Raw genomic sequence first — 56,747 nt, 5'->3', positions numbered from 1 at the left:
CGGCCTCGGTCAGCTTCCAGTACGCCTGGGGCAGCACCATGATCGCGGTGGCACCGTGGGAGGCGGCGACCCGGGCGCGCCGGATCGTGCCCTCGGTGCTCCAGTGGGAGACGCCGACGAGGGTCGGCACCCGCCCGGCCACCGTGGCCAGGACGCTCTCGCAGACCGCGTCCCACTCCTGCTCGGTCAGGTAGGCGCTCTCGCCGGTGCTGCCCAGCGGGGCGACGGCGTGGCTGCCGGCGGCGACGAGGTCGCCGGTGAGCTTCCGCAACGCGGCCAGGTCGACCTCGCCGGTGACGGCGTCGAAGGGGGTGACCGGGTAGGAGATGATGCCCTTCAGGGGCGGGGTGGCCGTCACAGCTCCACCTTCCCGGTCAGGCAGTCGGGGTGGTTGCGCAGCGCCTTGCGCGCGTAGTACCCGAAGTTCGCCTTGCTGCGCCGGTCGGTCGAGGTCCAGTCGTGGGCCTCGCGGGCCAGAACCGGGTCCAGCGGCTGGATGGTCCCCGCGGACATCGCCAGCAGCTGCAGGCGGGCGGCTCGCTCGATGAGCAGCGCCAGGGTGCAGGCTTCCTCGATCGTGGAACCGGTCACCAGCTGGCCGTGGTGGGCGAGCAGAATGGCCCGCTTGTCGCCGAGGGCCGCGGAGATGATCTCGCCCTCTTCGTTGCCCACGGGCACGCCCGGCCATTCCTTGAGGAAGGCGCAGTCGTCGTACAGCGGTGTCGTGTCCATCTGGGAGACGATCAGCGGCACTTCCAGCATGGCGAGTGCGGCCGTGTGCAGGGAGTGGGTGTGGATGATGCAGTTGACGTCCGTGCGCTCCCGGTAGATCCAGGTGTGGAAGCGGTTGGCGGGGTTGGGCATGCCCTCGCCCTCCAGGACCTCCAGGTCCTCGTTGACCAGCAGCAGGTTGTCCTCGGTGATTTCGTCGAAGCCCAGCCCCAGGCGCTGGGTGTAGTACGTGCCCGGTTCCTGCCCGCGGGCGCTGATCTGCCCGGCGAGCCCGGAGTCGTGGCCGCCGTCGTAGGCGATCCGGCAGGTGAGCGCCAGCTTCTGGCGCGTGGACAGTTCCAGGTCCCCGAAGTGCCGGTCCATCTGCCGCTCTGCGCGGTGGACGAGGACGTCCTTCGGGTCGTGCAGCGTTTTCGTCATGGGTCTGCTCCAGTTTTGCCCTGCCCCGGTGGCCGGGCGCGTACCCGGAGCGGAAGCCCCGGGAGGAAACTGAGTTCACCATAGGACACAAAGTTTCCTACCGGCAAGGGCTCTCCCGCAGCGGGCGCCCACCCTGGGCGCAAGCCTCGGCCGAGGCTCGCGCAGGGGCAGGTTGTTCGCTATAGGACACGGCGTGTCATCATGGTGGGGAACGCGGACTGTGCCGCGCGGACCGGTCGACCGAGGAGTTGTCACCGGGGAGAGGAAGACGCCAGTGATCAACCGGGTGCGCCAACTGCGCAAGGAACGGCTGATGACCCTGGAGGCGCTGGCCGAGCGGGCCGGCGTCACCAAGAGCTATCTGTCGAAGGTCGAACGCGGCCAGAGCACTCCCTCGATCGCGGTGTGCGCCTCCCTGGCCAAGGCCCTCGAAGTGCCCCTGGACAGCCTCTTCTCCGAGGCCGAGGAGCTGGGCGAGGTCACGGTCACCCGGGCCGCGGAACGTCAAGCCCTGACCGCCCCGGACGAGCCCGGCACCCGCTACGAGGGCATGGCACTCGACGCCGGCAGCAAGGGCATGACCCCCTTCATGCTGTACCCGCCGCTCGACACCGACCCCATCCCCTTCCGGGACCACCCCGGCGAGGAGTTCGTCTTCGTCCACGAGGGCCGGGCCGAACTGATCCTCCCCTCACGCGTGGTCACGCTCGACACCGGCGACTGCGTCTACTTCAAGGCCACCACACCCCACAAACTCCGCTCCCTGGGAACCAAACGCGCCACGGTTCTCCTCCTGGTCACCAACAGCGACGACGACACCGCAGACGGCGCCCGGATTGCGCACTCCCGCCTGCCCTGAAGGGGAGCCGGCCCACAACCCCGCAAGAAAGCGGGGGGGCGAGGCGTGCGGTGGGCTGACCTGGCCACAGCGCTGTGGAGTACTACGTTGCGCGGGCAGTTCCCGCTCGGCAGGGTGCAGGCTGCGCCGGGGGCGTCGGGCCGAAGGCGGGCTGATGGGCGCCGGAGAGCCGGGTTCCGGTGTCCTCCTCGACGACATGGTGCTGCCCAGCGGCGGCCGGCTGGCCCGCCGGGTGCGGTGGCAGCCGTGGGTGGAGGCGGAGAGCGCTGGAAGGACCGTAGGTGGAGAACCGCGGCCGCCCGGGTGGCGGTGAACCAGGAGTGGGTGGCCCTTGGGCTGATCGACACGCGCTTCACCAGCTGGCGGATCGCTCTGGTGGACGGCTGCTGATGGGCGGTCACCGGCCGACGGTCCCGCTGCACACGGGGTGGTCAGCATCAGCGGCAGGAAGGGCAGGCGGCGCTCGGTGACCTCTTCCGCCCGCAGGTCTGGTTGGCGCGGCGGCTGCTTCGCTTCGGCGACACGCTTCGGGCCGGACAGCTGCTCTGGTCGATGCCGTGCACGTCGGCTCCCCGCACGTGCCGCCGGTCGACCCGCCCGGGCTCGATCCGCGGGCACTGGCACCGGCGTGATCGACCTGACCCCCACGGGTCTCGGGACGGCACTCGTGCGCTCGCCGAGCAGAACGCGAGCACCAGCTCAGAGCCTCCGCCACCACCGGCGTGCCGGTGGTGGCGGAGGCTACGGCAAGGGCCTGGGCGCCTGCGGGGAGTGGCTGGGTCACTCAGACGGGTCTGAGGAGCCGCACTCGTGCACGTGACTACGCCGGAGGCTTCTGCAGCCAGTCTGCTTCGGTGGTCCAGAACATGTGGCGCGCACCGAGGTAGTCGTGGGCGAAGTTCGTGAACCGTTCGCGGGTGTACGGCTTACCGGTCTTGGGGTCCTTGGCGTTGATGTCGGGTTCCTGGACGGCCATCGCCACGAGGGGAAGGGCACCCTTGTACTCGTGGAGGAACTTGTAGGAGTTCTCCATCTGGTACGGCCGGTCCGGCAGGGTGTCCGGTCCTCCGATGCCGATCTTCTTTTCCCTGGCGAGGTCGAACATCTCCTTCATGCGCTTGTGGTCGTCGTCATCCGGCAGGAAGTTGATGTACTGAATGAACTGCGTCTTGGTGAAGACCTTCTTGCCGTAGCGCATGTTGTCGATCTCGGCATCGATGTAGGACTTCGAGGTGTACTTGGTCTTGTCCTGCTTGATGTCCACCTCGACGGCGGTCTCCGGAAGGTTCACCCCGGCGAGCTTGCCGTCGAACTTCTTCGCCATCGCCTTCAGCATGGCCTGGAAGTCTGCTCGTACCTCCTTCTTCCACTGCGCGGCCATGGCCCCATGGGTGGTGGGGTTGTCGGGGTTCTCGTCGATCGTCGGCGCGACCCCGCCCTCGTCCTTCACGTATTGAGGAACGTTGGCGTCCTTCATGGCCACGTCGAAGAACCGGTCCTGGACCTGGACGAACAGCTTCTTGTGGCGTTCCTGAAGATATTTCAGGGCATTCTCAAGCCGCGACCACTTGTACTCCCCCTTCTTCCCTTCAAGAGCCTTCCAGGGCGCCACCACCTGTACGCCGCCGATGTCCGTTCGGTCGATCATGGCCTTGACCTTCGGGTCTTCCCCGGATATGGCATCCTCGAATGCGCCGAGCGACATGTACAGATTGTCCGTCACCTTGTCGCGGGACACCGGGGCGGCGGCCTTGTCGAGGACGGGAGTCGTGGCGGCCGCTCCAACGGTGGCCGTCAAGGCCACGGCCGTGAGGACAACAGATCCGACTGCACCACGTTGCGTCATCATGAGCGCGAGGCTATGGAAAAGTTCTAAGTCAAAGATAAGAGAGTCGGTCGTCGCTCCGTGTAGGTACCTCACCGCCACCTGACGGCCCACCCAGGAGTGGCAGTTTTCTCGCCGCCTTGAAAGAGCGCCGTCGGCGGCAGCTGAAGACCACCGCGGGGCCTGCTTGTGGCAGGCTCTGCCTGTCGCGGGCGATGGTATGTGGGCGTTGTTTTGGAAGAAGTGCCTCCTCCACACATTCCCGTGACAGCCCTGCCGTTCAAGGGATGATGACAGCGGTGCCTCCCCGCCGCTGCTGTCAGTGGCCGGTGCCGTCCCCGTCCGGGCCGGGAGTGGGCTGTCCCAGGCCCCGACGGATCGCGATCTCCACGGGCGAATAGGCGCCGTCGGCCCGCTCCAGCTCATACGGTGCGGCCGGCATGAGCGGTGGCTGGGCCATGAAGCGCGGCCGCGCTCCGTGGTGTGGTTGTGCCGCGTGCACGAGGAACGGATGGCACAGGTAGACATCGCCGGGGGACCCGGTGGCGAGGGCGAGTGGCCGGTGGTCGGAGGCGGCCACCAGGTCGGGCGCAAGGGTCAGCCCGCTCGCCCCGTCCTCCCCGTACTGCTCCAGCACCTTCGGCACGTCCAGATGCGAGCCGACGCGAATCCGGGTGGGGGCGTCCTGTTCGCCGACTTCGCTGAAGAGGAACAGCATCAGCAGTGCCCGCCCCTGGGAGCGCAGGTTGGTGAAATACCAGCTCTCCCCTTCCGGCAGGTAGCTTCCCTCGATGTGCCAGCCGGCGTCGTCCGGCTCCTCCTCGTGCGGGAAGCGCAGCGGGAACGTGCCGAGCGAGTAGCGCGGCTCCCAGCGTCCCGCGCCGACGAGCAGGTCGTAGGCGTGGTGCAGGGCGGGGGAGTTGGGGGCGGCGGCGAAGGGGCCCTGGCCCATGCCGGGCACCCAGTGCACGGGCTGTGTCCAGGTCGCCGGGTCGTCCTGGTCGCAGCCCGTCTCCCGCCACAGCAGCCGTGCGCAGTCCGCGGCCACGCGCGGCGCGACGGCTCCCTCCAGCTTCACGAAGCCGTCGTGGAGGAAGCGGGATACCAAGGTCGTGTCATCCATGCCCCCACCCTGCAGCGACACCACCCGCGGCCACCCGACACTGCCCGCACCACCTTTGTCGGGTGTTTACCGCACCACACCCCATCGCTGCCCGAGACCGGTCGCCTCTGCTGCACCCCTCTCGGGTGCCGGCCTTCGCTCAGGACAGTTGGTGACGAAGCCGGCAGCCGGCAGCCGGCTGCCGTACGCTCTGCGGACTCGAATTGCAGACCAGACCAGACCGGACCGGACCTGGCCGGTTGCTGGTTTCTGTCCTCGGTGTGGCCGTTCGTGGACCCCTGCCCCATGGGTGTGGCCCGTAGAGCGGGCCTGGGGCGCCCGGCTTGCGGCGGGTGATGCGGCGCAGGAGGCCCTCGCCTGCGCCGCATCACCGCGAGGTGGCGGGGTCAGCGGTCGAAGCTGACCGAGCTGGCCTGGTCGTTCATGGCGTCGCCGACGTAGGGGACGTTGCCGCGGTAGGTCTGGCTGAATCCGCGGAAGTTGTCGTGCTGGTAGAGGGTGACGTCGCACTGGCCGGAGGCGGTGGAGCTGATGGTGTCGTTCCAGTCGGAGGCCAGGGTGGCGAATTCGGGGTAGCGCCAGCCGCAGCCGACGCTGCCGGTGAAGGTGAGGGAGCCGCCGCCGAAGTCCTTGTCGCGGTAGACCGTGCCGAGGACCCGCTGCTCGGGGGCGGCACCGGAGGGGGCGGTAGCCGGCCGGGTGTTGTTCGCGAGCTTGGTGCCGTGCTGGCTGCGCGGGCCGTTGAGGCGTTCCTGGAGCTTGTGGTCCTGGGCCGCGGCCCGGGTGTCGTTGGGGGCGTCGGTCACGCGGCCCTTCGTGCCGTAGGTGATGGCTTCTCTGTAGGTGGAGAAGCAGGCCTTGTCGCCGTTGTCGGTGTTGATCGCGCAGTGCCGGGCCGCCGTGCTGCCTGCAGGGCCGGCTTCCTGCGCGAGGGCGGGCGAGGTGACGGCGGCCAGGGTGGCCAGCGTGCCGAGGCCGATGGCGGCGAGGGTGCGAATGGGCTTCATGGGGTTCCTCCTCCGGAAACGATGTGAGGGGTGACGGTTCTTGCTGTGCTCCGCAGAGTGCCGCGCACCGTTCACCGCGGGATAAACGCAGCTGTTGCCAGGAGGCCGCGGACCTGTTCGGCGTCCTGCTCGGCCTGCAGCCCGTCGAAGAGTTCCAGGGCCGCCTGCAGGCAGGCTTCGGCGCGGGCCTGCTGGCCCAGGTGGAGGAGGCTGCGCCCGAGGGTCCTGAGCAGGCCGCCTTCCAGCATCGCGCTGACCTTGCGGGCCATGGGCAGGAACGTCTCGGCGGTCCGTGCCGCGAGCGCGTAGTCCTGCTGCTCGGCATGGAGTTGGGCGATCAGGTTGCCGGACGCGGCCTCGAAGGAGGCCACGTTCAGGGTGCGGAAGAGGGCCAGGCCCGCGCCGGCCCGGCGCAGGGCCTCCTCCCGGTCACCGCACAGGTGCAGGACACGGGCCAGGTAGTACAGGCCGATGGCCGCGGAGACCGACTCCCGGCCGCCCAGGAGCTCTGCTCCGCGTTCGGCTGCCGCCTGCGCCTCGGCGAGCCGGCCCTGACGGGCGTAGTTGAAGGCCAGCTCACCCAGTGCGGTGCCCTCCGCGCTCGCCGCGCCCAGCGTGCGGAAGGACCGTACCGACGCCTCCCCGTGCACGATCGCGTCCTGGAAACGGCCGCGGACGCGGGCGTGGGCGCACAGGGTCAGGTGGGCCGAGGCGCGCAGCCGCAGGTCGGCGTCGCGGTCGCACAGTGCGAGGCTGCGGTGGAGCTCGGTCTTCGCTTGCGGGAAGGAGTTGGCGTGCCACAGGGCATTGCCCCGTACGTAGCGGGCCAGGGCCTCGCAGGGCCGGTCGCCGCGCCGGGCGGCGACTTCGGCGACCTGGCGGGCCAGGTCGCCGACCGCCGACAGGTGGGTGATGCCGCTCAGCACGGTGTTCAGCCGGTCGACGAGATCGGCGGCCTGGGCCAGCGGCAGGCTGTCGTCGGTGCAGGCGCGGGCGATCAGGGCGCGTTGCAGGGCCGTTTCCTCGCGCATCCAGTCGGTTGCCTCCTGCGCGGTGGTGAAGGCCAGTCCGGGTGAGGTCGGCGCGACGTCGATGAGCGTGCGCTCCTCGGGCTCGGCCGCGTGCGCGACGGTGTCGGCGTTGCGGGCGGTGGCCAGGCAGAAGTCGAGGAGGGCGGCGACGGCGCGGGAGGTGGTCGCGGCACGGTCCTCGCGGGCGTTCGCGGCGCGGGCGAAGACGCGGACCAGGTCGTGGAAGTGGTAACGGTCCAGGCGGTGGGACTGCAGGAGGCTGAGGTCGACGAGGGAATCCAGGAGTTCCCCGGCCTCCTCGATGCCCAGGCCCAGCAGGGCGGCGGCGCTCGGCAGGGCGATGTCCGGTACGTCCAGGACGGACAGCAGCCGGAAGGCGCGGGCCTGCTCGGTGGCGAGCGTGGCGTAGGAGAGTTCGAAGGCGGCGTCCACGGCGGCGTCGCCGGTGCGCAGTTCCTCCAGGCGGCTGCGTTCGTCGGCGAGGCGGCGGACCATGCCGGCGAGGGACCGGCCGGGCTCCGCCGCCAGGCGGGAGGCGACGATCCGCAGGGCCAGCGGCAAGGAGCCGCAGGCGGCCACGAGCGCGGCCGCGGCCTCGCCGTCGGCGTCCACGACGCGGCGGCCGGCGGTCCGCCGCAGCAGGCTCAGGGCCTCGGTTTGCGGCAGGACGTCCAGCCGCAGGTGCCGCGCCCCGGCCAGCCCGGTGAGCCAGGCGCGGCTGGTGACCAGGACAGTGCAGTCGGCGGAGCCGGGGATCAGGGGTCTGAGTTGCTCGCAGCAGGCCGCGTTGTCCAGCAGCAGGAGCATCCGGCGGCCGGCCAGCAGCGAGCGGTACAGGGCCGAGCGCTCCTCGGCGTCCTCGGGGATGTCGTCGTCGGCGGTGCCCAGTGCGCGCAGCAGGGTGGCCAGTGCGGCATGCGGGTGCACGGGGGCGGTATCGGCGCCGCGCAGGTCGATGTGGAGGCGCCCGTCGGGAAAGGCGTGCTCGCCCAGTACGTGAGCGGTCTGCACCGCAAGGGCGGTCTTGCCGACGCCCGCCATGCCGCTGACCGCCGAGACGACGACGGCCGGGGCGCCCGGGCGGGTCAGCATGCCGGTGAGTTCCCGCAGCTGTTCGTCGCGTCCGGTGAAGCCGGCGACGGGGGAGGGGAAGGAGGCGTGGCCGGGGGCCTGCGGCCGGCGCTCGGTCCGGGCACGGCGCAAGGTGGGGTCCGAGCGCAGGATCCGTTGGTGCAGCGCGGTGAGGTCGCCCGCCGGGACGCGTTGCGCGGGCGGCAGGCGGCCCAGTTCCGTACTGAGGTGGCGCCGGGTGTCCTCGTAGACGCCCAGGGCCTCGGCCTGGCGACCGGAGCGGTAGAGCGCCAGCATCTGGACTGCGCGCAGCCTCTGGCTGGCCGGGTACTCCATGACCAGGGCGCTCGCCTCGGCCACGAGACCGGGCCGGTCACCGAGCTCGGCATCGAGTTCGAGCCGGGCCTCCAGCAGCAACTGGCGCAGCCGGGCGTAGCGGACGCGCAGCGCCCGGGCGTGGGGGCCGTGGAGTCCGGCCAGTGGTTCGCCGGTCCACAGCGCCAGGGCACCGGCCAGGACGTCGCGGGCCTGCGCGGCGCTGCCGCCCGAGGCCCGGATCTCCTCGGCCCGGGCCAGGGCACGCTCGCAGGCCCAGGTATCGACGGCACGGGCGGGCACCCGCAGCGCGTAGCCGTTGCCGACGGTGACGAGCAGCGGCCGGGCGGTGTGCCGGGCCAGGGCCCGGCGCAGCCGCCACACGTGGGTGCGCACGCAGTGCTCCGCCCGGGACGGGCGCTCGCCCTCGTCCCACACCCCCTCCACGAGCAGCGGCAACGCCACGGTCCGGCCGGCGGCGGCCAGCAGGATCGCGAACACCTCCTGCGACCTGGACTGACCGAGATCCACCGGCACACCGTCGTACCAGGCCCGCACCCGGCCGAGCACGGCGCACTCCAGTCCCGGGCCGGGGGTGGGGGCGGGGGTGGTCACCGGGTGGAGGAGCCGCAGGAGGGCTGCAGACCGAAGGACGCCGACCACAGCGGGACGAAGTACGGGGCTTCGCTGTCCTGCCCCGCCAGGATCGCCATGTCGCCGTCGGAGCGGACGGTCAGCTTGGTCCACGGCATGTGCGCACAGTCCGCGCTGCCGGTCCGGCTCTGCCACAGCTGGACGCCGTCCGGGGTGGTGACGACGAGATTGCCGTCGGCGCGCAGCTCGGCCCGGTTGCCCACCCCGGTGGTGCCGGAATGCCACCGCAGCTGCCGCCCCGCACCGTTGGCCCCGGAGGCGTAAAGAGCGAGGTCTCCGTCCTGCTGCATCACCAGCTGCGCCCCACCACTGGCCAGCCGGGCCCCCGAGGCCAGGGTGCCCCCGTTGACCAGGGTGTCGGAAGCCGCGCGTTCGGCGTGAGCCGTCCCGCTGGTGACCAGGACCCCGGTGGCCGCCAGGACCGCGGTGGCCACGACGGACGCGGCGCGGGTAAGGAGCGAGCAGTTCGTTGCCATCGACATTGCGAGACCTTTCGGTGGGGTGGCGCATCCTTTACCGGCTGGTCTCGACCATCGCGGGTGGCACTGTACGAACGATCAACGCCCTATGAACGGGCAGCTGGGCACATGCCGCCATGGGGTACGGCGGGACCACCACCTGGATCGCCGGACCGCTGCCGTAGCGCTCGCGGATCGCCCGAGCGGTGGTCGTCCTACCCGAGCCGGAGTTTCCGCGCAGCACCAGGACCACCCCCGCACACGCGGGGAGACGGACGGCCCAATAAATAAAGAGCCGCCAAGACCGTGTCGTTCATACAATCGGACACGATTCACGAAGGAAAACGGAACGGGACGGAACCGGACGGGACAGGGAAACAGTGAAACTCGCCGAGGCACTGGCAGAACGAGGGGAAGCAACGCGCCGCGTGGAACAGCTGCGGGCGCGCATCGTCAGCAGCGCGCGGTACCAGGAGGGCGAGTCGCCCGCCGAGGACGCGGCCCAGCTGCTGGCCGAGGCCGGTGACGTGCTGGACAGCCTGGAGACGCTGATCCGCCGCATCAACCGCACCAACGCGGCGACGGACATGGGCCAGGACGGCACCCTCACCGACGCCCTCGCCCGGCGGGACGTCCTGCGACTGCGCCACGCGCTGGTCACGGCGGCCGCGGATGCGGCAGCGGGTACGGGGGAGCGGGGCTACGGCCGGCAGCTCCGGTCCGAGCTGGTGACGCTGTCCGCACTCCCGGTGGCGGAACTCCGCGAGCAGGCGGATGTGCTCGCACGCGACATCCGGGAGATCGACATGCGGATTCAGCGCACGAACTGGGAGGCCGATCTGCTGGACTGAGCACCGGTCCGGCAAAGTGGAGACGATGTGGAGCAGGTAGCCGTTCAGGGGGCGTGCACAACCGAGGGCCGGCGGTTTCCGGTCCACTCGTGGCGCGTGAGGAGCAACGCAGGGGTTCGATTCCCCGGCACACATTGCAGCTCAGCACCGCGTACAGGTAACAGTGCAGCATGCACGGTTCATCACCACGTGCAGACCCGGGACGGCGAGGGCGGGTTCGGGGCTTTCCACATCACATCCTTCCGGTAATCCGGCATTTTCCGCAGCGCGGCAACCGTATGACGGATCACGGCTGTACGCGTCGTGGTCCCGTTGCGCCGACGCCGGCTGAGCGGCCGAGTGCCTCCTCCCTCCGCGTCAGGTCGCGGCCACGGGTCTCCGGGGCAAGGGCGACCGTGACCGCGGTGACCACCGCGGCCAGGCACACATACACAGCAACCGGGGTAGCGGAGCCGCTGGCTCTGAGGAGCCCGACAGCAACGATGGGCGCCAGGGCGCCGGCGAACACGGAGGACAGCTGGAACCCCATGGAGGCACCCGTGTAACGGACCCTCGTGTCGAACATCTCGGAGAGAAAGGCGGCCTGGGGGCCGCACATGGCGCCGTGCAGCAACAGCCCCACGGTCAGCGAGACGGTGATCACGGGGAACGAGCGGGAGTCGAGCAGGGCGAAGAAGGCAAAGACCCAGATGCCCATCCCCACCGACCCGATCAGCGTCACCGGCCTGCGCCCGGCCCTGTCGGAGAGTGCGCCCCACACCGGGATCGTGGCGAAATGGACGACGGAGCCGATGAGAACGGTGTTGAGGGCCGTGCTCCGGGGAAGCTCCAGGTGCGTAGTGACGTATACGAGGAGGAACGAGGTGAGGACGTAGTACGAGACGTTCTCGCCGAACCGGACGCCCATCGCCACGAGCACTTCCCGGCGTCTTCCTCGGACCACCTCGACGGCAGGGAGCCGGGGCGGGGGCTCGGCACGGGCCTGGAGGAAGACCGGAGATTCCGGGACGGTGGTGCGGATCCACAGGCCGAGCAGCACGAGCAGCCCGGACAACAGGAAAGGAATGCGCCAGCCCCAGGAACGGAAATCCTGCTCCGGCTGGAGAGCCGCGAGCAGGGCCAGGACGGCGGTGGACAGGAGGTTGCCGGCAGGACCGCCCGCCTGCGGCCAGGCGGCCCAGAACCTGCGACGCCCGCTGCCGCCGTGTTCACAGGCCAGGAGCACGGCTCCACCCCACTCACCGCCCAGGGCGAAGCCCTGGACGAGGCGCAGCAGGGTCAGCAGAACGGGGGCGGCGACACCGATGGTGGTGTACGTGGGCAGGAGGCCCATGGCGAAGGTGGCGCCACCCATCGTGAGCAGGCTGACCACCAGTAGCTTCTTGCGCCCCGCACGGTCACCGAAGTGCCCGAGGACAATGCCGCCCAACGGTCTGGCCGCGAACCCGATCGCATAGGTGACGAAGGCCATCAGCGTGCCGGCGAGCGGGTCGCCCGCCGGGAAGAACCGGGTGTTGAACACCAGAGCGGCGGCCGACGCGTAGAGGAAGAAGTCGTACCACTCGACGGTCGTGCCGACCAGGCTCGCAGCGACGACGCGGACCATGCCGCCACGAGCGGCGCCGGGCCGGGCCGGCGCGGTAGGGGTCACGTCGCTCTCCCACGCACTGCTCTTGTCATGGCCGCAGACAGTACGGGCGCCGGCGTCGGGCTTCCAGGGCGCCTTCCGGTCCCGGCGCCCCTCGCTTCAGCCCGCCTGCTGGTGAGTACCCACGATGACGGAGTCCACGGATACGGCCCACCTGACGTCCTCGTCCGCGTCGGCCTGGATCACCAGGGCGGTGAACACCCCCGCGCCCAGGCACCGCCGACGTCCCACATCCGCAGAGTCACTGGTAAGCGGTGGTCGCGATGCGTGCCTTGTAGGTCACGGTGCCCTTGCCGCAGGTGCGGTGGGCGGCGGGAGGGAGGAAATGGATGTCCGGGCCGCCGAAGTGGCTGTCGCTGCCGTCCGGTACACCGGCCCACATGTACTCGCCCGAGTGGTGGCGGACGATGGACTTCACGTGCTTCCTGTTGCCGAGCGGCCCGGGGAGCGGGGTCGGCTTCAGGGTCCGCTTGTCCATCTCGTACACGTGCCGGCTGTCGGTGAGCAGCAGCCGGTGCTTGTCGGTGTAGTCGGGCTGCAGATCGTGGCCGTTGCCGCCGATGGTGATGCGGTGGTCCGCGCCGACCTCGCGCAGCCGCACCCCCGCGCCGCTGCCGACGAGCCGGTAGCGGCGGATCTCGGTACGCCCGATGGCCCACAGCAGCTTGTAGGCCGGGTCCCACAGCACGCCGTGCGCCTCGGTGAGCGGGTACGACGTGACGTGGCTGAGGGTGCCGATGCGCCCGTTCCTCGTGGTGTACAGGTGGATGCTGCCGTGGGGCCGCGGCGCGTCGGGCCGCGGACGCTTGGTGCCGGCGCCTGCGACGACGACCGCACCGTTCTCCCGTATCAGCTCGATGCTGTGGGGATAGTTCCCCACGGGCACCGACCAGAGGAGCTTCTTGTCCTTCTTGCGGTAGATGCCGGCCCTGCCCTTCGAGGGGCTGTCGCCCGCGGTGACGAGCACGACGTCACCGTCGTGGGCGCTGGTGCGGCAGCGGGCCTCCAGGACGTCGCCCCAGCCCGGCCGCAGCTCCCACTGCACGTACGGGGCGGTGAAGGACGGGGCGTTCCGGTCGAACTCCATGACCCGGTCGTTGCCACCGTCCACCCGGGTCACCAGGACGCGGTACGACGCGGGGCCGGCCGGCGCGGCACTCGCCGTGCCGCTCAGCAGCCGGGCCCCCGCCGGCACCCCCACCACACCGGCGACCGCCGCCCGTAACAGACTCCGTCTCTCCATGCCGATCCCCCTTGTGTGCGGGAGACCCCTGTGGCCTCCGGTACGGAGGACGAGACTCTATGGAGGCTGGTTGCACGGGTGGATGCGCGGGAAGGTCCCCCCGAACGGCCGGGCCGGTGCCGTAGCACGGCAGTTGAGGCTGGAGAGTAAAGACCACGGATGACGATGACCGTATGAACGATATGAACGACATGAACGGCATGAACGACTCTTTCGGTGCGTCAGCCGTGGGCGACGCGAGGCAGCTGCGGTTGTGCGTTCTGGGTCCCGTGCGCGCCTGGAGCGGCGAGAGGGAACTGGACCTCGGGCCACCCCAGCAGCGGGCGATGCTGGCGATACTGGCCATGCACGCACGCCGCACCGTCTCCATCGACGTGCTCCTCGGCGGCCTGTGGGAGGACCCTCCGGCCCGCGCTGTGACGGTCCTGCGCACGTATGCCTCGCGGCTGCGGCGCGTGCTGGAGACCGACCGGACGCGCCCAAGGGTCCTGCCCATGGCGGACAACGGCTATGTCCTGCAGCTGTCTGCGGGATGCCTGGACGTCGAGGTGCTGGAGGAACGGACCGCGGCGGCCGGGCGGGCCCGGGCCGAGGGGGACATGGCCGCGGCTGCCGGGCTGCTGCGGGAAGCATGCGAGCTGTGGAAGGGCGACCCGCTGGCGGGTCTTCCGGGGCCCTACGCACAGGCACAGCGTGCCCGGCTCACCGAACGACGGCTGATCGCCGTCCAGGCATGGGCCGAGGCGGAGCTGGGGGCGGGGCGGCACGCCGGTGTCATCGGGGAGCTGACCATGTGGGTCGATCAGCACCCGCTCGTGGAGCCGATGAGGGAACTGCTGATGCTGGCGCTGTACCGCAGCGGACGGCAGGCCGAGGCGCTGGGGGTGTTCGCCGACGCCCGTCGCACGCTGGGCGAGGAGCTGGGGGTCGAGCCGGGCCCGGGCCTGCGCGAACTTCACCAGGCGATATTACGGGCCGAACCGGCTCTGGCCGCTCCACCGGCCGGACCGGCGGCACCCTTCGACACGACGGCCCAGAAGTCAGGTTCCACTCTTTCCCCTCCGGCACAGCTGCCCGCCGACATCGCCGACTTCACCGGTCGCGAGGAGCTCGTACGGGACCTGCGGGCCGTCCTGACCTCCCATGGCCCGGCAATGCCACTGGTGGGCGTGTCCGGGATGGGCGGGGTGGGCAAGAGCACGCTCGCCGTGCACGTCGCCCACAGCGTCCGTGACCACTTCCCCGACGGCCAGCTGTACGCCAACCTGCGGGGGGCAGGAAGCCTTCCGGCCGACCCGGCCGAGGTTCTGGCTGCTTTCCTCGGCGCGCTCGGCGTGGCTGACGCGGCAATCCCCCAGGGGACCACGGAACGAGCGGCTCTGTTTCGTTCGCGGCTGGTCGGACGCAGGATTCTGGTGCTGCTGGACGACGCCCGCGATACCGCTCAGGTCACGCCGCTGCTGCCCGGCACCCGGTCGTGCGCGGTGGTGGTGACCAGCCGGACGTGGCTGGCGGAGACGCCGATGTCGCGGCGGGTGGGTCTGGAGCCACTGGCGTGCGAGGAAGCAGTGCGGCTGGTCGCCACCATTGCCGGGGGGCCGCGCGTGGCTGCCGAGCCCGAGGCGGCCCGGCAGCTGGCGCGGGCCTGCGGGTTCCTCCCGCTGGCAGTGCGGACCGCGGCGTCCCGCCTGGCCACCCGCCCGGCCTGGCGGTTGTCCCACATGGTCGACCGGCTGGCCTGTGAACGTCGCCGTCTCGCCGAGCTGACAACCGGCGAGCTCGCCGTCGCCGCGTCGTTCCGGCTCAGTTACGACCAACTCAGTGCCGAGGCTGCCCGCGCGTTCCGGATGCTGGCCCTGCCCGACGGACCAGGGGTGTCGTCGGCGGCCGCCGCGGCGCTGCTGGAACTGCCGGAACAGGAGGCCGAACGGCTGGCCGAGTCACTGACCGACCTGGGACTGTTGTCCTGCCCGCACCCCGGCCGCTACGAGTACCACGACCTGCTGCGGCTGTTCGCTCGCCAGCTGGTCCGGCAGGAGGAGGGGCCCGCCGCCGAGAAGGCCGCCATGGAACGGCTGACACGGCACTACCTGGCAACCGTGGCCGGCCTGTACCGGGTGGTCCGGCCCGGCTACCCCTTCCCGGATCTGGTGGCACCCGTGGGCGCCCGGGCGGGATTCGACGGACCGGTGGCGGGCCTGCGCTGGGCCCGGCAGGAGATCCCGGCCGTGCTGGCGGTGGCCGGGCAGGTCTGCCGGGAACCCGGCGGACCGCTGGCGGTCGTGGCCGATCTGACGCTGGTGCTCATCCAGCTGATCGACCTCGGCATGGCCGTGCCGGAGTTGTGCGAACTGGCCGGCCGGGTCGCCGAGGCCACGCGCGCGGCGGGCCTGCCCCACAGCGAGGCGCGTGCCCGTTACACCCTGCTGTGGGCGCTGCGGGAGATGCTGCGGACCCGCCAGGCCCGGCACGAGGCGGACCGGGTGATCACGCTGTGCCGGCAGACGGGACAGACGGCTCTGCTGGCGCCCGCTCTCACGGCCCTCGCCCTGACCAGCATCCGTCACTGCGACGACGAGGAAGCCGTGGCCTGGTGCGACGAGGCCGTCACCCTGGCCGCCCAAGAGGGCAACCGGTCCTCGCACGCGTTCGTCGAGAGCATGTCGGCGCTGGTCGATGTCGCGCTCGGACGACTGGAGCCCGCGCTGAGCCGGGCCGAACGGAGCCTGGCGACCTTCGAAGACCTCGGGGACCGGGTCGGCCGCATCCACATGACCTACGCCCGGGCGACGGCACTCCACGGACTGGGGATGTTCGAGGCGGCGTGCGAGGGCTACCGGGAATGCCTCGCCGCCCTGCGGGCGCTGGAGTCCTGGGACCGTATGCCGGGTGTCCTGGTGGGCCTGGCCGAGTCCTGCCGCGCCGCCGGACGCCCCGCCCATGCAGTGGAGGCGGCCGAACAGGCGCTGGTCATCGCCGAGGAGGTCGGCCTGGAACACCGCCGCGCGAACGCATTGACCGCCCTTGGCCACGCCCTGTGCGACCTCGGGGAGCACGACCGTGGCCAGGCGTGCCTCGCCGAGGCGGGAAGCGGCATGTAGCCGGCGCTGCCGGAACCGCTTCGCCGCCCCCGACACGCTCAATGACTGTCCCGATAGCCCCCGCCTGACGGAGCAGCCCTTCTAGGGAGGGCGCCGGCTCCCGGCACACGGCGGCGAGCGCCTCACCAGGCGGAGTACCGGACAACCGCCGAACCGCTCCCCCCGCAACGTCTGGGAATCTTTCGCCGTACCAGCGAGCTGAACCATCAGGTCAGCAGCAGACAGGAGAGACATCGATGGTCGAGTACCGAGCTCGTGAAGCAGGGAACGCAGCAGAGCAGGACGGTGGCGGGCCGGTCCTCCACGACACATTCACCCTCGATCTGCACGTGCCCGCAGCCCCTGGCGACGTGTTCCGCGCGTTCTCCGACTCCGGCGTGCGACGGCGGTGGTTCAAGCTTCCGGGCAGCGGGGCGACCTACGAACACGACTTCCGTGTCGGCGGCGGCGAGACCGCCTCCAGCACCTTTGCGGTCCTCGACATGGAGCCGCAGCAGCTCGCGTACTGGTCCCGGTACCTCGACATCGTTCCCGGCCGGCGCATCGTCTACGTCTACGAGTCGCACGTGGACGGCGTGCTGCGCTGGACGTCGCTCGTCACCGTCGAGCTGCGGGCAGGGGCGGAGGAAACCGGAACCATAGTGACCTGGACGGAGCAGGCCGCGTTCGTCGCCCCGACGGGCGACGGCGGCGACGACCTGAAACACCTTCGCGGCGGGACGCGACTGCGGTTGAACGGACTGACAGTGGCTCTCGCAGCGAGGTGAGGGGCGCGGACCAGAACCACGGTCAGGGCAGGAAGGACACGGCTGCGGTGCCGGAGATGTTCGCCGGCCCACCGTGTCCCCCGCGGTGGAAGCGGGACCTCTGCCTCGCCGGTTCTGCCCCGCCGGCCGCGACGCGTCCGGCGCGCAGGACCAGGCCGTCGTCGCCGACGTCGCGCCGGCCGGGCGCTGGGAAGGAACCGATGGGATGCGAGATCCGGAAGCTGGTCCCGGCTACCGCGGCGCGTGACGTCAGTAGCTGTCGTAGCTGGGCTGACCGTTTGGCCGGTAGATGCCGATGACGGTCCCGCCCTTCGTCGTTGAGACGCTGACCGGTTCCAGCGCAGTGGGGATTGCTCCGTCGGCGAACAGCCGCTTGCCGGTGCCGATGATAACCGGGTGGATGGTGAGCCGGTACTCGTCGACGAGGCTGTGCTGCATGAGGGTCTGGGCGAGGTTGCCGCTGCCGACGACGTTGATGTCGCCGCCGTCGGACGCCTTGAGCTGGCGTACGGCGTCGACGACGTCGCCCTCCAGCAGGGTGGAGTTCTGCCACTCGACGGACGTCAGGGTCCGGGACGCCACGTACTTGTGCATGCGGTTCATCCGATCGGTGAACGGGTTGTCGGGATCGGCGGTCGGCCAGTACGACGCGAAGATCTGGTACGTCTTGCGGCCGAGCAGCATGGCGTCGGAGCGCTCGTACCAACCGGCGATGGCCGTGCCGACCTCGTCATCGGCCACGGGCTTCTGCCAGCCGCCGTGTGCGAAGCCGCTCTCGGCGTCCTCGTCCGGACCGCCCGGCGCCTGCATGACGCCGTCGAGCGTCAGGAACGTACAAATGATGATCTTTCGCATGGTGTACTCCCTTCGTGGATGGGTGGACCGTGCAATCGCCGGAAGCTCATCAGCGCGAGGTCGACCGAACCGCGCCGGGGCGAGGGCGGGACTGGCCGACGCGGTGCAGTGGCGCCCCCGTACGCCTCATCGGCACTCACTGGATGCTGACTGTGGACGCTCACCCACCCAGCCTCCCCGGACACTGGCGCGAGCGCACGGACCCACGCCCGAGACGGCCTGCCTGGCGCCATCCGGCCTCGCCGCCGCGAACTCCCACCGGCCCATCGTCGGTGACAACTGCTCCTACACCCTGCCGCAGGTCGGGCGTGCCAGGGCGGCTTCTCGGAAATTCCTCCCTGCTCGATCTCCCTCGGAGACCCCTGTCGGCATGGCTACAGCGCCGTGGCGCCCGGCGCCGTCATGCCGACCGCCTCGGGGGACCAAGGCGCCGGTCCAGGCCACCCACCGCTGGGGCAACCGGCCGAACCGCCGTCCATGACGACACACCTGTCTCCGCGGGCTCTTACACACGCTCGGGCTTGCGCGCCTCGATGAGGGTCCTGGAGGAGTGGGCGACGAAGGGGCCCTCGGCCTCGATCTTCTCGTGCAGCTCGCGCAGGCGGCTGCGGTACTGCTCGACGGTGAATCCGGGCACCGTCCAGATCACCTTGCGGAGGAAGTAGATCACGGCGCCGACGTCGAAGAACTCCATCCTCAGCCGTTCCGTGCGCACGTCGACGATGTCCAGGCCCGCGGCCTTCGCCGCCGCGGTCTCGTCGTCAGGGTGCCGCTTCCGGCGCGCCGCGGGCTGCGGCCCCAGGAAGTACTCCACCAGCTCCCACACGCTGGCCGGCCCGACGTGCTGGGCGAAGTACGTCCCACCCGGTCGCAGCACTCGCGCGATCTCGGACCACCACACCGTCGCGGGATGCCGGCTGGTCACCAGGTCGAATGCCTCATCGGCGAACGGCAGCGGCGGCTCGTCCGGGTCGGCGACGACCACCGCCCCGCGCGGGTGCAGCAGCCTGGTCGCCTTGGCCACGTTCGGCGGCCACGACTCCGTCGCGACCATCGTGGGCGGCAGCTTCTCCGCCCCGGCCAGGACCTCACCGCCACCGGTCTGGACATCGAGCGCCGCCGACACCACGGCGAGCCGCCGGCTCATCGCCTGCTGATAGCCCCACGACGGGCGTTCCTCCGTCGCCCGGCCGTCCAGCCAGGAGAAATCCCAGCCTTCCACGGAGGCCGACTCGGCTTCGGTGACAAGCTCGTCAAAAGTACGTGACATACCCACATCATTACGCCCGAGCCCACCCGAACGCACAGAGGCGTGTCCTCATGGGCAGCGGCCGAACCGCGCTGCTCATGAGGGCACGCCTGTGTGCGCGAGCTCCAAGGACGACACCCGCACGACCCCTGGCGGGACAGGGCATGTGCTGGCGGAGGTTCCGCGCGATCCCTCGACGACCTCTCCCTCCGTCCCGTCAAGGGGCCGGCCGCTGCCTCGTTCCGGAGGGGCGGTTTACGTCGCTTCGGAGCAACCGGCATTCATCTCAGCAGTTGAGCGTACGACCGCTGGCGCTGAGGTCGCCTGGCGGTGAGGCCGCGCCTCAGCAGGCACCCTCAAACGGAGAACAAGGGAGAACCATGTTCAAGCGCATCACCAGGCCTGCCTTCGGGCTGGTCCTCGCCTCGACCGCCGTGCTCGGTCTGGCCCTCCCGGCCGGCGCCGACGACGGATCCCGCCACGGCGACGGCGACCACGGCACCGGTGGACACCGGACCGGACGCCTGGTCGGGCCCGACGAATGCACCGCGGGCAACATCTGCTTCTGGTCCGAACGCGGCTTCCGCGGCCGGAAGACCGTCTACAAGTCGGCCCTCGTGGAATGCACCCGCATCGTCAAGCCCTCCGCCGGCGATCCCGCACGGTTGATGACCGCCCGCTCGGTGAAGAACCGCACCGACCGCACCGTCGTCATCGGCTACAACGACCCGCTGTGCCTGATCCCCAGTAGTGTCACCCTCTCCCAGACCCCCCTCCATCTCGCCCCGCTGTCGGACAACGCCGACCTCGGTTCGGGTATCCGTTACATCCGTTCCACCTGACCGGCAGCAACCGATACCTGCCGCCGCATGGCCGCGACAGCGACCCGGAAGGGCTGCACTCCACCGACGCGCCGACTCCCCGGGGCCGAGTTCGCGGGCGGTCAGTGCCGTGTTCCGTTCCCCCCGGTACGTGGGCCGATGGCAGAACCGGTCGCCATGTACGGCCGCCGGTCTCCGTCGCGGTGCTTGTCATGGCGCCCCGACCCCCGCCCACGACTCCCGACCGCTGAACGGCAGGAACCAGGGCCGGACTCGTGGCGCCGCCCAGCATGGCGAATGTGGTGGCCGTCGCGGTGGCCGGCGAAGCCGCGTGGCGGGAGCGGTCGGGGGTGACGTGGCCACGGCCGAGCCGTCGGCCGGTCCCAGACCGCAGCCGACCATGGCGCAGGAGACGCCAACGCGGCGCCAGAGCGGCGCGGCCTGGGACCGGCCGAGACCGCTTGTGAGCAGTCCAGCGGCGACGCAGAGCAGGCCGGCGCGCATCAGCGGCGGCCCGCCCAGCGACCCGTGAACACCGCCGGCGTCACGGCCGGCAGGCCGACCAGCGGCGCCTCCAACGGGCTCAGCCCATGCGCGCGGGTCAGCGCGAAGTACGTGAGGAACGTGAACATCGAGTTCGCGCAGAAGAGCACCAGCAGGACGAACAGCGCGCTGCGGGCCGAGGGGTTCCTGATCAGCCCGCTGTCGAGGACCGAATCGGCGTGGTGCCGGCAGCGGTGCCAGAGTACGGCGAGCAGGATGACGGACACCGCTGCTGCGCCCGTCGCGGGGGCGGTCAGGGCGATCAGTGCCGTCGTGGCCGCCGCGGTGCATAGGGCGATGCCCACCCCGTCGAGCCGCCGTTCCGGCCGGCCGTACCGCGGTAACCGACGGGGGAGCAGATTGAGGGCGCAGCCTGCCGTCACGGCAGCCAGCACAGCGAGGGCGCCGAAGATCGCGCGCCACCCCAGTGTGCTGGTGAGCAGGCCACCGAGCAGCGGCCCCGCGCAGGAGGCCGCGGCCGCTGTGGCGACCCACGCGCCCACGGCGCGTCGTTCCTCGTCCTCCCCTCGGCGTTGAGTTGCTGGATCGCCGGGTAGTACGTGTCCGAGAAGAGCAGGCGCTTGCAGGTCGGCATGACGCGCCATGACGAAGGCACGGATCTCCCGGCCCCACATACAGGGCGCTGTTGACCTTGCGGTCTCGCTGAGGCATCCGGTGCCGGTGATCAGCACCCGGACGGCGTAGTCCCTGCCCGTGGTCGAGATCCGCCAGCGCTTGCCCAGGTCGTCCCAGCGCGCCTCGGTCAGCTCGTGCCGGAAGCGAATGCGGGAGCGCACAGCGAATTGGTCGGCGCAGTCGTGCAGGTAGTCGAAGAGCTCCCGCTGCTTGCGGAAGATGCTCAGGTGGTCGAGCTGGTCAACGAGCGCGGTGGTAACGGTGGGGCATCCGCCGATGCGACCGAGAGCGCGGGCGTGGGCTTGACCGTGCCGTGCGGCAGTACAGCCCCGCCGCGGAACCGAACGGCAGATACGGCCAGGAGGACAACCCCAACTACGCTGAAACGCACGGTGATTCACTTCAATGCGTGCATGCTGCACTGCTACGGTGCCCCACGTCGTCAGCGGCTGTCAGGAGGCATCCGCGTCGCGGCACCCGTCTCCCTGTTCCCGTCCCTGATGCCTTGCTCATGGTCGCATTGGAGCACTGATGCCCTTTCCAGGCGGTCGGTCTCAGTCCCGGAACGCCGTAGCGTTGTGCTTATCCGTCCCGTCCCCTGGGGTCTTTGCCAGTCTCGATGCGGGACGTCACAGATTTGGGCGCCCGGCGCCTGCGACAGACCAGCGTGGCGCTGGTCCGCAGTCGGCTACGAACCCCGCCTCGGCTGCTGGTTGTTTCCTCCCCTCACCACGCTCCGATGGCCGGCGGGTCGTGCCACTCCGCGCCCGGGTGCCAGCCGTCCAACCCGCTCCGTTACCGACGGGGGGTCTCCGCTGGTGGTGAGCTACCACCCGGCCGGCCGTGATACCGCTCTCTACGCAGCAGTGCAGGACGTGAAGGCCGGGCACTGGATGCAGATGCGACAGGTACTGGCTCAGACGCGAACCTGGCGGGAGTGGACCACTCGCACGCAGGTGCTGGGCGTGGCAGCTGCCCGGCGCAACGTGGTCGAGCTGTGGCTGAAGGAAGAGCCGCAGAGTGTCGCTGCCCAGGTGATGCATGCCCGGGTGACTACCGAGCGGGCACTGGACGCCCACCGCAGCAGACGGTCGACGGCAGATCCACGGCGGGCACATCAGCTGGATGAGCTGGCGGACAGGGCGCGGCAGGCATGCCGCAGGGCGGGCGATCTGCACCCCGGGGACCCGGTGGCCCCGATCTGCTTACTGGCCCTGGCAGAAACGGACCGGACCGGACGCTTTCCGGAGCATCGTGTGGCCCCGCCGCCGCCGGATGTCCTGCTCCCGCATGGGCCGTGGGGACTGCTGGAAGCCGCACACCGGCGGGATGCGTTCAGTCGCGAGGCATGGCACCGCATGCTCCGGGTGCTCCAGGCAGGCCCGAAATCGGCGTATCTCAGCCAGGGGGCGGTTGCGATGGACTTCGCCCGCTGGTCGGTCTCCAAGGCGCCGCTCGGCTCGCCGTTGCTTCTCCTGCCTCTCTACGCCCATATGGAGGAGTACCGGGCTCGGCGGAGCAGAGGTGACGCCATGCTGAGCCTGTGGTGGGTCAATGATTCCATCACTCCGGTCATCGCCAAGGCTTTCGAGGACTGGTTCTGCCATTGCGACCCGGCGGCCGGTTCCGCTACCGACTTGAACCATCTGGCCCATGCGCTGACGGCAGGCGGCTTCCTGAACGAGGCGGCTGCCGTGTTCCAGGCCATCGGCGACTTCGCAACCCCGGCCCCCTGGCAGTACATCACGCACGACCCGGACCGGTGGTGGGAGGAGTTCGAGACGACCCGCAGCGCCTGCCTGCGGCGGCTCCAGCCACTGCCCAAGGCGGGAAGAAGACCGTGAACACCTGTGGGCTTTCCTGGCGGGCACCGCCTTCCCGCACTGACGGCCCTGGAACCACCCTGCCTTCCCTTTTCTGCTCTTCCCCGCGCGGAGATTCTCGATGTGTCCATCAGCACATGCACGACGGCAGCGGTCCGATTCGTTGGACGACGACGAGCGCATACTCAGGGAGCTCGGCTATACCCAGCAACTGCACCGGCGCATGGGCGCCTTCGGCAACTTCTCCGCTTCCCTGTCGGTCATCTCCATCATGTCCGGGACACTGCTGCTCTTCGGCTACGGCCTGAACAGCGGTGGGCCCGCAGTGGTGGTGTGGGGGTGGCTCTGCGTGGGGCCGCTGGTGCTGTGCCTGGCCGCAGTGCTGGCCGAGATCACCTCCCGCTACCCCACCAGCGGCGGCCTGTACTACATGGCCCGCCAGCTCGGCGGTGAGCGGTGGAGCTGGTACACCGGCTGGCTCAACCTTCTGGGGCTGCTCGGCGGGATCGCGGCCCAGGACTACGGCATCGCGACCTTCACCGCTGCCTGGGCGAACCTGCAGTTCGGCTACGTGCCCACTCCGGGTTCACTGCTGGTCCTCTATGCGATCATCCTGGCGCTGCATGCGGTCCTGAATCTCCTCGGCACCCGGCTGATGAACATCCTGACCTCCCTGAGCGCGTGGTGGCACCTGGCCGGGGCCGTCGTCATCATCGGCGCCCTGACTCTCATCCCCACCCACCACCAGCCGGCCGGCTTCGTGCTCTCCGAGTTCACCAACCACACCGGCTGGTCGAGCTCCGTGTACGTGATCCTGCTGGGCATGCTGCTGCCGTGCTTCGCCCTGGCCGGCTACGACACCTCGGCCCACTTGAGCGAGGAGACCAGCGGGGCTTCTGTGGCCGCGGCGCGCGGGATCATCCGCTCGGTGGTGGTCTCCTGGATCGCTGGCGGCATCCTGCTGGTTGCCCTGCTGTTCGCCATCCAGGACTACGCCGCAACCCTGGGCAGTCCGACAGGGGTGCCAGTGGCACAGATCTTCCTGGACGCTCTGGGCGTGGCGACGGCGAAGGCGCTGCTGCTGGTGATCATCGCTGCGCAGTTCCTGTGCGGCTACACCGTAACCGCCTCCGCCAGCCGCATGAGCTACGCCTTCGCCCGGGACGGCGCCCTGCCCGGCTCCGTGCACTGGCAGAAGATCAGCCGCCGTACGGCCATCCCGGCCAACGCTGTCTGGCTCGCAGTCGGTGTCGCCTTCGTGCTCGCCCTGCCGTCCCTGTACTCCACCACGGCGTTCTCCGCGGTGACCGCAATCTCCGTCGTGGGTTTCACCCCGGCCTACGCCATCCCGGTGCTGCTGCGACTGCGCCACCGGGACCGGTTCGTCCCCGGCCCCTGGCACCTGGGCCGCTGGAGCCGGCCCATCGGCTGGGTGGCAGTGCTCTGGGCCGTCTCGGTCACCGTGCTGTTCCTGCTGCCACAGTCCAGCCCGATCACGGCCACCAGCTTCAACTACACCCCCCTCGCCTTGCTGGTGGCCCTCGCCCTGGCCGCACTGTGGTGGCGCGTCGGACGCCACTCCTACGGAGTGCCCCGCTCCAGCACGGCGAACGCCCACGACCAGATCAAAGAGGCGGAGAACATCATCTGACGACACCAGGAGCGCAGGTCGCAGGCAGAGCCCCCACTGTTGCCGAAGCACCGAAGGCATCCACCACCCCCTTAGCAACCCTGAAAGCACGCAACGCCATGGAGGCATCGTGACCATTTCCGCGGAGTCCGTTGAATCGCTACAGCAGCTCACCACGGTGTGGCGGACCCTGGTGCTCGACCGTGACCCGGATGCGGACGTGCGCGACCTTCCCGGCATCGCCGTTCGCTGGGCCGACAGCCGGTTCGGGTTCTGGAACTGCATCACCTTGACCGAGGAGGGAGCAGGAACGGAGCTCGTCAGGCACCGTCTGGGCCAGGCCGCGGACATCATGCGGACGAAAAAATACCCGGGCTTCTTGTGGCTCTTCGAAGACCTTCTCGACAACGATGCCCGCTCCGCCCTGGAGACGACAGCCGAGCAGGCCGGCCTCCAGTACGCCTTTCCCGGCACGGGCATGGCCGGCGACCTGCTCCCCATCCCCGAACCGGTCCACCCCGACCTGACGTTCGCCCGTGTACGCACCGACGACCAGTTGCGGGCCTACGCCGACCTCCAATCACGCGCGTACGGGCTGCCCCTGGAGGACGGCCGCGACGGCCTGACCGGATCCGCCATCTGGAAGAACGAGATCTACGCCTACCTGGCCATGCGAGGCGACGAACCAGTGGCGTGCGCCGCCACAGTCGAGGCACAAGGCCGCCTCTTCGTCGCGTACGTCGCCACGGACCCGCAATGGCAGCGCAAGGGCTACGGCGAGGCGGTCACACGCAAAGCGCTCTACGAAGGCGCGCGAGCCACCGGACTGACCCGCGCCACGCTGCACGCCACCGCCGCCGGAGCCCCGGTGTACCCGCGCATCGGGTTCAGGCCGAACACACGAATCCACTTCTACAGCCTGAAAGGCTGACCCGGTGAGGCAGCTCATCCCCGACCCCCTCGTGGCCTACCGATCCGGCGACGTCCCGAACTCTGTCACGGTGCATGTTCACCTCGGACGGGCTGACGGCGGGTGACGCACTGGCAGTCGGTACCACGGGCGCCGTCGTCCGGTAGGCGGACTCAGCCCACCTGACGGTGGTCGCTGGACCGCAAAGACATGCAACACCGCGCTCAGCGACGCCGAACGGCCCACGCCGAGGACTGCGGCGTGGGCCGACGACCGGGGTGCGCAGGTCGAGGACGACGGCATCTACATCGTCTACAACACCGGCGGCGGCAGAGCTCTCGACGGGGCGGACGGCAGCACAGAGCGCGGCGCCCACGCCATCCAGCGGACCGGCCGCAGCGAGGACCGGCAGAAGTGGCGTCTCATCCCGGTCAAGTGACTAGGGACCAGCACCGGTACGGCGCGAAGGTGCGGCAGGGGCAAGAGACACAGGCCGGCAATGTCAGACCGAACGGAAGGTTTCGGTAGTCGCCGATGCGGGCGCGCTCATGCGAAGCTCGAGCCGGCCGACGCCCAGCTGAAATCTCCCGTGGTGCTACTGAAGTGTTCGGTGCGGGTCCGACAGATGATGCCTGTATTTCCCGTATTTGTCTCCTTCTGGCTGTCAGCCGGCTGACGGCCCTGGACCAGGCTGGCAACGTGTTGGACATCCGTCGCCCCCCTGCACTACTTGGCGTGCAGGCGTACGCGGGAGCGATGTTTGACGCCGGTACACCCAGATCTGCTTCAGGGCTCCCAACTGTGGGCGTAGGCATTGCCGGCGCGGGAAGCCATGCGACATGAGGCTCTGTCGGTCTCTTCGCCTGGGGCAGTACCTATGAATCGAGCGCGCACCCGACTCACCGCTGTCTTGCTTGGTGCCTTCGTCAGCTTCGCCATTGCTGGTACGGCCCCTGCGCAAGCGGCCCCGATCGGCGACGGGCTCGCGTCCGCTGCCCAGAACGCGGTGGACGCGGCCGCAGCGGCTGTCCGATCTGTGATCGGTCTGCCGGGTCAGCGCCAATGAGCTGACGGCGGAGAGGGGGCTGGACACGTGAGCTCCTGCGCTGGCCGCAACGTTTCGGCGGGAATGACGAGTCAGGTGGCTGAGGTCCGTGTGTCAGCCAGCCGGTGGGATGCTTCTTGTCCCGGGTGTTGCAGCGTGGACGGTCGCCGCGCGCCAGGCGCCGGGTCATGACCGTGATGAGTACCGCACTCGGCCAGGAGCTCGACTCCCAGCTTGCCGCGCTCGCCGCGAAGAACATCCCCCGGGACAAGATCTTCGCCAAGAAGATCAGCACCCGGGTGCGCGTCCGCCCCCAGTTCGAAGCCGCGCTGGCCGCCGCCCACGAGATCAGGACCCACGCCCCGCACTGCCGGTGATCGTCCAGTGCGTCACGGGGACCGGCCGGCCCAGCGGGAACCTGCGAGGTGATATCCGGCCCTCGGCTATGGAAGTGCTGCGGCTGTTCTCGCGCGTAGGTGACCGCCTTCATCGGCCGTCGGCAGGCACCTACAGCGTGCCGTTGCTGCCAGGGTTGAAGAATCCGAAGATTCCGCCGGTGCAATTGCTCTGGAAGTAGACGTTGGCTACCCGGTCGGTCTGGTTGGAGATCGGCCCCCCGCCGTTTCCGAGGTTGAAGCACATGTTGTCCGCGGGGTTGGTCAGCGAACGTTCGAGGTCTCCGGGCTGCTCGGTGTAGAAGAACGTGCCGGTGGCTGCCTGAGCGGGTCCCGCCGACATGGTCAGAGCCAGCAGGGCTGCGGCGGCGGGTGCGTACCACGCGGCTTGGCGGAATCGCATGACATGACCTCCAGAGTGCAGGTCTGTCCAGCACAGCAGAAAACCTCAAAGATGATTACTGCTAGGCACACAAACCGCCCGAGAGGGTTAAGCCGGACATTCGGCAAAGGTGGTGGCGTGCCAGCAGGCAGAGGTCAGGGAATTCGGCAGCAGCAGGAGGACCCCTTCGAGGGCCGCGACGACACACGATGCCTGAGGATGCCGGAACTTCGTCCTGGCCAGCGGCTTCAGGATGCTTACCTGCTGAGGCCGAACATCGTCGCGCGGGGCCTCCCGAATCTCGTCGGGCGCCAGATCCGCCCAGTACGGGGGTGAGGTGCCGTCATCCTCGATGCGGGCAAGAGGCCGGACGGTGAGACGATTGCCGCTGCTAGGCACACGGCAGCCACGCCAGCCGCGGCGGCGTGGGCGCGTCGGCCCCCTCCGACAAGGCGCCGCGGACCAGCGCGGCCAAGCCGAGGCCGGCGGCGAACAGATATTCGTCTTCATATCCCCGTCTTGCCTATGGCCTCAGTGACGCTGCACAGGGCCCGATCGAGGCCGCTCTCGTCCTGTTCGTTCCTCGGTGTGCGGATCACGGTTCTCCTCACCGTCTCAACTCCGAGGCGGGGTCGTGCGAGTGGTGCGCGCCGGATGCTCTGGTAGCCCGGAGGGACTCAGTGGCCGTCATGCCCCCATTGGGCCGGCACCCCTGCGCGCCGTATCCGGACCCCACCCCCGCACGCCGCCTCCTGGATGCCGAACACCTCCCCGACGAGGATGCCGGCCTCTGGAATTCGGCCCTTCTCGTTCTCCTCGTCCAGGGCGGTCCGGCACGCGCCCTCGATGAGTTCCGCGCCTTTGCGACGACACCGACCCGGAAATGACGGGCGTGACGGAAGCCAAGGGGGGAGTGAGTCCGCTGGCTTGTTCCGCGCCCTGATCAACGGACGGTTTGCCGCCTCGCGGCATACTCATGCGCACGAGCCAGGAACGGAGTGGGGGCAATGTCCGAGACGTACGAGAAGCTGATCGCCCTGCTGGACGAGCACGGCGCCGCCTACCGCACGATCGACCACGCTCCCGAGGGCGCCACCGAGGCCGTGAGCCGTCTGCGCAGCCACGGCCTCGACCGGGCCGCGAAGTGCATCGTGGTGATGGTGAAACTGGATAAGAAGACCAAGCGCCACGTCCTGGCAGTCGTCCCCGGCGACAAGCGCGTCGACCTCGCCGCGATCAAGACCCTGCTCGGCGGTACCTACGCGGGGTTCGCCCCGCAGGACACAGCCGAGCGCCTCTCGGGCTGCGCGACCGGCACGATCCTGCCCTTCTCCTTCACGCCCGACCTCGAACTCGTCGCCGACCCGGCTCTTCTGGCCCACCCCGAGTTCTTCTTCAACGCTGCCCGCCTGGACCGCTCCCTGGCCCTGTCCACGGCCGACTACGTACGGATCGCCCGGCCCCGGGTGGAGTCGATCGCGTCGGCGTGACTCCCTGCCGGACCGGCACTGAACCGCGTCACTGCGTTGCCGGTGTGAGCGCCAACGCCACTCCAAGACCGACGAGCACCGAGCCGATCACCCGGTTGAGCAGCACCTGCCTGCGCAGCATCCGGGCGCGTAGACGGTCGTTCGAGAAGAACAGCGCCGCCGTGGTGAACCAGACCAGATGAGCCAGGGACATGAACAGCCCGTAGCCGGCCTGGCGCCACACCGGCGTGTCCGCGTGCACGATCTGGGTGAACGTGCTGACCACGAACAGCGTCGTCTTCGGGTTCAGCGCATTGGTCAAGAACCCGGTCCGCAGCGCCTGCATGCGGGAAATGGTCGGACCGTTGGAGAGGTCGATGTCCAGTTGGGTGCGTTTGGCGAACGTCCTGCATCCGATGTAGACGAGGTAGGCGGCACCGGCGAACTTGATGACCGTGAACACTGAGGGTGAATGGGATATGAGCAGGCCCACGCCCAGAATGGTGTAGGTGACGTGCACGAGTACGCCGAGGGAAATTCCTGCGGCAGAAAGTAGTCCCGGAGTGCGCCCGTAGAGATAGCTGTTGCGTACGGTCATCGCGAAGTCGGCACCGGGGCTGACGACGGCCAGCACGGTGATGAGGGCGACGGCGAGAAGTTCTGCCATGGATCCTGTTCCGGGTGGGGTGGGTAGTGGGCGGTGTACGGCGGGGACCGCCGAGCGGCGGTCCCCGCCGGCGCCTCAGGGCTTGTGGCGGTAGGTGACGACCAGCACATCACGCACGGCGGGCCGGTCACCCTCCAGCTGATCGATCGGACTGACTCCGTGGAAGACACGCTCGTCGTTGACGATCGCCATGTCGAGCGGTTCGGCGAGAGTGAACTTCTCGAGCGGGTTCTTGTCGAGGTCGTAGATCGTGCTTTCGCCGTTGAGCACGTTGGACCGGTTCACCATCAGCATCATCACGAAGGTCACACCGTCCCGGTGCACTCCCTCGGGAGTCGGCTTGCCGGTCTCCTTGCCGGGCTCGCCGCCCGATGCTCGATGCGGAACTGGTGGGTCTCGATGTGCCAGGCGGAGTAGGGGGCCAGTCGCCCGAAGACATCACAGCCGAGGGTGAACAGGCTGTTCATGGTGGCGCCGCGCAGGATGGCGTCGTCGATCGGCTCGTAATGTCGCGCCACGCCGCCGTTCAGGGTGTTGTAGTGAAGGGTCTGGTAGTGCGGCTGGTGTGGCTCAACCCGGTAGGCGCTGCCGGACGCGGGCGCGCTCAGTGTGGCGTGGCGCCGCCTGCGGTAGCGCCCTCCGTCCGCCATGTAGCCGTCCATCGGCATGGCGTTCCAGCTCCGCCGGAATGCGTCCCAGTCGGCGAGCGCATCTGCGTCGCGGCGGCGGAGTAATTCATCGATACTCTTCCCTGGTAAGAAGAGATAGCTGTTGCTCGAAAGGCTGTGGCAGAGTTCTTCGATATTTTCGAAGCAAGAGGAGTGATTGACCGCAGGTTTTTCGTCCGCGTGATGACCATGCCGGTTGCATTCCATCTCGTTGCTCGTGCCGAGTACCTGTCAGAGAATGGAATGCCATGTTCGGCTCAGTCAAGATCTTGCGGGGATTGGACCAAGACAAATGCGATCCGGCCAGGCGGCCTGCAGGCGGGCGGCGCCGGTCCGCAGGGGCCAGGTGGGCGGGGGAGTGCGGACGCTTCTCGGTGGCGGTTCCGCGGCTCGTTGTTGCCTGAGCCGGCACCGAAGCGGGCGGAGGTCGCCCGGGAGTGCCGGACCGGCAGGCGTTGTGCGGGATTCCTCAAAGCGGCCCAGGTCCGGTCGACCGAGCTCGTCCCGGGCACTGAGCACCATTTGATCGTCAACGGGCAGGGCTTTCCGCTCGCCATGTTGCTGACCGGAGGCAACCGCAACGACGGCCTGTCGCTTCGCGACGGGACGGACGTGTCCCTGGCGCGCTGGCCGGCGGTGTCGACGCGGCGCTTGTTCTGCCGGATGCGTCACTTGACGTCCTTGACGGCGTCTCGGGGACGATGAGCTTGGTGAGCAGGAAGTCGTCGGCGGTGGGGGTGTCCTGGGTGTAGACCGTTGGGCCGGCGACGGAGACGCCCTCGGAGGTCGGCGTCGCTCATGCGGTCACCTCACCTCACCGAGCGAGCGGACCTGCTCCGCGCCCGAGACGGGAATGATCTCGTTGGGGTCGATGCCGCCGGGGATGTGCGCGGTCTTCACCGAACCGAGCCGGAGAAGCGCGATGGGCAGGTTTCGCACCGGGCGTGTACGGGGCTTCGCCGCAGAGGAGGCCGGCGAGGACCTGGCGGCCGTCGGTGGTGGCTGGGGTCGTACGAGCCGTACAGGCCGGAGGCGGTGATGTGGCCGGCCGGGACGCTTGAGCGGACGTAGCCGTGAGGTCGGCCGGTTTCCCGTGTCGTCGCACCCCTGGGCCTCGGCCACCTTGTCCGCCAAGATCGGAAAGTCGTGGATCGTGGAACCGCTGGAGTTGTACGCATCCCACTGGTTCTCGCCCAGGATCAGCCCGACCGCCTTTACCTCGTCCTTGGCCTCGAGCAGACCGATCGGCATATCCGGGGGGTGCGGGATGGCGAACTTGATGCCACGGTGCTCGATGACAACCGGGTCTTCGGCGGCCTCGGCATCCTGCGCGGCGGTCTTCGGCGGGGAAACGGCCTCCGCGGTCGCAGTAGACAGTGTGAGCTTCGGTAGAGAGGGTTTGTGGTCAAGTAGTTAAGGTTCGACGAGTTGAAATTTTCATCGAGGTGTGGCTGGCCTACCCCCGGCGCACTCAGGTGCCTGAGCATCGGAGTGCACCCGCACGACGCGCTTCGCTCCATCGCGCCTGCATCGGGGCATCGACCGACTGCGCGCGCTGCACTTACACGTGTTTCATGATGTCTTTGGTCGTCGGTGCTGCTGTGGTTGCCCTGATCACCGTTGCCGTGATCATTGGCCGGATCATGGAATATGTTGGGTCGCCATCGCCGGCTGGAAGGTGCAGTGCTTGCAGGGGAAGGGGTAATGTGCCGTCGGCGATCACTGTCTATAAGTCGGAAATTGTCTATTCGTCCGGCCGCAGGGGGTATCGGTCCTACCCGCAAATCACCTCAACACGCGTGTGCTGCTCCAGCTGCGGTGGTACAGGGAGGGCCTTCTAAAACGCCAGTCAGGCGGCCAGGGCGTAGCCTGCCTTCGCCGTGCGGAATCTAGGCGGTGCCGGAAGCAGCTCGAGACGCCGGCGTGAGTCACCTTGATCGCTGTGGTCTTTGCACCCTGCGGAACGGTGCCGTCGTACGTGCCGTCCATGGAAGCCGTCACATGGTCCTCGAAGGCGGTCTTGTCGGCACGGAGCGAGAGACCACGGCCGGCCCGGTTATTCCGGTGACGGTGACCTTCGCGGTCCAGGGCGCCTTGGAGCCGTCGTCGGTGGCAAAGCCCGGGACAGATATCGCCGGTGCGGAATTCGATGTGGGAGAACGGTGCTGGGCTGGTCATGCACCGCAGTATCGGGGCGGGCGGGCCAGATGGCGGCCAGGCCGGGCAGCGCGAAGTCCATGCACCCCTGGTCGAGGCCGGCGTACTCAAGGGCACCGGCGGGTGAGAACGTGGCGGCGCAGGGACAGGAACAGCCGCTGCCAGGTGGCGGCCGCACTGGTGTTGCCCAGGACGCGGTGGAACCGCCAGATCGGATTACGCGCTCCCCTCGCGCTGACCCGGCGCGGCATGTTGCCGGTGCGGGCCAGGGACCCCACCACCTCGCCGAGGATGAAGTTGTCGCTGCCCGGCGTGAAGGCGCCCGCTCGCGACCGCTCCAGGTGCGCCGCGTTGTCGTTGCTACGCAGCAACGCGGCGCGGAAGGTCCTCTCTGCTGGGTATTGCGCCATGACGCACGTAACGATCTCGGGCGCATCTTCATGCTTCCGGATAGCCCTGTCACATTCGGAATACTGGTCTGGGAGCCTGGACGGGCTTCTGGCCGCGCTGTCCAAGGGTTGCCGGGTGGCCCGCTCGGGGTACGGATTTGCGTCGGGCCGGGGGCGGTGTGCGACAGTGGGCCCTCCGGTTCGCCAGGCGCTCCGGCATGTGCGCGGCGGCCGCCGGAATCTCCCACATCTCCCATTCCCGAATGACGGTGGCGCTGCTCTGCGCAGTTCCAGGCCGTCGGCCCGCCCTTCCGCCCGCCTCCACAGAGGAATCCATCCCCACAGAACGATGCGAGCGACGACCCTTCCTCCTCGGACCGCAGACCTGTTCGCCCAGGGCTTGGAGCTGCAGACCGGCTCGGCCCTCCTGCGCTTCGGCGCCGCGCGGCCCCACCCGGCCGGCCGGATCGGTTGGTCCGGTGACGGCGCGGTTGCCTGGCTCGACGAGCCTCGCGGCCACCTGTGGAGCGTCGGCGAACCGACCGCCGCAGCCGGTCTCACTCTTCGTGCAGCTCACCAGCTACCGGACGGAATAAGGGAGTTCACCGGACCGCCGGGCACCGACGTGCTGCTCGGCCGGCATCTCGCGGTGGCCGATCCGGTGCCCTGGGTCTTCCGTTGGACGCTCGACGAGCCGCCACTCCATCCAGCGGAGGAGCGGGTGAGTGAGCTGCACGAAGCGCACCACGGTGAACTGCTCGCCTTCCTCAGCCAGCACAGCCCGGCCCACTCGACCGGGCCCGGCTCTTCTGACGTCAGGCTCTGGGCGGGGATCCGAGACGCCGGCGGACACCTGGTGGCCTGCGGCGCCATGAGCAGTCTGCGGGACAGCGGCGCGCCGCTGATGGCGTCCGTCGCGACCGACGCGGCCCTGCGCGGTCAGGGGCTCGGTGCGGCACTCACCTCGTGGCTGACCCGGTACGCCGTCCGCCGGTACGGCGTGTGCACGCTGTGGCAGCTTGCCGACAACACCCCTGCTGACCGGCTCTACACCCGCCTCGGCTACCGCAACGAGGACCCCTGCGTGGCCGCGAGGATCAGCACCCACTGACCGGCAGCCCCTGACCGGACCGCGCGGGCCAACAGTTGACGCGTACGGTGGCTGCATGGGAGGGGGCAAGGTGCCCCGGCTTAGCTGGTCGTAGATGATGGGCCGGGCCACACGCCCCGGCGGCAGCCACCTGAAGTCCCTCCACTGCGGTTCACTGAGCGCCCATAAGGCGTCCCGCCCGGCAAGCAGGAACAACAACGTTTCATAGCGCCGTGGCCTGCAGAAAGGAGATATTGCACAGCTTCTCGATCGCTGCAACACCCGCGCCCTCGACCTGGCAGATCTCGGTGCTCCCCGCGTGTGCGGGGATGGCCCTCGTCTCCGAGAAGGTCGGTGATGATGAGGCTCTTCGATGTTCCCCACCCGCTGCTCAGGTGTCGTCCGGGACCTGCTCACCCCAGTTCCCCACCCCTGACGGGGGAGGCTGATGCCGGGTCGAGCCCGGTACCGCCATGGCGGCGGAGGTAGGCCAGGACAGCGCGGACGCGGCGGTGGCCGCTGTCTCCTGCCGGCAGGCCGAGTTTGAGGAAGACGTTGCCGATGTGCTTGTGGACGGCGTTGTCGGTGATGACGAGCCGTTGGGCGATGGTCGCGTTGTCGTGGCCCTCGGCCATCAGCGCGAGGACCTGACGCTCGCGTGCGGTCAGGGTGTCCACGGGGTCGCCGCGTGCGATGAGTTGGGCGATGACCTCAGGGTCCATGGCCGTGCCGCCGCCGGCGACACGGCGTAGCGCGTCGGTGAATTCGGCGATGCGGCTCACGCGGTCCTTGAGCAGGTATCCGATGCCGCCGCGGGCGTCGGCGAGGAGACGGCCCGCGTACTCCTGCTCGACGTACTGCGACAGGACCAGGACGGGAAGTCCGGGGTGGTCGCGGCGGGCCTGGATTGCGGCCCGGATGCCCTCGTCGCGGAAGGTCGGGGGCAGCCGCACGTCCACGATGGTGGCGTCTGGCCGGTGGGCCTCGACGGCGGCGAGGAAGCCGGCGGCGTCGGTCGCGATGGCGACGACCTCGAAGCCCTGGGAGTTGAGCAGCAGTTCGAGCCCGGATGACAGCAGGACGTTGTCCTCGGCGATCACTACGCGCACGGCAGTTCCACGGTGATGACGGTCGGCCCGCCCGGTGGGCTGCTGATCTCGATGGTGCCGTCCAGGGCTGCGGCGCGGCGCCGCATTCCATCCAGGCCGGACCCTCGGGTGGCGTGGGCTCCGCCGGTGCCGTTGTCGGTGATCTGTGCGCGGAGCAGAGCGCCGTTGCGGGTGACGTGAACCGAAGCTTTGGTGGCCCGGCTGTGTCGGGCGATGTTCGCCAGCGCCTCGGTGACGGCGAAGTAGGCGACCGCTTCGACGGCTGCGGGGATCTCGCCGAGCGGGCCGATGTCGATGCGGGTCGGCACCCCGGCCCTGGTGGTCAGGGTGCCGAGCGCGCCGGAGAGGCCCTGGTCGGCCAGTACCGGGGGGTAGATGGTGCGGATGACGGAGCGCAGTTCGGTCATCGCGTCCTCGGTCTCGGCGTGGGCCTGCCGTACGAGAACGGCGGCCGTGTCGGGGTTGTCGGAGAGGCTTTCGCCGGCCACGGCGAGCCGCATCGCGATGGCCACGAGCCTGGCCTGAGTGCCGTCGTGCAGATCCCGTTCGATCCGGCGCAGTTCCGCACTGTGTGCCTGCAGGACGTCCGTGCGTGTCCGGGTGAGTTCGGTGACGCGTTCGACCAGACGCTCTGCAGGTGACGGCGCCAGGACCGCAAGGCAGCACCGGGCGTGCGCTCGGGCGAGCAGCGGGAGGGCGATGGCGGACAGGGCCGCCAGGACCACGAGATTCACGAGCCCGAGCGGCAACGCGGTACCCCAGCTGGTGATGCGATGGCTGACCACGGGCAGCCACGGCGCGCTGGGGAAGGCCCACCACAACAGTGTGATGACGGGAGTGAGAATCAGGCTGCCCAGGAGGAGCAGGGCAAGGGCGCCCGCCGGCAGGCCGGTGACCACCTGCGTCACGAGCCACCCGAGGTTGCGGCGGGCAGCGCGTGGGCGCGGCTCGACCGGCTGTCTCAACAGCGCCCCGGCACGCCGGCGCTGCTGCTCGGTCCAGCGCTGTGCCAGCGACGGAACGCACAGCACGGGCACCGCGGCGAGTGTCACGGTCGCGGCCACCAAGGTGCCCAGCAGGTAACGCCCGCTGTGCCATGTCGTGAGCCGCCATGCGCGGGCCGCACCAGGTATGTCGGGCACCTGTCTCGCTTTCCCTTTGTCGTACAGGAGGATCGTGGGAGGCCCCACGCGGATCACCCTAGACAGCCGGGCGCCCCCGGGGCACTACAGGCAGCTGTACCTTTCGTTCGGCGGCCAGCGGTAGCGATCCGCAAACTGGCGCTTACCTAGCGTGGTGGCATGACATCCACAAGCCCGAGCTCTCCTCCGCACCACCCGGACAACGACCGGCCCGACCGGCAGCGCCGCCGCATCGGCAAACGGTGGCTGGCCGCCGCTTCGGCCGCCCTCGTCACTGCCGGCGCGGCTGTTGCCATCCAGCTTCCGGCCGGCGCCCACGAAGCGACCGCACCCGGATACCGGCAGGACGATCTGCGCCGGGACACCGACGCCATCCAGGCGTTGGGGATTATCGGTGTCCAGGCGCGGGTGACCACCGGCCCTGGCCGGGATCTGGTTGCCACCAGTGGCGTCGCCGAGGCGGGCACGGGCCGTCCGGTGCCCCGCGACGGCTACTTCCGGATGGCCAGCACGGGCAAGGCGCTTGTGGCCACTGTGGTCCTGCAACTGGTCGACGAGGGCAAGCTGGCGCTCGACGACACGGTGGACCACTGGTTGCCCGGCCTGGTGGATGGCAACGGCAACGACGGGTGCCGGATCACCATCCGCCAACTCCTCCAGCACACCAGCGGCATCCACGACGACGACCTCCCCGGCTACACCACCCCGCGCGAGTACAACGAGCGCCGGTACGACACGTACACACCCCAACAGATCGTCGCGCGGGCGATGAGGCACCGCCCGGACTTCCCGCCCGGCATGGGGTGGAGCTACTCCAACACCGGCTACGTCCTGCTCGACCTGATCATCGAGAAGGCCACAGGCCACCCTTGGCACCGGGAGATCGAGGACCGCGTCCTGAAACCGCTCGGCATGCACCACACCTACCTGCCGGGCAGCACCCCCACGCTCCGTTCTCCACACGCCAACGGCTACCAGGTCTTCCCCTCCGGCGAACGGGTCGACGTCACCGAGCAAATCCTCCCTGACCCTGGCAGCTACGCCTCCACCACCGCGGACGTCAACCGCTTCTTCCAGGCCCTGCTCGGTGGCAAGCTGCTGTCCCAGGCACGGCTGACCGAGATGCGGGACACCGTCCCGGTCAACCAGGACATCCGGGCGTTCTGGCCACGCGGACGCTACGGCCTCGGCCTGGTCGAACGGCCCCTGTCCTGCGGCGGCAGCTACTGGAGCCACGAGGGCGGCAACGGTGGCTACATCACCCTGAACGGCGCCACCGAAAACGGCAGCCGCACCGTCACCGTCTCCATGTCCACGGCCTTGGGCGACTCGCCCGGCAACGCCCTCCTACAGGAGCAAGCCGCCAGCAACCTCGTCGACCACGCGCTGTGCGACACCCCCGGCAAAAGACAGGGCGCCTAAAAGCGTCCCCCAGCATCCGGCATGACGGCGGCGTCGTCGGCGAGCGGAACGAGTAAACGTCTCCAGCGGGGTTCACAGCCACCCTAGCCACTGCCAGGTCTACTGCTCGCCCGAAGCAGGCCCAGCCACGGTGCCCGCTGGGGCCCACGGTTACCCGACCAGCCGATTTCCATCATCGCGCTGCCGACCACCTTGGAGGCGGTTCAGCCGGTGATGGGCTCCCCACGTCCCCTGCTGATACCGCAGTGACCTGACCCATCGTCAATCCTCGGGCCGGCCGACCGCTCGGCCGACGGGCCCCTACGCGCCCTCCCCTCCCCTTTCTCCCCACGTCGTTGAACAGTTCAATCAACTGGGGAACGTAAGTACGATCGGGGAATTTCGCTGGTCCTCATCATTCTGTGCGGGGTTGGTCTGCTGGTTGCCATCGGTCTCGGGGAAGAGCCGGCTGTTCCCCGCGTAGGTGGGAGTGGTTCCCGGAAGGGTGGCCGAGGGCGTGGTTGTTGTTGCGGCTGGTGGTTTGTTAGGGCTAGGGAGGGATGGTTTGTATAGTCCGAGTCGGTGAAAGTGCTCGAGAACTGCGTGATCGCGTGATAAACGTGCAGGTCAGGCAGTCTGCTCCCCGCGCACGCGGGGGTGGTCCCCACTGCTGTGGTGCGCAACGGGCCCCCTTCCTCTGCTCCCCGCGCACGCGGGGGTGGTCCCGAGGCCGCAATAAGGAAGGGTTAGGGCGGCCGTCATGCCGTTCTATCCCGGGCTGCTTGAGCAGTGGCTTTTCCGGTCTCGGTGAGGAAAGGGATACGCGATCCCGGCGAGAGCGTGTCAACGGATCCGGCCGACAATGATCTGCTGGTTCTTTCGCGAACTGGTTCTTTCGCGATTGTGTGTTCAGTCGCTGGCCGGTGTACGGGAGGAGAGGACGAGAGCCCAGGAAATGCAGGCGAAGGAGGCGGTGGAGGTCAGGGCGCGGACCAGGTTCCACCGGATCCAGGTGGACTCGAAGGTGCTGCGCGCGGCGGCGAGGTCGGCCAAGTCGTCCAGAGAACCGGCTGCCGCCAGCTTGTTGTTGAGGGGTACGTTGACCACACCGGTGATCACCAGCATGGCCAGCTGGAAGGCGGCGGCCGCCCCGATCCATAGCAGCACGGAGCGGCCGCCACCGTGCCACTGCAGCACGGCGGCGAGCACGATCAGCGCCAGGGAGCCCAGGAAGGAGAGCATGAACCATCCGTTGAGAATGGCCTCGTTGAGCCGCCGCATCGCTTCGACGAAAGTCCGGTCGTCGGCCCGCGCCAGTCCCGGCGTCACCGAGCAGGCATAGGAGTAGAACAGTCCCGCGCCGAGACCGGTGGTCGCCACCGCCCCGAACAGGACCGCGATGCGCACATCCGACGTACCCGTAACCCCCGTTCGCGTTGCCATGCCCTCAGTCAACCCGCCCGGCCCGGCCGGGACCATGGCCGAGAACCCCGGCCGCATACGCGAGCGTCCGGCGGAGCCGACACCGGCCGGCGGGGACGCGCTCGGCGCGCTCCTGGCCGGCACCCGGGCTCAGGGCGCCTTCCTGCTGCGCTCGGTGTTCGACCGCCGTGGGCGATCCGCGTGCAGGACGAGGCGCCGCTGACCGTCCTGACCATGTTCCGTGGTGAGGGCTGGATCGTGCACGACCGGCGGCCGGCCGTGCGGCTGGGCCCCGGTGACCTGGCGGTTGTGCGCGCACCCGAGCCGTACACGGTCGCCGACCACCCCTCCACCGAGCCGCGGGCGATCATCCACCCGGAGCAGGTGGCGATGGACCCGGCCGGGGCCGGACTGTGCGCGGAACTCGACCGCGGCGTCCGGACCTGGGGCGACCGCCCCGACGCGGCGCATGTCCTCGTCAGCGGCACCTACCAGCTGCCCGGCGAGGTCGGCCGGCGCCTGCTGCACACCCTGCCGAGCGTGCTGCTGCTGACCGCCGGGGAATGGCACTCGCCCCTGCTGCCGCTGCTCCAGGACGAGATGGGCCGCGACGAACCGGGACAGGCCGCGGTCCTGAACCGGCTGCTCGACCTCGTCCTGATCGGCGCGCTGCGCGCCTGGTTCACCCGGGAGGGCGCCTCGGCCCCGGCCTGGTACCGCGCCCACGGCGACCCGGTGGCGGGCCCCGCGCTCCAACTCCTGCACGCCGATCCCGCCCGGCCATGGACGGTCGCCGCCCTCGCCGCCGAGGTCGGCGTCTCCCGGACGGTCCTCGCCCGCCGCTTCACCGAGCTGGTGGGCGAGCCGCCGATGGCGTACCTCACCGGCTGGTGCCTCTCCCTCGCCGCCGACCTCCTCGCCTCCACCGACGCCACCCTGACGTCCGTCGCCCGACAGGTGTCGGCGGACAGAGGCGGAATGCACCCGGCGTCCCCGCCATCGGCAGTCCGGGCACCAGCCCGGCTGGCCGGTCGCCGTCACCTCCAGCACAAGCTCCTGCGGGGAGGCGACGACACGCTCGACCCGCACACTGACCCCGGGGAACAGCACACCCTCGATCACTTTGACCGTCACGGAGCAGTACACCCTGCTGAAACGATCTTGCGTTCCCGCTGCTGACCTGGGGATTCACGGCCTTCCGGTCAGAGCCAGATTCAAAAGTCGCCATCACCCCACATCGGCGTGGGCGTCCACTACCCGCCCAACCACCTCCAGCCCGCCTTCGCGCCCTGGCGCCGCCCCCTGCCGGCCACCGAGCAGGCCGGCAAGGAGATCCTGAGCCTGCCTTTCCACCAGCACCTCACCGAGACGGACATCGATCTCGTGGTCTCCGCCCTCGCACAGGCCCTCAAGACATCCGGAGGTGCGTGATGCGCAAGCTGCTGACCGTGTGCCTGGGGAACTACTGCCGCTCCCCGTTCGCCCAGGTCGCGCTCACCCGCAGGTGCGGCGCGGCCGCGACGGTCCGTTCCGCGGGGCTGATCGGCAAATGGCAGGACCAGCCCGCCAACCCGTCGATGATCCATGCCGCCCGGCGGCCGGGGCTCGACCTCACCCCTCACCGGGCGCAGCAGATCACCCTGGGAATGCTGGACTGGGCGGACGACGTCCTGGCGATGGACGCCGCCGTCCTGGACGCGCTCCGGGCGATCTGCAGCGAGGCCCACGGGCGCAAGCTCGGCCTCTACCTCGGTGATCGCGACCTCCCCGACCCGATGGGCCAGGGCGACGACGCGTTCAACGACTGCGCCGTGCTGATCGAGGCGGGCACAGCACTGCACCTCGGCCGAAGCCTCCGGTAGCCCCAGGCGCCGGTCAGCCGGATGCGGCGGACAGGATCACGTCGACGAGCCGGTCCGCCGCGTCCGGCCTCCCGTGCGCCCGGGCCCGCTCCGCCATCGCATCCCGGCGCGCGGGATCGGCCAGGAGCGGGCCCACCGCGTCCCGAAGCCGGCCGACGGTGACCTCACCGAGCAAAGCAACAGCGGCACCGGCCTCTTCCAGGTGGCGCGCGTTGTGTGCCTGCTCGTTCCCCGCCGAGGAGGCGAGCGGGACGAACACAGCCGGCTTGCCGAGGGCGGTCAGCTCGGCCAGGGTCCCTGCCCCGCTCCTCGAGACGAGGATGTCCGCGAGCGCCAGGACATCGGGAAGTTCCGGGCCGACGAACCCGGCGAGGTAGTACCGGCCGGCCAACGGCGCCGGCAAGGCCGCCGCGTGCCGCTGCAGCTCCTCGACGTTGTCGGGCCCGCACTGGTGGATCACGTTCGCTCGCTCCAGGAGCCAAGGCAGGGCATCTCGGACGAGGCCGTTGATCTGCTGGGAACCCTGCGCACCGCCCGTGACGTACGCGGTCGGCAGCCGCCGGTCGAAACCGTGCAGGCTCAGGGCCGCCACCGCCTTGTCCGGGTGCCCGGCGAGCACCTCCGGCCTGACCGGGTTCCCGGTGACGACTGCGGCGTCGCGCACCGCCTCGGGCAGGAGGGGCACGGTCGACTCCGAGGACACCGCGATCCGCGTTGCTGAGCTCGCCAGCTTCCGGTTGGCCAGGCCCAGGCGCACCGTCTGCTCGTGCAGCACCAGCGGGCGACGGCACATACGGGCGGCAAGACCCGCCGGGACGGCAACGTAGCCGCCGGTGGCCAGGACCACGTCCGGCTGGAAGTTCGCGACCAGCTTCCTCGCCTGGGCCACGCCGAGCGGAACCCGGGCCATGTCCTTCACGTTCGCCGCCGACATCATCTTGAGCGGGTTACTCGAGCGACGGATCTTCCCTGTCGCCACCGTGGCGAACGCGATCCCCTCAGCCGGCGCCACACGTGCCTCCAGACCATCGGCAGTGCCGATCCACAGCACGTCGAGAGATCTGCCTTCGGCCGACAACCGCTTCTGCAAAGCACGGATCGCGGTGAGCGCCGGGTACGTGTGGCCACCGGTCCCTCCCCCCGTGACGACGAGACGGAAGGTGCCGGCTGAGAGGCGTTCACTCTTCACCCGGCGCACCCTACTGGCTTCACCGCGCGGCCGCTGCAGAGCTGGGTGCGCTGCTCGCAACGGCGCTATGACCGGCGACGCCGTGCTCGAGGAGCGCGGCCATGCCGTTGGGGTACCACGGCATCAGAGCGCTGGCCTCATCGACGGGCACCGGGCATGGTGGCGGAGGTGAAAAAGTAGGTGACGGAGTAAAGGAACTGGCCGCTCTCGATCGCGTCATCGAGGAGTGCGTTGAAGTGGCCTGCTTCAGCGCGGTCGAGGGAGCCGAGGTCGGCGAAGACGTCGGCCCAGTCGCGGATGCCCATCGTGCCGTCGACGGTGTGCTTGTCGCGGACGAGAAGCGTGCGCGGCTCGACCTCGACGTCGAGCAGACCGCATGCGGTGAGGAGGCCGGGAACGCGGCGGGCGAAGGTGCCGTGCCGGATGCTGGACGTCTGGCGCAGTCCCAGGATCTTGGAGGCCAGGCGGTGGTCCTCGATGTTGAGAGCCTGGGTCGCCGTGTCCGGGTCGCAGACGACGATGCGTCCTCCAGGGCGGACGACGCGCAGCATCTCGTCCAGCGCCCGGCCGGGATCCTCAACGTGCTGGAGGACACGGTCCGCCCATGCCCCATCGAACACCGCGTCCTTGAACGGCAGGTGGCTGTCGGCGACAGCCACCTGCCGCACGCCGGCATGCTTCATCTCGGCGCACATGGTCCGGGACAGGTCACAGGCGACGGCCACGGCGCCGGTCGCTTCTTCGAGTTCCCGCACGGCATCCCCGGTGCCGGCCCCGACGTCGAGGAGCCGCTGCCCGGGCTGCGCCTGGAGCAGGTCGCGCAGGCGCTGCTTGTACGAGACGAAGAACGGCTCGCTACGCAGCCGGTGCAGCGCGTTGACCAGCCGTACCGGCTGAGGATGCGCGTCGATGTGGGAGAAGGCATGCGGCACATAGGTGTCGCCCATGGCCGGACCTTACGGCCCGCGGCCCTGCGGCGGGGGCCAAACCGAGGGAGCCAGGCGGCAACGCGGCGTCGCCTACCGAGCCGGGGCGGCCTCGATGCCCTTCCAGCCATGGCCGAGCCAGCGTCGGCATCCCTTCCGGCTTGCCTCCTCGGCGGTCAGGGTGGTGGCGACTTGCTGCGCGGCGTCGGGGCCCATGCCGACGGTGACGTGTCCGGAGCCCAGGGCGCGGGCGTACGTGCTCGGCCCGAACGCGGCTGAAGCGGCCCGGAACTGCGGCGTGTTCGCCAGCTCGGGGAGGATCAGCTTCACCGCGACCTTCCGGCCCGCCCGCGACGTACCGAGGTGGACCTGCCCCATGCCGCCCGCGCCCAGCCGACCCTCCAGCCGACCCTTCAGCCGATACGGACCAATACGCCGGGTATCTCCCGGGCGTAGAGGCTCGACCATGCGCTACTCGAATCTGCCGGGGAACACGGGCGCTGTCACGCACGGATTTGAACCATGGCCCGGCGCGCCGGTGCGACGAGATGGTGATCTCATCCGCTGCCCGGCGCGCCTTCACGTTGGGCGGGTCATGTCGCGACGAGACTTCCCGCACCGACGCGCCGTACCGCGGCGGCGATGATGTCGACGGTCCGGTCGATGTCGTCGAGGCTCTGGGCGGCCGTGACGTTCAGGCGCAGCCTGGCCGTTCCGGCGGGGACGAGGGGTGGCACGGCGGCCAGGACGAACAGGCCCTGTTCCTGGCACAGTCGGCTCACCTCGATGGCGACGGCGTTCTCGCCCAGGATGACGGGCACGATGGCGCTGCCGGTATCGGTGGTGCGCAGGCCCTCCTGGCGCACCCGGTGCAGGAGGCGGTCGAGGTTGCGGCGGAGCCGGGCGCGGCGCTGGTCGCCCTCCTGCCGTACCAGGCGGATCGCGGCCAGGGCTGCAGCCGTGTTGGGGGGTGAGGGGGCACCGGTGTAGACGTAGGCGCGGGTGGTGAAGCGCAGTGCCTCGATCAGGTCGTGGCGCCCGGCGACGAAGCCGCCGGAGGCGGGGATCGACTTGCTGAGGGTGCCCATCACCAGGTCGGCGGCGTTCGGGAGGCCGTAGTGGTCGGGGGTCCCCCCGCCGTGGGGGCCGATGACGCCGAGGCTGTGGGCCTCGTCGAGGAACAGCAGGGCCCCTCGGCGCCGGCATGTCTCCGCGATGCCGGGCAGGTCGACCAGGTTGCCGTCCATGCTGAACACCCCGTCGGTGACGACCACCCTGGCCGCGTCGGGCGGGGCCTGGGTGAGGAGTTCCTCCAGGTGGGCGGCGTCGTTGTGCCGGTAGACCTTGACGACGGCCCCGGCGCTCTTGGCGGCCGCGCAGCCGTCGACGATGCTCGCGTGGTTGCGCTGGTCGGACAGCAGCCAGTCGCCCGGGCCCGCCAGCGACGCGATGACGGAGAAGTTGGTCACGAAGCCGGAGGCGAAGACCAGCGCGGCCTCCGTGCCGACCCATTCGGCGATCTCCTGCTCCAGCCGCCGGTGCAGGGTCAGGGTGGCGCCCCAGACGCGGGAGCCGTGGCCGCCGGTGCCGAAAGTGTCGACCGCGTCCTTCACCGCCTGGTTGATGCGCTCGTCGTCGAGCAGGCCCAGATAGTCGTAGGTGGCCAGCATGAGGGGATTGGTGCCGTCGGTGAATCGCACGCGCGGGCCGTCCAGCCCCGCGATGGTCTTCTCGTACATCTGTCGCGCGCCGCCGGTCTGCAGGGAACGCGCCCGCAGTCGGTCGATTACTTTGTCCATCGTGGTCGGGGCTGAAACGGAGGAAATCTGGTCCGTCATGGGTCACCCTCCGAGAAACGGCACAACGGTGCTCACGAAAACCTTAGGAGCGGACTCCGTCGGTGGTCAACGGCGCACATTCCGTTTCATTCCGGGAGGCTGAAACGACGACACGAAAAGCATCACGCCCCCGGAATTCTTCCCGGGCTCGTTCCGTCTCGGGGTTCAGCAGCCGCCCTGGCCGTACATGGCGTGCTCCCAGTCGGTGACGGAACAGCAGAAGCGCTCCCACTCGTCGGCCTTGAGGGCCGTGTACAGCGCGGTGAGTTCCGGGCCGAGCGCGCCGGTGACGACCCGGTCCCGGGCGAGCAGTTCCAGCGCCTCTCCCAGCGTTTTCGGCAGCGCGGCGAACCGGTCGGCCGGGGTGCCCGAGCCGGCGTCCTCGGGCGGGCCGGGTTCCGTACGGCCGGTCAGCCCGTCCTCGATCGCGGCGATCAGCACGGCGTGGGAGAGGTAGGGGTTGACCATGGCGTCGGGCGGTTTGAACTCCAGCCTCCCGATGGCCGGTACTCGTACCGCGCACGTCTTGTCGTCCATGCCCCAGTCGACCCGCAGGGGGGCGAAATGGCCCTCGTCCGCGAACCGCTTGTAGGAGTTGACCGTCGGGCCCATGACCGCCGTGGCCGCGGCGGTGTGGGAGAGGATGCCGCCGAGGGCGTGCCGGCCCGTCTCGGTGAGGTGCAGTTCCGTCAGCCCGGGGTCGACCAGGACGTTGTGCTCGCCGCGCCAGAGGCTGAGGTTGTGATGGCATCCGTTCCCCAGTCCGGCCGTGGCGCGCTTGGGCATGAAGCTCACGGTGGCACCGGTCTCGCGGGCCACCTGACGGCAGATCTGCCGGTGCAGGACGAGCCGGTCGGCGGTCACCTCGGCACGGTCGAACATCCAGTTGAGTTCGAGCTGTCCGGGGTCGTCGCAGTTGCCCTCGGTCATCTCGAAGCCCAGGGCCTGTCCGTAGGCGATGATCTTCCGGTAGACCGGGCGGTACCGCTCCATGTGGTCGAGGTGGTAGATGGTGCTCGCGAGATCGTCGTGGCCGACGGCCTCCAGCCCGGGGACCAGCCAGGTCGTCTCCAGTTCGAGCCCGCTGCGGAGCTCCAGGCCGGTACGGGCGGTGAAGCCGCCGTGCACCCGCCGGAGGTGGGCGCGGACGTCGGCGGCCAGCGGACGGCCCGCGACGCCCTCCGGCCGGTGGCCGGACTCGTACAGGTCGCAGAAGAAGAAGGCGGTGCGGGTGTCCCAGGGCAGGATGCCGAAGGAGTCCAGGTCCGGCATCGCGGTGCACTCCGCTGCCGCCGCGCCCGCGCCCAGCATGGCGCCCGTCCGGCCGACCCGGGCGTCGGTCAGGAGGGCGGGGTGCAGCTGCACGCCGTTCTCGAGGTTGCGCACGAGCCGCGCGGCGGGCGCCACCTTGCCGACGATCCGGCCCGTGAGGGTGACGACCTGGTAGTAGACGCACTCCACACCGGCCTCGGCGATACGGCCCGCCAGCTCTCGTACGGCCGCGTCCGCGGTGTTCCGCTCGCGGTGCTCGTCCAGGTCGGTGGGCAGGACGTCGGTCGTCATCGATACCTCCCCGCGCATGGAAAGGACACAAAGGAGGTTATAGCGGGATGCCGCCCCCCGCCTGTTCATACGAGCGGGAGCGGGACCGGTGGGCGGCGACGGTGGCGGGCATTCCGGCGGCCAGGGTGACGGCGGGGGCGTAGCCGAGGTCCCGGACGGCGTTGTCGATGGAACACGTCCAGTCGGGGCACCGCAGGTCGGCGAGGCGGTCGCGGGTCATCGCGGGGCTCCGGTGGCGTACCCGGGCGAGGGCCTCGGCCGCGCGGGTGGCCGCCACTCCCAGGGGGCGCGGCAGTCCGTGGAGCCACAGCCTCCGGCGCCCGAGGAGGCGCGCCAGGGCAGCGCGTACGTCCTCGACGGGATGCTCCTCGCCGTCGGTCACCTGGTACACGCCCTCACCGGGCCGCCCCGGGCGCACCGGCCTGCCGTGCTTCGCCGCCGCGAGCAGGGCGGCGCACACGTCGTCGACGTGGACGACGCTCAGACGGCGCGGGACCGGGGCCCAGGCGAGCAGGACGGCCGGGTCGGCCGGGGGCGCGATCAGCCCCGGCAGGAAGCCCAGGCCGGCGCCGGGCCCGTAGACGAAGGCTGGCCGGACGATCACCCCGGGCACACGGTCGGCGGCCGCGAGCAGGGCCCGCTCCCCGCCGAGCTTGCTGCGCCCGTACCAGGAGACGGGGGCGGGGCGGTCCCCCTCCGCCCGTGGGCGCCCCGCCGTGGCGGGACCGGCGGCGGCCAGTGACGAGCAGTAGACGACGCGGGGCGTGCGCGGCAGCGCGGCAGCCGCCGCGCACAGCGCTCTGGTGACGCCCGCGTTGACCGCGAGGTAGTCGGCGGGGTGGGAGGCCCGGGTGACGGCGGCCAGGTGCAGGACACAGTCGGCGGCGCCGATCGCCTCCGGCAGCGCGCGCGGATCGGTCAGGTCCGTTTCGACCACCCGGGTGACGGGAACGCCGGGCGGCAGCCGCCTGCGGTCGCGCACCACGACGACCGCCTCGTCGCCGCGCGCGGCGATATGGCTCAGCAGGCGCCTGCCGACGAAGCCCGTGGCGCCGGTGACGAGATAGCGCACCCGCCCAGTGTGGCCCGGCCCGCCACGGGCCCGCATCCCCGGCGCCGGCCGCCGAATCGGGAGTTCACTCGACGAACAAACAGTGCGACGAACAAGAACAATCGGGACAGTTATTCCGCCGCCCCGGACCGAAGGGTCGGCGATGCCCATCGGTGTTTTGCCGCGCCATTCACTGGAAATTCCCTATGGAGGAGAGGCGCGACGGCCTCGGGGGTAGACCCGCGAATTCGGCTCCGCGCGGGAAAAGAAATCCAGTCCACGGTCCGGCAAGCTCGCCTCACTGGCCATTGCATGGCCTTTTCCCCTTTCCTTGACGCAATACGGTCGCGTCGCGGCCCAAGGGGCCGGGTCATGCCCTCATCAGGGAGACTCAGCGTGAACGACAGCGTGACCACAACCCAGTACGTGCACCAGCGCGGGGAGACGGTGACCCGCTTCTTCGTCGCCGCGGCGGACCCGGGAGGGCGGCCCGCCAACGGGGGCCTGCGGCTCGCCCCGGGGCTGCGGGAGGAACCGGCGAGGGCGCTGGCCGAACGGCTCGCGCGGGAGATGGCCGTCAAACACGACCTGTACTCCACGGGCTTCCGCGGCGCGAAGATCGTCGCCGTCGACTTCCGGTCCCGCGCACAGTTGTGGCCGGCCGTGGCCGCCGCCCTCAACCGTTTCGACGGAAGGGTGTTCACCGGCTGTGACATGGGAGTCGACACGGGCGACATGCGGTCGCTGGCCGGCCTCACCCCGCACGTGCTGTGCGGCTTCGGCAACCCGTCCGTCGACGTAAACACCGCCACCGCCGCCGGAGTGGTCGGCGCCGTGGACAGCGTCGCCTCCCACCTGGGACGGGACGCCTCACGGCTGTCCGTCCTCGTGCACGGAGCGGGCAAGGTCGGCGCGGCGGTGGCCGCGATCCTGCGCGACCGCGGAGCCGAGGTGTACACCCACGACATCCGGCCGGAAGCCGTGGTGAAGGGCTGCATGCCCGTCGAGGAATGGGTGGGACGCCGCGTGGACGTGCTCATCCCCTGCTCGGGAAGCGGACTGATCGACACCCTGACGGCGGAACGGCTGGCCTGCCGGGCGATCGCGGGAGCCGCCAACGCCCTGCTGACCCCCACCCACGCCACCGCCCAGGTACTGCGCCGACGGGGCATCACCTATCTGCCCGGCCCCATCGTCAGCCCCGGCGCCGTGATCTGCGACTCCATCGAGCACTACGCGCCCGAGGTCTTCGGAGGCGCGCGGCCCGAGGACGTGTACGCCTTCGTGCGGCAGCGGACGTACGACAAGGCGACGGCCTTCCTCCACCGCGTGCAGGACGACGCGCGCGCCACCGCGACGCGCGTCGTGCACGAGATGGCACGCGAGGGACGGAGCGCCCCGCTGTGCGGAGAACGCTTCGCGCCCGTGGGAACCGCCGTATGAGCGCCGGCATCGTCGTCGTGGGCGGGGGGATGGCCGGGTGCGCCACGGCATGGGCCCTGGCAGAGGCGGGCGAGGCCTGCACCGTGGTCGAATCGGCGCACCCGGGCAACTCCGGCGGCGGGTCGTCCGGCACCAGCCGGATGTTCCGCCGTATGTACTCCGACCCGTACTACGCGCGCCTCGCCCAGGCGTCGCTGGACGCGTGGCGAGACCTGGAAACGGACAGCCGCACCACCCTGCTGGACGACTGCGGCCTGTTGTTCTTCGGCGACCGCGGCGCCGAGGACTCCATCGAGGGCAACATCCCCGGCGCGCGCCGGGTCATGAGGGAGAGGTCGCTGCCGTTCGACGCCCCGGACGCGGCCGCCATCGCCGCCCGCTGGCCGCTGCGGCCGCCCGAGGGGTCGGAGGGACTGTTCGAGGCCACCGCGGGCACCCTGCGCTCCCGGCGCGCCCTGGAGGTTATGGCCGGCCGCGCGGTCCGCGCGGGCACCGTCTTCCTCAACAACGAGACCGTCGTGGCCGTCCGCCGACCCGCCCGGCGGGGACAGCCGCTGGAGGTGTCGCTGGAGAGCGGCCGCGCCCTCCAGGCAGACCGCCTTGTCCTGGCCGCGGGCGCCTGGACCAACCGCCTCCTCGCCCACCTGGGCCTCAGGGTCCGCATCGAGCTGTGGGGGATGCTGTGGGCGCACTACGCCGTCGACCCGGCCCTGGCGGCCCACTACCCCCAGTGGTTCTGCTTCACCCCGCCGCGCGGCGCCGACGAGGGCCTGTACTACGGCTTCCCGGCCGAGGGCTCCCCGCCCCTCGTCAAGACCGGCGTGGACTGGTGCCCGCCGGCCATGCGCGCCGCGGAGCCCGACGAACTGCCGACCGCACCCGATCCCGGAGTGGCCCGGTGCCTGGACTCCTTCCTGCGCACCCGCCTGGTGGGGGTGGGGGAGTGCGTCGGCCGCCACATCAGCCCCTACGCGATGACGGCGGACAACGGATTCATCCTGGACACCCTGCCGTCCGACCCGCGGATCGCCGTGTTCGCCGGCGACTGCGGCCACGCCTTCAAGTTCGCCCCCGTCCTCGGGCGCCTGCTGGCCGACCTGGCGACGGGCCGCCGCCCCGCGACCGACCGGGCTCCCCTGCGCATCACCCGCCCCGCCGTGGCCCTGTCCGCGATCTGACCCCCGCATCCGCACGGACCACCGAAGGAGGCCACCGATGCCCCCGCCCCCCACCGCCCGACCCGCCACCCCACCCCCCGCCCGGGCCGCCGCACTGACCGAACACGTCCTTGGCGGGGCCTCCCGGTTCGGCACCCGGACGGCGCTGATCGACGCCCACACCGCCGAACCCACCTCGTACAGCGCCCTGCTGACCACCGTCCGCCAAGTGCGCGCCGGACTCGCCGACGCCGGCGTCGGCCCCGGCGCCGTCGTCGCCCTGCAGGTCCCCAACGGGGCCGCGCTCCCCGTCCTGTTGCACGCGGCTCTGTCCCTGGGCGCCGTCGTCACCCCCGTCGGCGTCCTCAGCAGCCCGCAGGAGACCCGGCGCCAGCTCGCCCACAGCAAAGCCTCGGTCCTCGTCACCTGTTCGCCGGGGCGTCCCCCCGACACCCCGGCCCGCACCGGCCTGCGGACCTTCACCCTCACGTCCCCCGACGCCGGGCACGACTTCGCCGGGCTGCGCCACGACACCCCCCACCCGCCCGTCCCGCCCTCCTGCACCGGCCGGGGCGAGGACCTCGCGCTGCTGCCCTACTCCAGCGGCACCACGGGACACCCCAAGGGCGTCATGCTCACCCACGCGTCCCTGGTCGCCGGCATGGCCGCCATGGCGGCCGCCCACCGCGTCGCGGCGGACGAAACCGTCCTGGCCACCGGGCCCTTCACCCACGTCTACGCCCTCCAGTGCGCCCTGCACCCCGCGCTGCGCGCCGGCGCCCGCACCATCACCCTGCGGCGGTTCGACCCGGCCCTGATGCTGCGCCTGGTCGAGCGGCACGCCGTGACGCGGGTCTACCTCACCCCCGCCGTGCTCGCCGCGCTGGCCGCGGCCCCCGGCCTCGTCGCCCGGTACGACCTGTCGGCCCTGCGCCTGGTCGTCTCCGCCAGCGCGCCCCTGGGAGCCGCCCAGCACCGGCGGGCCGAGGAACTCCTCCGGGCGCCCGTCGTCGAGGGGTTCGGGATGACCGAGACCGGCAACTGCACCCACATCGTCCCCGACGCGGGCCCCCGGGCCGCCGGTACCGTCGGCCCCGCCCTGCCCGGCACCGAATGCCGTGTCGTCCCCCTCGGCGGCTCCGCCCCGGCGGGTCCCGGCCGGCCGGGTGAGCTGCAGATCCGCGGCCCGCAGACCATGGCGGGCTACCTCGCCGATCCCGCGGCCACGGCCGCCGCCCTCGAACCCGACGGCTGGCTCCACACCGGCGACGTCGGGGTCCTCGGCCCGGACGGCTCTCTGACGCTGACCGGACGCCTCAAGGAGCTCATCAAGTACAAGGGCTACCAGGTGGCCCCCGCGGAACTGGAGGACGTCCTGCGCACTCACCCTGACGTCACGGACGCCGCCGTCGTCGGCGTACCGGACCCGGCGGCCGGCGAGATTCCCAAGGCGTACGTCGTCCTCGGCCGGGCCACGTCCCTGGAGGCCATCCAGCGGCATGTCGCCGACCAGGTGGCCCCCTACAAGAAGATCAGGCTGATCGAGGCCGTCGACCGCATCCCCCGCTCCGCCACCGGCAAGATCCTGCGCCACGAGCTGGCGTCCCGCGACTGACCGGCACCCCGTGCCGGGGCGGGGTGCGGCCCGGGGGCGCCGGGCACCGCCGCGGGTGACGCAGTCGGCGGCAGCGGGTGCGGCCATCGAGGTGGCAGGCCGCCGCCGCCCGGTGAGCCGACGTCACACACCGGCCTGCGGTGCACATCCTTGTCCTGGCCCCGCGGCCGCCGACCCCGGCGGAGACCGGGGAGTGGGCATGCACTTCTGTTCGGAGGCGCGCATGGTTCCGGCCGCAGGATCGAAGATCGTGCGAGGGGTGATCGCTCTCGGGGTCGCCACGACCACCCTCCTCGGGACGGCCTCCCAGGCATCTCAGGTCCCCCGAGCCGTCCCGGCGGTCCGGGAACGGCCGAAGACGCCCGTCGCCACCGGCTACGGCGGCGCGGTGGCCAGCGTCGACGCCGACGCCACCGCGGCGGGCATCGAGATCCTGCGCCGCGGCGGCAACGCCGTCGACGCGGCCGTGGCCACCGCAGCCGCGCTCGGCGTCAGCGAGCCCTACGCCGCGGGCCTCGGGGGCGGCGGCTACTTCGTCCACTACAGCGCCAAGGACCGCCGGGTCCATACGATCGACGGCCGCGAGAGCGCCCCGGCACGGGCCGGCCGGAACCTGTTCATCGAGAACGGCAAGCGACTCGGCTTCGACGAAGCCGTCACCAGCGGCCTCGCCGTCGGCACCCCGGGCACCCCCGCCACCTGGGCGACCGCGCTGCGCACCTGGGGCAGCCGCTCCCCGGCGCAGGTGCTCGCCCCCGCACGGCGGCTGGCCGAGCGGGGCTTCGTCGTCGACGACACGTTCCGCCGGATGACCGTCGCCAACGTCAAACGCTTCGCACGCTTCCCCGACACGGCCAAGCTGTACCTGCCGGGAGGAAAGGCCCCCGCCGTCGGTACGGTCATCAAGAACCCCGACCTCGCCGCGACCTACGCCGAACTCGCCCGCGAGGGTCTCGGAGCCTTCTACCGCGGGCCCATCGCCCGCGACCTGGTCAGGACGGTGCGCAAGCCCCCCACCGCGCCCGGCTCCTCCTGGCACGCCCGCCCGGGTCGGCTGACCACCGCCGACCTCGGGGCGTACCGGACCCGGCAACAGGCGCCGGCCCATGTGCGCTACCGGGGCCTGGACGTCTACGGCATGGCTCCTTCGGCGGCCGGTGGCGTCGCGGTGGGCGAGGCGCTGAACATCCTGCGGCCCGCCAGACTGTCCACGCTCGGCGAGGCCCAGTACCTGCACCGCTATATCGAGGCCAGCCGGATCGCCTTCGCGGACCGGAACCGCTGGATCGGCGATCCCCGGTCCGTACGCGTGCCCACGGCCGGGCTGCTGTCCGCGCGCTACGCGACCTCGCGCGCCTGCCTGATCAGGACGGACAGGGTGCTCCGCAGCCCGCTCGCCCCCGGTGACCCGGCGCACCCGAAGCCCTGCGCCGGCACGGGCCGCGGCACGCGGACCCCGCGTGAGGGGAACAGCACCACGCACCTGACCGTGGCCGACAAGTGGGGCAACGTGGTCGCCTACACCCTCAGCATCGAGCAGGCGGGCGGCAGCGGCATCACCGTCCCCCACCGGGGCTTCCTGCTCAACAACACGCTCACCGACTTCTCGTTCCTACCGGCCGACCCGGCCGTCCCCGACCCGAACCTGCCCGGCCCCCGCAAACGGCCACGCTCGTCGATGGCTCCGACGATCGTCCTGAAGGACGGCCGGCCGGACTTCACCATCGGCTCGCCGGGCGGTCCGACCATCATCACCACGGTGCTCCAGGTGCTCACCGAACACGTGGACCGCGGCATGACGCTGCCCGAGGCGATCGCCGCGCCGCGCGCCAGCCAGCGCGACAGCGTCACGACGGACGCGGAGCCCGGACTGTACGACGGTCCGCTGCGGGCGCGGCTGGAGGCGATCGGCCACCGGCTCGTGCTCAATCCGGACAGCTACTTCACGCTCAACCGGGAGATCGGCGCGGCCGTGGGCCTCCAGCGGCTGCGGGGCGGCCGGTGGCTCGCCGCCGCCGAACCGGTCCGCCTCGGCGGTGGTTCGGCGATGGTGGTGCGGCCCTCAGGGAGTCGCTGAGGGCTTGCGGGCCGTCAGGAGCACATAACCGAACTGCGGTACGGCGACGATGCTCTCGAACGTCTCGACGCGTTCGGCGAGGGCTTCCTCACCGATGACCGCCACGTGGGCGGCGTGGGCGGAGCGGTAGCAGTCCAGCATCTCCAGGAGCGTGGGGAAGGTGTGGGCGCTGACGTCCGTGATCTCCAGGAGTTCGAGGCCCGCTTCGACCACCGCCCGGGGATAGGTGTCGATCCGCTCCAGCGAGCGGGCGCTGACGATGGCGCAGAACCGTTCTACGGCGATCCGGGACGCCTCGTCCTCCACCGCCGCGCGCAGCGCGATGTCGGCGATCACCAGCCGGCCGCCGGGCCGCAGGACCCGCGCCGCCTCCCGCAGCACGCGCGGACGGTCGGGCATGTGGAGCATGGACTCCAGCGCCCAGACCCCGTCGAAGGACGCATCGGGGTAGGGAAGGTCCATCGCGTCGGCGAAGTCGAAGCGGACCTTCTCGTGCAGCCCCTCGGCGCGGGCCTTGGCGTTGGCGATGTCCAGTTGGTGACGGCTGACGTTGACGCCCACGACGTCGGCACCGGTCCTGCGGGCCAGCCGCAGGGCGGGCTGGCCCGTCCCGCCGCCGACGTCCAGCACCGTGTCCCCGGGACGGGCGTCGAGCCGGGCGATGAGCTGGTCGGTCATCTGTTCGGTCGCCTGGGCCAGTGAACCGCGATCGGCCGGGTCCGGCCAGTACCCGTAGTGGAAGTTGTCGTCGTAGGTGTCCCGGATCAGGTCGGTGAGCCGGTCGTAGAGCTCGCCGACCCGGCCGCTGAACGGGTGAGGCATCGTGCTTCCCAACGCAGGAGGACCCCCGAACAGGTAAGCACGAAACCGGCCCGCCCGCACGGCGTGGTCGCGCGCGAGGTGCGCCCGCGCCCCAACTCACCAGCACCGACAGCGACAGGGCGTCGATGAGGTGCCGGGTCCTGTCCGAGGAGCCCGAACCGAGCTCGACGAGTGTACGGGCCCGGTCGCGGCGGCAATTGTCGTGGTTCGTTGATTTTGGTCGGCAGTCGGGGTGTTGAGCTGGGTTGATCAGTTGGCTGGTTGGGTCCGGCGGTGTGGTGTGTGCTGGTGGGGTGTTTGGTGTTGCTTGTGGGCCGGGCCTGGGCGGGTAGGGCTCGTTGCTGGGTGCGGATCCATTTGGTGGTCTGGTTGGGGAAGGGCAGGCCGGCCGTGGAGTGGGTGTGGGCTTGGTGCCAGCTGTGGTTCCAGGTGGCTCGCCAGGGCGGGTTCCACCACGGGTCGAGCGCGGTGAGTAGCGCGTTGTGGAGCCACGGGTTTTGTCGTCGCCAAGTTTTTGTGTGTTGTTGCTGTGTTAGAGAGCTGAGGTTTCTCAGTTTTCTTGGGTGGTGGCACAGGCGGCTGCGGTTATGGGAGTGAGGGCTGAGCGCGGCAGCAGCTGTTTGGCCTGCGTATATTTGGTGTGGGGCAGGTTGATCGAGCGTTGTGCAGTTCCAATGAGCCGCTACTTGGGTGTAGTGAGTCAGGTACTCGGGCCGCCGGTTTCACCGGCTCCAGTGGTGGGGGCATGTCGCCTGGCTACGGGGTGGGCTGGTCTTCGAGCCAGGTGGTGGGGATGAGTTTTTCGCCGTTGCGCCAGTTGTAGCGGATGGAGTCCTGGTACCAGTCGTGGGGCAGGTCCGCGTGGTCGCTGACGATCATCTGGAAGTTCGGGGACAGTTCCCTGACGACCTGGTGCATGAGTTCGAAGAGGCGGGTGACGGTCACGCGGTCTTCGTCCAGGGCGATGTCCTCCAGCCGTCCGCGCTGTTTGGCCATGTCGGAGGGGTAGTAGGGCTGGGTCGGCTGGTCGAGCATGAGGAAGCGAGGTACGGGCCGGCTGTTGGCGACGAAGTACTGGTGGAGGGCGAGGTGGGCGGACAGGTGGTAGCCGACGTGGTTCTTGCCGCTGCCGATGCGGAGTAGTTCGGTGATGCCCTCGAGGGTGTCGGCGACGATGGTGAGCTTTTTGAGGTCCAGGCGGACCAGGCGGTCGCCGTGTTCGAGTTTCAGGGTTCGGGCGTGGCCGGTCATCTTGCCGCTGAGGTAGCTGAGGCCGTGGGTGAGTTTGTCGTCGATGGTCTCGGTGTCGAGCTGCTCTTCGAGGCCTTGGACGAGCCGCTGGGCGACGGCGACGTCTGAATCCAGGCGCTGGAGGTGTCCGCTGTCGGACGTGGTGTTGATCTGGCCTAGGTAGGCACTGATCCGGCCGCGGGTGTAGGCCTGGGCTTCGGCCTGCCCTAGGAGGCCGGCCTGCTGGTTGCGCTGTTCGGCGATGATGCTCAGGGCGCCTTCAATGCCGCGAAGCTGTTCGCGTAGGCGCGTTGCCGTCTGCTCGATCTCGCGCAGGGCCTGTTCGCGGCGGGACTGGACAGTTTGGACGCTGTCGAGCTGGCCTCGGAGGTCTGCGAGGGTGGTGTGCATATCGGCGACGGTCGGGTCGGGCTCGTCGAGCTCGTTTCCGCACAGAGGGCAGCTGTGTTCGCCGGAAAAGTGGTCGGGTACGAGGTTGAGCGCCGACAGACGTGACATGCCGCGGGCGACGGCGCCGGTGTAGCCGGCGGCCTGAGTCTCCAGGTCGTGCAGGAGCTGGCGTTCTTCCGCGAGGGAGCGCAGCTGCCGCCGGAGAGCCGATCCCTGCTCGGTGAGGAGGAGTTCCTGCCGCCGCTGTTCCTCATCCGCGTTGTCCGGGGTGGGCCGGAAGGAAGCAGCCTGATGCAGCGCCTCGATGACGGCCGCTCTGTCGGAGGTGTCGACGCTGTTGTCGGGGAGCAGGCCGTGGACGCGGGCTTGGGTGTGACTCTTCGTGAAGGACCGTGCTGATCAGGTGGTGAGGGGTATCTGTCCTGGCCAGCGTCTGGATGGGCGCGGCGCCATGCCGTTGCTGGCCCCGCCCGCTCGATGCCCCGTCTGCGGCACCGACTCGGCGCGGTCAGCATCAGTCCGCCAGGCAGAGATAAATCGGACGCGTCATGCTTCAAACGCTCCTAAGCTCTTGCTCATGACATCGGATCCGAACCCTCAGAGGCTGTTGTCTTTCCGAGTCTGACGACTGCGTTTCAGCTGGTCAGGGGTAGGG

General features: G+C 70.1%; 50 protein-coding genes and 2 pseudogenes (1 of these 52 running past the window's edge). 22 read left to right on the top strand and 30 right to left on the bottom strand.

Annotated features, from left to right (window positions below; genetic code table 11):
• Positions 1 to 358: the start of a dihydrodipicolinate synthase family protein gene (locus tag IE305_RS19610; protein ID WP_190130969.1), read on the bottom strand. 542 nt of this gene lie to the left of the window's left edge; the window shows 358 of its 900 coding nt (coding positions 1–358); its start codon is at positions 356 to 358; its stop codon lies off the left edge, out of view.
• The gene (locus IE305_RS19605) at positions 355 to 1,152 is read right to left on the bottom strand and encodes an aldolase (RefSeq protein ID WP_190130968.1); all 798 of its coding nucleotides are present in this window, start codon (positions 1,150 to 1,152) and stop codon (positions 355 to 357) included. Before IE305_RS19605 ends, IE305_RS19610 begins: the two co-directional genes overlap by 4 nt.
• Before the next feature lie 274 nt (positions 1,153 to 1,426).
• On the opposite strand from IE305_RS19605, the gene IE305_RS19600 reads away from it, so the two are divergent.
• Positions 1,427 to 2,011, top strand: coding sequence for a helix-turn-helix domain-containing protein (locus IE305_RS19600; protein ID WP_190130967.1), 585 nt, complete (start codon positions 1,427 to 1,429; stop codon positions 2,009 to 2,011).
• 246 nt (positions 2,012 to 2,257) lie between these two features.
• Positions 2,258 to 2,401, top strand: coding sequence for a hypothetical protein (locus IE305_RS19595; protein ID WP_190130966.1), 144 nt, complete (start codon positions 2,258 to 2,260; stop codon positions 2,399 to 2,401).
• A gap of 430 nt (positions 2,402 to 2,831) precedes the next feature.
• Here IE305_RS19595 and IE305_RS19590 read toward each other — a convergent pair whose 3' ends face one another.
• The 5 genes from IE305_RS19590 to IE305_RS19570 all read right to left on the bottom strand — a co-directional run bounded on the left by IE305_RS19590 (position 2,832) and on the right by IE305_RS19570 (position 9,519).
• Positions 2,832 to 3,815: a hypothetical protein gene (locus IE305_RS19590; protein ID WP_229891278.1), complete on the bottom strand. Its 984-nt coding sequence runs from the start codon at positions 3,813 to 3,815 to the stop codon at positions 2,832 to 2,834.
• Between the two features lie 340 nt (positions 3,816 to 4,155).
• A complete protein-coding gene (locus tag IE305_RS19585) occupies positions 4,156 to 4,959 on the bottom strand; it encodes a phytanoyl-CoA dioxygenase family protein (protein ID WP_190130964.1) in 804 nt (267 codons plus the stop codon).
• Positions 4,960 to 5,345: 386 nt separating this feature from the next.
• Positions 5,346 to 5,966, bottom strand: coding sequence for a beta/gamma crystallin family protein (locus IE305_RS19580; protein ID WP_190130963.1), 621 nt, complete (start codon positions 5,964 to 5,966; stop codon positions 5,346 to 5,348).
• Positions 5,967 to 6,037: 71 nt separating this feature from the next.
• Positions 6,038 to 8,998: an AfsR/SARP family transcriptional regulator gene (locus IE305_RS33545; RefSeq protein WP_190130962.1), complete on the bottom strand. Its 2,961-nt coding sequence runs from the start codon at positions 8,996 to 8,998 to the stop codon at positions 6,038 to 6,040.
• A complete protein-coding gene (locus IE305_RS19570; protein WP_190130961.1) occupies positions 8,995 to 9,519 on the bottom strand; it encodes a hypothetical protein in 525 nt (174 codons plus the stop codon). The genes IE305_RS33545 and IE305_RS19570 overlap by 4 nt, the downstream gene beginning before the upstream one ends.
• Positions 9,520 to 9,875: 356 nt before the next feature.
• Between IE305_RS19570 and IE305_RS19565 the strand changes: the two genes are divergently transcribed.
• Positions 9,876 to 10,346 carry a DIP1984 family protein gene (locus tag IE305_RS19565; protein ID WP_190130960.1) on the top strand — a complete coding sequence of 157 codons (471 nt, stop codon included), beginning with the start codon at positions 9,876 to 9,878 and terminating at the stop codon, positions 10,344 to 10,346.
• Between the two features lie 286 nt (positions 10,347 to 10,632).
• On the opposite strand, the gene IE305_RS19560 is transcribed toward IE305_RS19565, so the two are convergent.
• The 3 genes from IE305_RS19560 to IE305_RS19555 all read right to left on the bottom strand — a co-directional run bounded on the left by IE305_RS19560 (position 10,633) and on the right by IE305_RS19555 (position 13,237).
• A complete protein-coding gene (locus tag IE305_RS19560) occupies positions 10,633 to 11,952 on the bottom strand; it encodes an MFS transporter (RefSeq protein WP_190131169.1) in 1,320 nt (439 codons plus the stop codon).
• A gap of 141 nt (positions 11,953 to 12,093) precedes the next feature.
• The gene (locus IE305_RS33540; protein ID WP_268255943.1) at positions 12,094 to 12,225 is read right to left on the bottom strand and encodes a hypothetical protein; all 132 of its coding nucleotides are present in this window, start codon (positions 12,223 to 12,225) and stop codon (positions 12,094 to 12,096) included.
• Between the two features lie 10 nt (positions 12,226 to 12,235).
• Complete coding sequence (locus IE305_RS19555; protein ID WP_190130959.1) at positions 12,236 to 13,237, bottom strand: DUF6528 family protein; 1,002 nt, start codon at positions 13,235 to 13,237, stop codon at positions 12,236 to 12,238.
• Positions 13,238 to 13,410: 173 nt separating this feature from the next.
• Here IE305_RS19555 and IE305_RS19550 point away from each other — a divergent pair, with 173 nt between their 5' ends.
• Both IE305_RS19550 and IE305_RS19545 read left to right on the top strand, forming a co-directional pair.
• Entirely contained in the window at positions 13,411 to 16,338 is a 2,928-nt protein-coding gene (locus IE305_RS19550; RefSeq protein ID WP_190130958.1) for an AfsR/SARP family transcriptional regulator, read from the top strand.
• 329 nt (positions 16,339 to 16,667) lie between these two features.
• A complete protein-coding gene (locus IE305_RS19545) occupies positions 16,668 to 17,105 on the top strand; it encodes an SRPBCC domain-containing protein (RefSeq protein WP_229891218.1) in 438 nt (145 codons plus the stop codon).
• Between the two features lie 249 nt (positions 17,106 to 17,354).
• On the opposite strand, the gene IE305_RS19540 is transcribed toward IE305_RS19545, so the two are convergent.
• Both IE305_RS19540 and IE305_RS19535 read right to left on the bottom strand, forming a co-directional pair.
• Entirely contained in the window at positions 17,355 to 17,960 is a 606-nt protein-coding gene (locus IE305_RS19540; RefSeq protein ID WP_190130956.1) for a dihydrofolate reductase family protein, read from the bottom strand.
• 505 nt (positions 17,961 to 18,465) lie between these two features.
• Positions 18,466 to 19,230, bottom strand: coding sequence for a class I SAM-dependent methyltransferase (locus IE305_RS19535; RefSeq protein ID WP_190130955.1), 765 nt, complete (start codon positions 19,228 to 19,230; stop codon positions 18,466 to 18,468).
• A gap of 359 nt (positions 19,231 to 19,589) precedes the next feature.
• Between IE305_RS19535 and IE305_RS19530 the strand changes: the two genes are divergently transcribed.
• Positions 19,590 to 20,051: a peptidase inhibitor family I36 protein gene (locus tag IE305_RS19530; protein WP_190130954.1), complete on the top strand. Its 462-nt coding sequence runs from the start codon at positions 19,590 to 19,592 to the stop codon at positions 20,049 to 20,051.
• 482 nt (positions 20,052 to 20,533) lie between these two features.
• Here IE305_RS19530 and IE305_RS19525 read toward each other — a convergent pair whose 3' ends face one another.
• Positions 20,534 to 21,370: an MFS transporter gene (locus IE305_RS19525; protein WP_190130953.1), complete on the bottom strand. Its 837-nt coding sequence runs from the start codon at positions 21,368 to 21,370 to the stop codon at positions 20,534 to 20,536.
• 657 nt (positions 21,371 to 22,027) lie between these two features.
• On the opposite strand from IE305_RS19525, the gene IE305_RS19520 reads away from it, so the two are divergent.
• The 4 genes from IE305_RS19520 to IE305_RS19505 all read left to right on the top strand — a co-directional run bounded on the left by IE305_RS19520 (position 22,028) and on the right by IE305_RS19505 (position 26,994).
• A complete protein-coding gene (locus IE305_RS19520; RefSeq protein ID WP_190130952.1) occupies positions 22,028 to 23,053 on the top strand; it encodes a hypothetical protein in 1,026 nt (341 codons plus the stop codon).
• A 100-nt stretch (positions 23,054 to 23,153) separates the two neighbouring features.
• Entirely contained in the window at positions 23,154 to 24,683 is a 1,530-nt protein-coding gene (locus IE305_RS19515) for an amino acid permease (RefSeq protein WP_190130951.1), read from the top strand.
• Between the two features lie 109 nt (positions 24,684 to 24,792).
• A complete protein-coding gene (locus IE305_RS19510) occupies positions 24,793 to 25,593 on the top strand; it encodes a GNAT family N-acetyltransferase (RefSeq protein ID WP_190130950.1) in 801 nt (266 codons plus the stop codon).
• Between the two features lie 1,212 nt (positions 25,594 to 26,805).
• Positions 26,806 to 26,994 (top strand): recombinase family protein, encoded by a 189-nt coding sequence (locus IE305_RS19505; protein ID WP_229891216.1) that lies wholly within the window; start codon positions 26,806 to 26,808, stop codon positions 26,992 to 26,994.
• Between the two features lie 130 nt (positions 26,995 to 27,124).
• Here the strand turns inward: IE305_RS19505 and IE305_RS19500 are convergent, their stop codons facing one another.
• Positions 27,125 to 27,415, bottom strand: coding sequence for a hypothetical protein (locus IE305_RS19500; RefSeq protein WP_190130949.1), 291 nt, complete (start codon positions 27,413 to 27,415; stop codon positions 27,125 to 27,127).
• A gap of 986 nt (positions 27,416 to 28,401) precedes the next feature.
• Here IE305_RS19500 and IE305_RS19495 point away from each other — a divergent pair.
• Positions 28,402 to 28,884: a YbaK/EbsC family protein gene (locus IE305_RS19495; RefSeq protein WP_190130948.1), complete on the top strand. Its 483-nt coding sequence runs from the start codon at positions 28,402 to 28,404 to the stop codon at positions 28,882 to 28,884.
• A gap of 28 nt (positions 28,885 to 28,912) precedes the next feature.
• Here IE305_RS19495 and IE305_RS19490 read toward each other — a convergent pair whose 3' ends face one another.
• The 3 genes from IE305_RS19490 to IE305_RS33530 all read right to left on the bottom strand — a co-directional run bounded on the left by IE305_RS19490 (position 28,913) and on the right by IE305_RS33530 (position 30,405).
• Entirely contained in the window at positions 28,913 to 29,530 is a 618-nt protein-coding gene (locus tag IE305_RS19490; protein WP_190130947.1) for a LysE family translocator, read from the bottom strand.
• Between the two features lie 75 nt (positions 29,531 to 29,605).
• Complete coding sequence (locus IE305_RS33535) at positions 29,606 to 29,839, bottom strand: 2OG-Fe dioxygenase family protein (protein WP_268255942.1); 234 nt, start codon at positions 29,837 to 29,839, stop codon at positions 29,606 to 29,608.
• Positions 29,836 to 30,405, bottom strand: a complete 570-nt coding sequence (locus IE305_RS33530; protein ID WP_268255941.1) for a 2OG-Fe dioxygenase family protein — start codon at positions 30,403 to 30,405, stop codon at positions 29,836 to 29,838. The genes IE305_RS33535 and IE305_RS33530 overlap by 4 nt, the downstream gene beginning before the upstream one ends.
• A 239-nt stretch (positions 30,406 to 30,644) precedes the next feature.
• Here IE305_RS33530 and IE305_RS33115 point away from each other — a divergent pair.
• Positions 30,645 to 30,783: pseudogene (locus IE305_RS33115) on the top strand (IS5/IS1182 family transposase); the annotation flags it as partial.
• A gap of 219 nt (positions 30,784 to 31,002) precedes the next feature.
• Here IE305_RS33115 and IE305_RS19480 read toward each other — a convergent pair.
• Together IE305_RS19480 and IE305_RS19475 are read right to left on the bottom strand one after the other, a co-directional pair.
• Positions 31,003 to 31,449, bottom strand: coding sequence for a hypothetical protein (locus tag IE305_RS19480; protein WP_190130946.1), 447 nt, complete (start codon positions 31,447 to 31,449; stop codon positions 31,003 to 31,005).
• Positions 31,450 to 32,462: 1,013 nt separating this feature from the next.
• Complete coding sequence (locus IE305_RS19475) at positions 32,463 to 32,726, bottom strand: hypothetical protein (RefSeq protein ID WP_190130945.1); 264 nt, start codon at positions 32,724 to 32,726, stop codon at positions 32,463 to 32,465.
• A 367-nt stretch (positions 32,727 to 33,093) separates the two neighbouring features.
• Between IE305_RS19475 and IE305_RS19470 the strand changes: the two genes are divergently transcribed.
• Entirely contained in the window at positions 33,094 to 33,855 is a 762-nt protein-coding gene (locus IE305_RS19470) for a GNAT family N-acetyltransferase (RefSeq protein ID WP_190130944.1), read from the top strand.
• A gap of 392 nt (positions 33,856 to 34,247) precedes the next feature.
• On the opposite strand, the gene IE305_RS19465 is transcribed toward IE305_RS19470, so the two are convergent.
• Positions 34,248 to 34,943 carry a response regulator gene (locus IE305_RS19465; RefSeq protein ID WP_190130943.1) on the bottom strand — a complete coding sequence of 232 codons (696 nt, stop codon included), beginning with the start codon at positions 34,941 to 34,943 and terminating at the stop codon, positions 34,248 to 34,250.
• The gene (locus tag IE305_RS19460; RefSeq protein ID WP_190130942.1) at positions 34,934 to 36,085 is read right to left on the bottom strand and encodes a sensor histidine kinase; all 1,152 of its coding nucleotides are present in this window, start codon (positions 36,083 to 36,085) and stop codon (positions 34,934 to 34,936) included. The genes IE305_RS19465 and IE305_RS19460 overlap by 10 nt, the downstream gene beginning before the upstream one ends.
• A 159-nt stretch (positions 36,086 to 36,244) precedes the next feature.
• On the opposite strand from IE305_RS19460, the gene IE305_RS19455 reads away from it, so the two are divergent.
• On the top strand, positions 36,245 to 37,507 hold the full coding sequence (locus IE305_RS19455; protein WP_190130941.1) for a serine hydrolase domain-containing protein: 1,263 nt from the start codon (positions 36,245 to 36,247) through the stop codon (positions 37,505 to 37,507).
• An 888-nt stretch (positions 37,508 to 38,395) separates the two neighbouring features.
• Here IE305_RS19455 and IE305_RS19450 read toward each other — a convergent pair.
• Positions 38,396 to 38,929: an anthrone oxygenase family protein gene (locus IE305_RS19450; protein WP_229891214.1), complete on the bottom strand. Its 534-nt coding sequence runs from the start codon at positions 38,927 to 38,929 to the stop codon at positions 38,396 to 38,398.
• A 34-nt stretch (positions 38,930 to 38,963) separates the two neighbouring features.
• Between IE305_RS19450 and IE305_RS19445 the strand changes: the two are divergent.
• The 3 genes and pseudogenes from IE305_RS19445 to IE305_RS19435 all read left to right on the top strand — a co-directional run.
• Positions 38,964 to 39,868: pseudogene (locus IE305_RS19445) on the top strand (cupin domain-containing protein); the annotation flags it as partial.
• A gap of 282 nt (positions 39,869 to 40,150) precedes the next feature.
• The gene (locus IE305_RS19440; protein ID WP_229891210.1) at positions 40,151 to 40,339 is read left to right on the top strand and encodes a DegT/DnrJ/EryC1/StrS family aminotransferase; all 189 of its coding nucleotides are present in this window, start codon (positions 40,151 to 40,153) and stop codon (positions 40,337 to 40,339) included.
• Positions 40,339 to 40,770, top strand: coding sequence for an arsenate reductase/protein-tyrosine-phosphatase family protein (locus IE305_RS19435; RefSeq protein ID WP_190130939.1), 432 nt, complete (start codon positions 40,339 to 40,341; stop codon positions 40,768 to 40,770). Before IE305_RS19440 ends, IE305_RS19435 begins: the two co-directional genes overlap by 1 nt.
• Before the next feature lie 13 nt (positions 40,771 to 40,783).
• Here IE305_RS19435 and IE305_RS19430 read toward each other — a convergent pair whose 3' ends face one another.
• The 6 genes from IE305_RS19430 to IE305_RS19405 all read right to left on the bottom strand — a co-directional run bounded on the left by IE305_RS19430 (position 40,784) and on the right by IE305_RS19405 (position 47,358).
• A complete protein-coding gene (locus IE305_RS19430) occupies positions 40,784 to 41,959 on the bottom strand; it encodes a UDP-N-acetylglucosamine--N-acetylmuramyl-(pentapeptide) pyrophosphoryl-undecaprenol N-acetylglucosamine transferase (RefSeq protein WP_190130938.1) in 1,176 nt (391 codons plus the stop codon).
• A 137-nt stretch (positions 41,960 to 42,096) separates the two neighbouring features.
• Positions 42,097 to 42,906, bottom strand: coding sequence for a methyltransferase domain-containing protein (locus IE305_RS19425; protein WP_190130937.1), 810 nt, complete (start codon positions 42,904 to 42,906; stop codon positions 42,097 to 42,099).
• A gap of 72 nt (positions 42,907 to 42,978) precedes the next feature.
• Positions 42,979 to 43,263 (bottom strand): hypothetical protein, encoded by a 285-nt coding sequence (locus IE305_RS33685; RefSeq protein WP_190130936.1) that lies wholly within the window; start codon positions 43,261 to 43,263, stop codon positions 42,979 to 42,981.
• Positions 43,264 to 43,478: 215 nt separating this feature from the next.
• Positions 43,479 to 44,723 carry an aminotransferase class I/II-fold pyridoxal phosphate-dependent enzyme gene (locus IE305_RS19415; RefSeq protein WP_190130935.1) on the bottom strand — a complete coding sequence of 415 codons (1,245 nt, stop codon included), beginning with the start codon at positions 44,721 to 44,723 and terminating at the stop codon, positions 43,479 to 43,481.
• A gap of 165 nt (positions 44,724 to 44,888) precedes the next feature.
• Complete coding sequence (locus IE305_RS19410) at positions 44,889 to 46,286, bottom strand: glutamine synthetase family protein (RefSeq protein WP_190130934.1); 1,398 nt, start codon at positions 46,284 to 46,286, stop codon at positions 44,889 to 44,891.
• Positions 46,287 to 46,323: 37 nt separating this feature from the next.
• A complete protein-coding gene (locus IE305_RS19405; RefSeq protein WP_190130933.1) occupies positions 46,324 to 47,358 on the bottom strand; it encodes an NAD-dependent epimerase/dehydratase family protein in 1,035 nt (344 codons plus the stop codon).
• Positions 47,359 to 47,733: 375 nt separating this feature from the next.
• Between IE305_RS19405 and IE305_RS19400 the strand changes: the two genes are divergently transcribed.
• From IE305_RS19400 to ggt, 4 genes are all read left to right on the top strand, one after another.
• On the top strand, positions 47,734 to 48,780 hold the full coding sequence (locus IE305_RS19400; protein ID WP_190130932.1) for a Glu/Leu/Phe/Val dehydrogenase: 1,047 nt from the start codon (positions 47,734 to 47,736) through the stop codon (positions 48,778 to 48,780).
• Complete coding sequence (locus IE305_RS19395) at positions 48,777 to 49,958, top strand: FAD-dependent oxidoreductase (protein ID WP_190130931.1); 1,182 nt, start codon at positions 48,777 to 48,779, stop codon at positions 49,956 to 49,958. Before IE305_RS19400 ends, IE305_RS19395 begins: the two co-directional genes overlap by 4 nt.
• A gap of 37 nt (positions 49,959 to 49,995) precedes the next feature.
• Complete coding sequence (locus IE305_RS19390; protein WP_190130930.1) at positions 49,996 to 51,552, top strand: AMP-binding protein; 1,557 nt, start codon at positions 49,996 to 49,998, stop codon at positions 51,550 to 51,552.
• Between the two features lie 223 nt (positions 51,553 to 51,775).
• Entirely contained in the window at positions 51,776 to 53,629 is a 1,854-nt protein-coding gene (gene ggt / locus IE305_RS19385; protein ID WP_190131168.1) for a gamma-glutamyltransferase, read from the top strand.
• On the opposite strand, the gene IE305_RS19380 is transcribed toward ggt, so the two are convergent.
• Together IE305_RS19380 and IE305_RS33105 are read right to left on the bottom strand one after the other, a co-directional pair.
• Positions 53,615 to 54,451, bottom strand: coding sequence for a class I SAM-dependent methyltransferase (locus IE305_RS19380; RefSeq protein WP_190130929.1), 837 nt, complete (start codon positions 54,449 to 54,451; stop codon positions 53,615 to 53,617). The two genes, ggt and IE305_RS19380, sit on opposite strands and share 15 nt — an antisense overlap.
• A gap of 756 nt (positions 54,452 to 55,207) precedes the next feature.
• Positions 55,208 to 56,200 carry a DUF3732 domain-containing protein gene (locus tag IE305_RS33105; RefSeq protein ID WP_229891209.1) on the bottom strand — a complete coding sequence of 331 codons (993 nt, stop codon included), beginning with the start codon at positions 56,198 to 56,200 and terminating at the stop codon, positions 55,208 to 55,210.
• A 48-nt stretch (positions 56,201 to 56,248) separates the two neighbouring features.
• Between IE305_RS33105 and IE305_RS19370 the strand changes: the two genes are divergently transcribed.
• Positions 56,249 to 56,491: a hypothetical protein gene (locus IE305_RS19370; protein WP_190130928.1), complete on the top strand. Its 243-nt coding sequence runs from the start codon at positions 56,249 to 56,251 to the stop codon at positions 56,489 to 56,491.
• Positions 56,492 to 56,747 lie beyond the last annotated feature (256 nt).

Origin of the sequence: Streptomyces mashuensis (assembly GCF_014654785.1) — a bacterium.
Taxonomy (GTDB): Bacteria; Actinomycetota; Actinomycetes; order Streptomycetales; family Streptomycetaceae; genus Streptomyces; species Streptomyces mashuensis.
This window is presented reverse-complemented; position numbering and strand designations above follow the sequence as displayed.

Excerpts from the sequence above, each read along its gene's own strand:
- IE305_RS19480 (WP_190130946.1), bottom strand. The coding sequence starts at position 31,449 with ATGCCGATCGGTCTGCTCGAGGCCAAGGACGAGGTAAAGGCGGTCGGG.
- IE305_RS19605 (WP_190130968.1), bottom strand. The coding sequence starts at position 1,152 with ATGACGAAAACGCTGCACGACCCGAAGGACGTCCTCGTCCACCGCGCA.
- IE305_RS19390 (WP_190130930.1), top strand. The coding sequence starts at position 49,996 with ATGCCCCCGCCCCCCACCGCCCGACCCGCCACCCCACCCCCCGCCCGG.
- IE305_RS19530 (WP_190130954.1), top strand. The coding sequence starts at position 19,590 with ATGTTCAAGCGCATCACCAGGCCTGCCTTCGGGCTGGTCCTCGCCTCG.
- IE305_RS33685 (WP_190130936.1), bottom strand. The coding sequence starts at position 43,263 with ATGGGGCAGGTCCACCTCGGTACGTCGCGGGCGGGCCGGAAGGTCGCG.
- ggt (WP_190131168.1), top strand. The coding sequence starts at position 51,776 with ATGGTTCCGGCCGCAGGATCGAAGATCGTGCGAGGGGTGATCGCTCTC.
- IE305_RS19395 (WP_190130931.1), top strand. The coding sequence starts at position 48,777 with ATGAGCGCCGGCATCGTCGTCGTGGGCGGGGGGATGGCCGGGTGCGCC.
- IE305_RS19455 (WP_190130941.1), top strand. The coding sequence starts at position 36,245 with ATGACATCCACAAGCCCGAGCTCTCCTCCGCACCACCCGGACAACGAC.
- IE305_RS33105 (WP_229891209.1), bottom strand. The coding sequence starts at position 56,200 with ATGTCACGTCTGTCGGCGCTCAACCTCGTACCCGACCACTTTTCCGGC.
- IE305_RS19570 (WP_190130961.1), bottom strand. The coding sequence starts at position 9,519 with ATGTCGATGGCAACGAACTGCTCGCTCCTTACCCGCGCCGCGTCCGTC.
- IE305_RS19380 (WP_190130929.1), bottom strand. The coding sequence starts at position 54,451 with ATGCCTCACCCGTTCAGCGGCCGGGTCGGCGAGCTCTACGACCGGCTC.
- IE305_RS19535 (WP_190130955.1), bottom strand. The coding sequence starts at position 19,230 with ATGTCACGTACTTTTGACGAGCTTGTCACCGAAGCCGAGTCGGCCTCC.
- IE305_RS19540 (WP_190130956.1), bottom strand. The coding sequence starts at position 17,960 with ATGCGAAAGATCATCATTTGTACGTTCCTGACGCTCGACGGCGTCATG.
- IE305_RS19490 (WP_190130947.1), bottom strand. The coding sequence starts at position 29,530 with ATGGCAGAACTTCTCGCCGTCGCCCTCATCACCGTGCTGGCCGTCGTC.
- IE305_RS19435 (WP_190130939.1), top strand. The coding sequence starts at position 40,339 with ATGCGCAAGCTGCTGACCGTGTGCCTGGGGAACTACTGCCGCTCCCCG.
- IE305_RS19555 (WP_190130959.1), bottom strand. The coding sequence starts at position 13,237 with ATGGAGAGACGGAGTCTGTTACGGGCGGCGGTCGCCGGTGTGGTGGGG.
- IE305_RS19550 (WP_190130958.1), top strand. The coding sequence starts at position 13,411 with ATGAACGATATGAACGACATGAACGGCATGAACGACTCTTTCGGTGCG.
- IE305_RS19450 (WP_229891214.1), bottom strand. The coding sequence starts at position 38,929 with ATGGCAACGCGAACGGGGGTTACGGGTACGTCGGATGTGCGCATCGCG.
- IE305_RS19470 (WP_190130944.1), top strand. The coding sequence starts at position 33,094 with ATGCGAGCGACGACCCTTCCTCCTCGGACCGCAGACCTGTTCGCCCAG.
- IE305_RS19515 (WP_190130951.1), top strand. The coding sequence starts at position 23,154 with ATGTGTCCATCAGCACATGCACGACGGCAGCGGTCCGATTCGTTGGAC.
- IE305_RS19410 (WP_190130934.1), bottom strand. The coding sequence starts at position 46,286 with ATGACGACCGACGTCCTGCCCACCGACCTGGACGAGCACCGCGAGCGG.
- IE305_RS19425 (WP_190130937.1), bottom strand. The coding sequence starts at position 42,906 with ATGGGCGACACCTATGTGCCGCATGCCTTCTCCCACATCGACGCGCAT.
- IE305_RS19585 (WP_190130964.1), bottom strand. The coding sequence starts at position 4,959 with ATGGATGACACGACCTTGGTATCCCGCTTCCTCCACGACGGCTTCGTG.
- IE305_RS19415 (WP_190130935.1), bottom strand. The coding sequence starts at position 44,723 with ATGACGGACCAGATTTCCTCCGTTTCAGCCCCGACCACGATGGACAAA.
- IE305_RS33530 (WP_268255941.1), bottom strand. The coding sequence starts at position 30,405 with ATGGAATGCAACCGGCATGGTCATCACGCGGACGAAAAACCTGCGGTC.
- IE305_RS19505 (WP_229891216.1), top strand. The coding sequence starts at position 26,806 with ATGACCGTGATGAGTACCGCACTCGGCCAGGAGCTCGACTCCCAGCTT.
- IE305_RS19560 (WP_190131169.1), bottom strand. The coding sequence starts at position 11,952 with ATGGTCCGCGTCGTCGCTGCGAGCCTGGTCGGCACGACCGTCGAGTGG.
- IE305_RS19580 (WP_190130963.1), bottom strand. The coding sequence starts at position 5,966 with ATGAAGCCCATTCGCACCCTCGCCGCCATCGGCCTCGGCACGCTGGCC.
- IE305_RS19500 (WP_190130949.1), bottom strand. The coding sequence starts at position 27,415 with ATGCGATTCCGCCAAGCCGCGTGGTACGCACCCGCCGCCGCAGCCCTG.
- IE305_RS19495 (WP_190130948.1), top strand. The coding sequence starts at position 28,402 with ATGTCCGAGACGTACGAGAAGCTGATCGCCCTGCTGGACGAGCACGGC.